The 41960-nt window shown below is 61.2% G+C and carries 43 protein-coding genes and 1 other RNA gene (1 of these 44 cut by a window edge); 27 read left to right on the top strand and 17 right to left on the bottom strand.

Annotation, left to right across the window (positions count from 1 at the left end; genetic code table 11):
• Positions 1 to 242: 242 nt before the first annotated feature.
• The gene (locus FP026_RS13120) at positions 243 to 449 is read left to right on the top strand and encodes a hypothetical protein (protein ID WP_112340115.1); all 207 of its coding nucleotides are present in this window, start codon (positions 243 to 245) and stop codon (positions 447 to 449) included.
• 64 nt (positions 450 to 513) lie between these two features.
• On the opposite strand, the gene FP026_RS13115 is transcribed toward FP026_RS13120, so the two are convergent.
• Positions 514 to 1866, bottom strand: coding sequence for an ATP-binding protein (locus FP026_RS13115; protein ID WP_149635069.1), 1353 nt, complete (start codon positions 1864 to 1866; stop codon positions 514 to 516).
• Between the two features lie 3 nt (positions 1867 to 1869).
• The gene (locus tag FP026_RS13110; RefSeq protein WP_149635068.1) at positions 1870 to 2589 is read right to left on the bottom strand and encodes a response regulator; all 720 of its coding nucleotides are present in this window, start codon (positions 2587 to 2589) and stop codon (positions 1870 to 1872) included.
• Between the two features lie 351 nt (positions 2590 to 2940).
• Here FP026_RS13110 and FP026_RS13105 point away from each other — a divergent pair, with 351 nt between their 5' ends.
• From FP026_RS13105 to FP026_RS13085, 5 genes are all read left to right on the top strand, one after another.
• A complete protein-coding gene (locus FP026_RS13105; RefSeq protein ID WP_149635074.1) occupies positions 2941 to 3741 on the top strand; it encodes a pseudouridine synthase in 801 nt (266 codons plus the stop codon).
• A gap of 13 nt (positions 3742 to 3754) precedes the next feature.
• Positions 3755 to 4438 (top strand): phosphoribosyltransferase, encoded by a 684-nt coding sequence (locus FP026_RS13100; RefSeq protein WP_149635067.1) that lies wholly within the window; start codon positions 3755 to 3757, stop codon positions 4436 to 4438.
• Between the two features lie 144 nt (positions 4439 to 4582).
• Positions 4583 to 5527, top strand: a complete 945-nt coding sequence (locus FP026_RS13095) for a phosphoribosylaminoimidazolesuccinocarboxamide synthase (protein ID WP_149635073.1) — start codon at positions 4583 to 4585, stop codon at positions 5525 to 5527.
• Between the two features lie 352 nt (positions 5528 to 5879).
• The gene (locus FP026_RS13090) at positions 5880 to 7331 is read left to right on the top strand and encodes an efflux transporter outer membrane subunit (protein ID WP_149635066.1); all 1452 of its coding nucleotides are present in this window, start codon (positions 5880 to 5882) and stop codon (positions 7329 to 7331) included.
• A gap of 728 nt (positions 7332 to 8059) precedes the next feature.
• Entirely contained in the window at positions 8060 to 8923 is an 864-nt protein-coding gene (locus tag FP026_RS13085; protein WP_149635065.1) for an SH3 domain-containing protein, read from the top strand.
• 429 nt (positions 8924 to 9352) lie between these two features.
• On the opposite strand, the gene FP026_RS13075 is transcribed toward FP026_RS13085, so the two are convergent.
• From FP026_RS13075 to FP026_RS13070, 3 genes are all read right to left on the bottom strand, one after another.
• Positions 9353 to 9595, bottom strand: coding sequence for a DUF982 domain-containing protein (locus FP026_RS13075; RefSeq protein WP_149635063.1), 243 nt, complete (start codon positions 9593 to 9595; stop codon positions 9353 to 9355).
• Positions 9596 to 9830: 235 nt separating this feature from the next.
• Positions 9831 to 9953, bottom strand: coding sequence for a hypothetical protein (locus tag FP026_RS30745; protein WP_281408586.1), 123 nt, complete (start codon positions 9951 to 9953; stop codon positions 9831 to 9833).
• 106 nt (positions 9954 to 10059) lie between these two features.
• Positions 10060 to 10248 carry a hypothetical protein gene (locus FP026_RS13070; RefSeq protein WP_149635062.1) on the bottom strand — a complete coding sequence of 63 codons (189 nt, stop codon included), beginning with the start codon at positions 10246 to 10248 and terminating at the stop codon, positions 10060 to 10062.
• Between the two features lie 347 nt (positions 10249 to 10595).
• Between FP026_RS13070 and FP026_RS13065 the strand changes: the two genes are divergently transcribed.
• The 3 genes from FP026_RS13065 to dnaJ all read left to right on the top strand — a co-directional run bounded on the left by FP026_RS13065 (position 10596) and on the right by dnaJ (position 16566).
• On the top strand, positions 10596 to 12968 hold the full coding sequence (locus FP026_RS13065) for a transglycosylase domain-containing protein (RefSeq protein WP_149635061.1): 2373 nt from the start codon (positions 10596 to 10598) through the stop codon (positions 12966 to 12968).
• 452 nt (positions 12969 to 13420) lie between these two features.
• Entirely contained in the window at positions 13421 to 15337 is a 1917-nt protein-coding gene (gene dnaK, locus FP026_RS13060; RefSeq protein WP_149635060.1) for a molecular chaperone DnaK, read from the top strand.
• Between the two features lie 86 nt (positions 15338 to 15423).
• Positions 15424 to 16566 (top strand): molecular chaperone DnaJ, encoded by a 1143-nt coding sequence (dnaJ, locus tag FP026_RS13055; RefSeq protein ID WP_149635059.1) that lies wholly within the window; start codon positions 15424 to 15426, stop codon positions 16564 to 16566.
• Positions 16567 to 16669: 103 nt separating this feature from the next.
• Here dnaJ and FP026_RS13050 read toward each other — a convergent pair whose 3' ends face one another.
• The gene (locus tag FP026_RS13050; protein ID WP_149635058.1) at positions 16670 to 17473 is read right to left on the bottom strand and encodes an APH(3'') family aminoglycoside O-phosphotransferase; all 804 of its coding nucleotides are present in this window, start codon (positions 17471 to 17473) and stop codon (positions 16670 to 16672) included.
• Between the two features lie 182 nt (positions 17474 to 17655).
• Between FP026_RS13050 and recF the strand changes: the two genes are divergently transcribed.
• Genes recF through FP026_RS13035 form a run of 3 tightly spaced genes read left to right on the top strand, consistent with a single transcriptional unit; the run spans position 17656 to position 20066 of the window.
• Positions 17656 to 18783, top strand: a complete 1128-nt coding sequence (gene recF, locus FP026_RS13045) for a DNA replication/repair protein RecF (protein WP_149635057.1) — start codon at positions 17656 to 17658, stop codon at positions 18781 to 18783.
• Positions 18784 to 18819: 36 nt separating this feature from the next.
• Positions 18820 to 19590 (top strand): molybdopterin-synthase adenylyltransferase MoeB, encoded by a 771-nt coding sequence (locus FP026_RS13040; protein ID WP_149635056.1) that lies wholly within the window; start codon positions 18820 to 18822, stop codon positions 19588 to 19590.
• A complete protein-coding gene (locus FP026_RS13035) occupies positions 19587 to 20066 on the top strand; it encodes a GNAT family N-acetyltransferase (protein ID WP_149635055.1) in 480 nt (159 codons plus the stop codon). The genes FP026_RS13040 and FP026_RS13035 overlap by 4 nt, the downstream gene beginning before the upstream one ends.
• Positions 20067 to 20195: 129 nt before the next feature.
• Here FP026_RS13035 and murA read toward each other — a convergent pair whose 3' ends face one another.
• Both murA and FP026_RS13025 read right to left on the bottom strand, forming a co-directional pair.
• A complete protein-coding gene (gene murA / locus FP026_RS13030; RefSeq protein WP_149635054.1) occupies positions 20196 to 21509 on the bottom strand; it encodes a UDP-N-acetylglucosamine 1-carboxyvinyltransferase in 1314 nt (437 codons plus the stop codon).
• A 142-nt stretch (positions 21510 to 21651) separates the two neighbouring features.
• Positions 21652 to 22653 carry a 2-hydroxyacid dehydrogenase gene (locus FP026_RS13025; protein ID WP_149635053.1) on the bottom strand — a complete coding sequence of 334 codons (1002 nt, stop codon included), beginning with the start codon at positions 22651 to 22653 and terminating at the stop codon, positions 21652 to 21654.
• 190 nt (positions 22654 to 22843) lie between these two features.
• On the opposite strand from FP026_RS13025, the gene FP026_RS13020 reads away from it, so the two are divergent.
• Entirely contained in the window at positions 22844 to 23383 is a 540-nt protein-coding gene (locus FP026_RS13020; protein ID WP_149635052.1) for an SH3 domain-containing protein, read from the top strand.
• Positions 23384 to 23481: 98 nt separating this feature from the next.
• On the top strand, positions 23482 to 24081 hold the full coding sequence (locus tag FP026_RS13015) for a cadmium resistance transporter (protein WP_246665329.1): 600 nt from the start codon (positions 23482 to 23484) through the stop codon (positions 24079 to 24081).
• A 96-nt stretch (positions 24082 to 24177) separates the two neighbouring features.
• Here FP026_RS13015 and FP026_RS13010 read toward each other — a convergent pair whose 3' ends face one another.
• Entirely contained in the window at positions 24178 to 25170 is a 993-nt protein-coding gene (locus FP026_RS13010) for an adenosine kinase (protein WP_149635050.1), read from the bottom strand.
• 501 nt (positions 25171 to 25671) lie between these two features.
• Between FP026_RS13010 and FP026_RS13005 the strand changes: the two genes are divergently transcribed.
• Both FP026_RS13005 and FP026_RS13000 read left to right on the top strand, forming a co-directional pair.
• On the top strand, positions 25672 to 26616 hold the full coding sequence (locus tag FP026_RS13005) for an AEC family transporter (protein WP_149635049.1): 945 nt from the start codon (positions 25672 to 25674) through the stop codon (positions 26614 to 26616).
• Positions 26617 to 26737: 121 nt separating this feature from the next.
• On the top strand, positions 26738 to 27895 hold the full coding sequence (locus FP026_RS13000) for a patatin-like phospholipase family protein (RefSeq protein ID WP_149635048.1): 1158 nt from the start codon (positions 26738 to 26740) through the stop codon (positions 27893 to 27895).
• A 59-nt stretch (positions 27896 to 27954) separates the two neighbouring features.
• Here the strand turns inward: FP026_RS13000 and FP026_RS12995 are convergent, their stop codons facing one another.
• Positions 27955 to 28533 carry a c-type cytochrome gene (locus tag FP026_RS12995; RefSeq protein WP_149635047.1) on the bottom strand — a complete coding sequence of 193 codons (579 nt, stop codon included), beginning with the start codon at positions 28531 to 28533 and terminating at the stop codon, positions 27955 to 27957.
• 151 nt (positions 28534 to 28684) lie between these two features.
• Between FP026_RS12995 and FP026_RS12990 the strand changes: the two genes are divergently transcribed.
• Positions 28685 to 29440: a 3-deoxy-manno-octulosonate cytidylyltransferase gene (locus tag FP026_RS12990; RefSeq protein ID WP_149635046.1), complete on the top strand. Its 756-nt coding sequence runs from the start codon at positions 28685 to 28687 to the stop codon at positions 29438 to 29440.
• 24 nt (positions 29441 to 29464) lie between these two features.
• A complete protein-coding gene (locus FP026_RS12985; RefSeq protein ID WP_149635045.1) occupies positions 29465 to 30319 on the top strand; it encodes a prephenate dehydratase in 855 nt (284 codons plus the stop codon).
• Between the two features lie 107 nt (positions 30320 to 30426).
• On the opposite strand, the gene FP026_RS12980 is transcribed toward FP026_RS12985, so the two are convergent.
• The 6 genes from FP026_RS12980 to FP026_RS12950 form a co-directional block, all read right to left on the bottom strand.
• On the bottom strand, positions 30427 to 30825 hold the full coding sequence (locus tag FP026_RS12980) for a VOC family protein (protein ID WP_149635044.1): 399 nt from the start codon (positions 30823 to 30825) through the stop codon (positions 30427 to 30429).
• Between the two features lie 290 nt (positions 30826 to 31115).
• Positions 31116 to 31484 carry a VOC family protein gene (locus FP026_RS12975; protein ID WP_149635043.1) on the bottom strand — a complete coding sequence of 123 codons (369 nt, stop codon included), beginning with the start codon at positions 31482 to 31484 and terminating at the stop codon, positions 31116 to 31118.
• 228 nt (positions 31485 to 31712) lie between these two features.
• A complete protein-coding gene (locus tag FP026_RS12965; protein WP_149635041.1) occupies positions 31713 to 31949 on the bottom strand; it encodes a hypothetical protein in 237 nt (78 codons plus the stop codon).
• 82 nt (positions 31950 to 32031) lie between these two features.
• Positions 32032 to 32718, bottom strand: coding sequence for a helix-turn-helix transcriptional regulator (locus FP026_RS12960; protein WP_149635040.1), 687 nt, complete (start codon positions 32716 to 32718; stop codon positions 32032 to 32034).
• A 12-nt stretch (positions 32719 to 32730) separates the two neighbouring features.
• Positions 32731 to 33690 (bottom strand): NAD(+) diphosphatase, encoded by a 960-nt coding sequence (nudC, locus tag FP026_RS12955; protein ID WP_149635039.1) that lies wholly within the window; start codon positions 33688 to 33690, stop codon positions 32731 to 32733.
• Positions 33687 to 34097, bottom strand: coding sequence for an HIT family protein (locus FP026_RS12950; protein WP_149635038.1), 411 nt, complete (start codon positions 34095 to 34097; stop codon positions 33687 to 33689). The genes nudC and FP026_RS12950 overlap by 4 nt, the downstream gene beginning before the upstream one ends.
• 91 nt (positions 34098 to 34188) lie before the next feature.
• Here FP026_RS12950 and ffs point away from each other — a divergent pair.
• From ffs to FP026_RS12935, 3 genes are all read left to right on the top strand, one after another.
• Positions 34189 to 34285, top strand: an RNA gene (gene ffs / locus FP026_RS12945) — signal recognition particle sRNA small type.
• Between the two features lie 66 nt (positions 34286 to 34351).
• Positions 34352 to 36241 (top strand): DNA polymerase III subunit gamma/tau, encoded by a 1890-nt coding sequence (locus FP026_RS12940; protein ID WP_149635037.1) that lies wholly within the window; start codon positions 34352 to 34354, stop codon positions 36239 to 36241.
• A gap of 106 nt (positions 36242 to 36347) precedes the next feature.
• On the top strand, positions 36348 to 36671 hold the full coding sequence (locus tag FP026_RS12935) for a YbaB/EbfC family nucleoid-associated protein (RefSeq protein ID WP_149635072.1): 324 nt from the start codon (positions 36348 to 36350) through the stop codon (positions 36669 to 36671).
• Positions 36672 to 36689: 18 nt separating this feature from the next.
• On the opposite strand, the gene FP026_RS12930 is transcribed toward FP026_RS12935, so the two are convergent.
• A complete protein-coding gene (locus FP026_RS12930; protein WP_149635036.1) occupies positions 36690 to 37166 on the bottom strand; it encodes an Lrp/AsnC family transcriptional regulator in 477 nt (158 codons plus the stop codon).
• A gap of 113 nt (positions 37167 to 37279) precedes the next feature.
• Between FP026_RS12930 and FP026_RS12925 the strand changes: the two genes are divergently transcribed.
• The 6 genes from FP026_RS12925 to nusA form a co-directional block, all read left to right on the top strand.
• Positions 37280 to 37816 (top strand): RBBP9/YdeN family alpha/beta hydrolase, encoded by a 537-nt coding sequence (locus tag FP026_RS12925; protein ID WP_149635035.1) that lies wholly within the window; start codon positions 37280 to 37282, stop codon positions 37814 to 37816.
• A 107-nt stretch (positions 37817 to 37923) separates the two neighbouring features.
• On the top strand, positions 37924 to 38523 hold the full coding sequence (locus FP026_RS12920; RefSeq protein ID WP_432444119.1) for a LysE family translocator: 600 nt from the start codon (positions 37924 to 37926) through the stop codon (positions 38521 to 38523).
• A gap of 136 nt (positions 38524 to 38659) precedes the next feature.
• Complete coding sequence (gene recR / locus FP026_RS12915) at positions 38660 to 39265, top strand: recombination mediator RecR (RefSeq protein ID WP_149635034.1); 606 nt, start codon at positions 38660 to 38662, stop codon at positions 39263 to 39265.
• Positions 39266 to 39459: 194 nt separating this feature from the next.
• Positions 39460 to 40740, top strand: a complete 1281-nt coding sequence (locus FP026_RS12910) for a lytic murein transglycosylase (RefSeq protein WP_149635070.1) — start codon at positions 39460 to 39462, stop codon at positions 40738 to 40740.
• A gap of 160 nt (positions 40741 to 40900) precedes the next feature.
• Entirely contained in the window at positions 40901 to 41506 is a 606-nt protein-coding gene (gene rimP, locus FP026_RS12905) for a ribosome maturation factor RimP (RefSeq protein WP_149635033.1), read from the top strand.
• A 62-nt stretch (positions 41507 to 41568) separates the two neighbouring features.
• Positions 41569 to 41960 carry the 5' end (the start) of a transcription termination factor NusA gene (nusA, locus tag FP026_RS12900; RefSeq protein WP_149635032.1) on the top strand. Its footprint extends 1213 nt past the window's final position, so the window shows 392 of its 1605 coding nt (coding positions 1-392); the start codon lies at positions 41569 to 41571; the stop codon falls past the right edge of the window.

Genomic DNA, 41960 nt, shown 5'->3' with positions numbered 1-41960 from the left:
GAGAAACAAAGGAAAGTTTTCCTCAGGGGCCTCGAAAAAGTTTGTCCAGACGGTCAAAATTTCCATGCCTGGCGCCTTATCGCCAGCTTCTGACGATTGAGCCCCTTTCAAACCCAACCATCATGCTCATTGGAACCTTCGGACAGCGATACGAACCGCCGATACGCAACTGGCGCGCAAGCCTTAGAAAAACCGAGATTTTACATGAGCTTTCTGCTATATATTAGAGAAGGGAGGAAACAATGCACACAACAAGACCGGAAAGCATTATCGAAGTCAGTTTCGACAGCGCCAATGGCCGACGCGCACTCGGCATCATGAGCATGCGCCAAGCGTTGGATCTGCCCGACCTGCCGAGCTTTACCTATACGCATCCAGATCCGCTGAAGGCAGCGGCCGGTATCGTGTTGAGCCAGGAAGAGCTCAGGAAATTCTTGACCTGCCACTGAGCAGGCACCGTTCGCACGGCACGTCGATCGTGCATCCGCACGATTGTCAAATAATCGCGCCTATTCAGGCCGCTTTCCTTTCCATCACCGCCACCGGCAATAGAACAACGGCATTCAGCCCGCCTCCTTCCCGATCCTCGAGACAGAGCGCACCGCCATGCGCATCGACAATCTGGCGAACGATCGCAAGGCCCAGACCGCTGCCACCGAGATCGCGGTTGCGCGATTCTTCCAGCCGCACAAAGGGTTCGAGCACTTCCTTGCGCCGGTCTGCCGGAATGCCCGGCCCACGATCCCCTACAATGATGGCGGTCTGCTCTCCGCGGCGTTCGACGGCGATATCGGCTCGGCAACCGTAGCGCAGCGCATTGTCCATGAGATTGTCCAGCACGCGCACCAGGGCGGTCTCGGTCATGGTCACCGCGATCGGCTGCCCGATCGGCGCGAAGACGACAAGGTCCTGCCCGTCCTGCCGCTCCGCCAGGTGGCCGCAAATGGCTGCATCGAGATCGACGATGGTCTTGCCGTCCGAAACGACGGTGCTGCGGGCAAAGCCCAGGGCATCCTCCACCAGCCGCTGCATGGCTTCGACATCGGCAATCGCCCGATCACGATGCGGCGTGTCGGGCATCATTTCCATGCGCAGGCGGAAGCGGGTGAGATAGGTCCTCAGATCATGCGAGATCGCTCCGAGGATGAGGGTACGATTATTGACCAGGGCGGCGATGCGCAGTTGCATGGCGTTGATCGCCTTGATCAGCATGCGCAGCTCGCAGGCTCCCCTTTCCGGAATATGAACCGGCTGCAATCCATTGCCGATCGAGTTGACGGTACGGGACAACCGCGTCAAGGGCCGGGTTTCGCGCGCCACCGCGACAATGGCGATGACCGCGACCAGCATGCCGAGGATGCCCGAGATAAGGCCGATGGGAATTCCGTGCAATCGCACGGTCGGCGTCTCGGGAAGATTGAAGACCGCAATCTTGCCGCTAGCAACGCCGATCGACACTTCTATGATCCGGTCCGGCGCACCGACCGAGAACCAGCCCTGCGGTCTTTCCGCCAGCGAGCGCATGTTGAAGTAACGGTTGCCGAAGGCGATATTGGCGAATTCGCGCGCCAACTTGCCGGTGAGCGTCAGATCCGAAGTCGCGTTCTTCTCACCGGCTGCCGGCGCATCGGCGAGCCGGATCGCCAGACCATTGGAATTCAGCGCCCGCACGGCGATCGGCTGCGCCTCGGGCGGAACGGCATCGAGAAGACGGACCGCTGTCTTGACCTGCATGGCAGGCGACAGCTCCGGATTGAGCGACGTATCCGGCTTCAGCTGGGCGGCGGCGAAAGCCGCGAGCTGTATGACGAACAATGCCACAGCGACGATCATGATGATGCGGGCGACGAGACCGAGTTTCAGCATGGCTCAGACATCCTTGACGTCCGTGGTGAGGAGATAGCCGGCATTGCGCACGGTGGTGATGATATGGGCGCCCTCGGGTAGGCAATGACCGAGCTTGGTGCGCAGGCGGGAGATCGTGACGTCGATGGTGCGATCGAAGGGATCGGCGCCGCGGCCGCGTGTCCAGTCGAGCAATTGCTCGCGCGACAGGACACGCCGTGGCCGTTCGAGAAAGCAGACGAGCAGATCGAACTCCGCTGTCGTCAGATGCACGACGCGTTCGCCTTGCATCTCGATGACACGGCCGTCGAGATCGACGGTCAAGCCGGCGAAACACTTACGGCGTGACGGGATGCTGGCATCTTCCGGACGTTCCGGCCCGGATCGCCGAAGGATGGCGCGGATGCGCGCCAGAAGCTCGCGCGGATTGAAGGGCTTGCCGAGATAATCATCGGCGCCCATTTCGAGGCCAAGGATGCGATCGATATCTTCCGTCTTCGCCGTCAATATGAGGATCGGCACCTTGCTGCGGGCACGAATGCGGCGGCATGCCGACAAACCGTCCTCTCCGGGCAGCATCAGGTCGAGGATGATCAGATCGGGAAAACCCTTGGACAGAATGCGGTCCATGGCGGCGGCGCTGTCGGCCGTCTGCACGGAAAAACCCTCACGGCTCAGGAACTCCTCCAGGAGCGCCCTAATCTCGCGGTCGTCCTCGACCAGAAGAAGCGATGCGGAAACCATGGCCCTTCCATGCGGGGCGAGAGGTCGTTTTGGCAACAGGGAAACGGCCGGCGTTACAAACTGTAACAAATTTCCCGCCTTTTGAAAAATCCCAGCAAAAGAAGCAGTGCAGGTTTCCGGGCAAGCGCGATCCCTCCGGAGCGAAAGGCGGCAGCCTTGCCGCCTACCCGACCCCATCGCCCGCTCCGGCCCGCGACAGGGCTCGCATCCACGAAGTGCGAGCCCTGTCTGCCTTTCAGCCTTACCTGCTCCCTGATAATGCGATTTGCGTCCCCGCCGCCGCCATGCGAAAGGATGTCCTTACCGGGCGCAACGCCCGGCCGCAGCAATGACGATCGCGAGGCAGAACGGGTGAGCCAGCGGCAATCACCGCAAAGATCCGGCAAGGCGGCGAAGCGCGCCCAGGAGCCCGAAGGCAAGCGCGTGACCTTGCCGCGGGCGCTTTCCAAGCTCGGTTATTGCTCCCGCACCCAGGCGGAGGCGCTGATTGCCGCCGGCCGCGTGAGCGTGGATGGCCGGAAGATCTCGGATCCCGCCACCTGGGTCGATCTGGAGCATTCGAAATTCGCGGTCGATGGTCGAGAGATATCAGCGGAAAAGAAGCTCTATTTCATGCTGAACAAGCCGCGCGGGCTGGTGACCACCCGCGATGACCCCGAAGGGCGGCCGACGGTCTATGATTGCCTCAAGGAGATCGATGCCCGGCACCTCGCACCGGTCGGACGGCTGGACAAGGCGAGCGAAGGGTTGCTGCTCTTTACCAATGATACGGTGCTCGCCCAGACACTTCTCGATCCGGTCAGCCATGTCGGCAAAACCTATCACGTGCAGGTCGACCGCATCATGGATCAGGAACAGCTTGCGCGCATGGAGCGCGGCATCGTCGACGACGGCGAGCTTTTGACCGCGATCTCCGCCCGCCTGCTGCGCGCAGGCGACCGCAACGGCTGGATCGAGGTGGAGCTCAAGGAGGGCCGCAACCGCCAGATCCGGCGCATGCTGGAGGCACTCGGCATCGAATGCCTGCGGCTGGTGCGTGTCGCCTTTGGCGATATCACGCTCGGCAATCTGCCGAAGGGCGGCGTGCGGGCCTTGACCGAGGCCGAAATCCTTGGACTGCACCGGCGCGCCGGAATGAAGGTCAACAGATAGAAGGCGGAGTGCAATGCAACCCCACGACTTCTGGCAGGAGCTGCATGCGCCAGGCAGCTTCGACCCAATGGAGAAGCGAGCGGATTTTCATGTGGCCGAACTGCCGGACGGACGTCAATTGCGCCTGCCGATCCGCGTACTCGCCGATGGCGAACACGCGCTGGCATCGCTCATTGTCAATCAGGCGAGCTTCACCGTGCTGGAGGCGCTGGGAGCAGCGCTGGCAGCGCGGATCGCGGCCCTTGATGTCGATGTGGTCGCCGGATTGCCGACGCTTGGCCTGACGCTGGCAGCAGCGGTGGCGCGCGCGCTCGGTCATGCGCGCTATGTGCCGCTCGGAACATCGCGCAAGTTCTGGTATCGCGAGGAGTTGTCGGTCCCGCTTTCCTCGATCACTACGCCAAACCAGGAAAAGCGTCTCTATATAGACCCGCGGATGCTGCCGCTGCTGGAAGGAAAGCGCGTGGGGCTTGTCGACGATGTCATTTCCAGCGGTGCCTCGATCGTTTCCGGGCTTTCTCTCCTGGCGTCCTGCGGCATCGAGCCTGTCGTGATCGGCGCGGCCATGCTGCAATCCGAACGCTGGCGCGATCGTGTCGATATGGGCGGCAAGCAATGGAGCGAGCGGATCGTCGGCGTCTTTTCGACGCCGATCCTCGAGCGAAGTGAGAACGGCTGCTGGCGCCGGCCGAACTGACCGCTTTTCGCCGCCGCAACCACGCGACTGGAGACGGATTGCGTATTATATATGGGAAGACCGTTCCGATTCCGGCCGCAATGCGCTAAGGGTCCGCTCAAGAAGCATCCGTCGGGCGGATGCACGAGCCTGTTGGTGGACACGTTGCGAATTCTCTCCGAAGCCCATTTTCCGGAATTGCCCAACTACTATCGCGGCAAGGTGCGCGAGAATTACGATCTGCCCGATGGCAGCCGCATCATCATCAGCACCGATCGGCTCAGCGCCTTCGACCGCATCCTCACCTGCATTCCCTATAAGGGCCAGGTCCTGACGCAAACCGCGCGCTACTGGTTCGAACAGACGCGCGATATCTGCCCAAACCACGTGATCGACTATCCGGACCCGAACGTCGTCGTCGGCAAGCGGCTGAACATTCTCCCCGTCGAAGTCGTCATCCGCGGCTATCTCGCCGGCACGACCGGTACCTCGATCCTAACGCTCTACAAGAAGGGCCAGCGGGAAATGTACGGGATTACGCTGCCCGACGGCATGCGCGACAACCAGATCCTGCCGGAGCCGATCATTACGCCGACGAGCAAGGAATTCGACGGCGGTCACGACGAGCCCCTGACGCCGACCGAGATCGTCGAGCACGGGCTTCTGACGCAGGAGCAATGGCGGACGCTATCGGACTATGCCCTTGCTCTGTTCGCACGCGGGCAGGAGATTGCCCGCAAGCGCGGACTGATCCTCGTCGATACCAAATATGAGTTCGGGACCGACGAAAACGGAACCATCATTCTCGCCGATGAAATCCATACGCCCGACAGCAGCCGCTATTGGCTGGCCGACAGCTATCAGGAGCACTTCGAAAAGGGCATGCGCCCGGAAAGTTTCGACAAGGACTTCGTGCGCGCCTGGGTGACCGAGCGCTGCGACCCCTACAAGGATGAGATTCCGGAGATTCCGAGCGAACTCGTCGAACAGACGTCCAAGGTCTACATCCGCGCCTTCGAAGCGATAACAGGCACGCCTTTCGTGCCTGACGATCGCGAAGCAACACCGCGTGACCGGGTTCGCGCAAGCCTCGGCCGTTATTTCCCGTAGGAGACCGTCTGAACGGTCGTTTCGCTGAATCGACACGCCGAAACTTCCCGGAAGTTGCGGCGGCGACGGAGTTTTGCGCCATTCACATCCCTTGATTGCGGATGCGAGGGTATGTTTTTTGCAACACTTCAGATTTTTTTTACCGATAAGCTGATATTTCGCCCGATCCTACATATGTTCGCTGCCGAGAATTCGTAAAAGCCACTGTGCTATTGCTAAACTCGTTGCTAGATTGACGCCGACCGCTTCGGGTCATTGTTTGTATTGAGTAAGACTGGAGCGCCGGAACATGGAGTCATGTCGACTCCGTCAAAAGACACTGAATCAGTAAATTGAATTGTGGGACAATGTGATGGTTTCCATTCGTACTGCCGCCCCCGCCCTGCTGCTTGTTTTGGCAGGCTGCGTCAGCGGCCCAGACCATAAGCCACCAGAAATGCCTCTCCCGGCCAAGTTCTCGGAGGGCGGTACGAAGGTCAACGGCGATATCGCCGGTTCGCAATGGTGGACTGCTTTCGGCGACTCCAAGCTGAATGCCTTCGCCGCACAGGGACTTGGCCAAAACCTCAACATCCAGCAGTCGCTGGAACGCATCAACCAGGCTGAAGCGGCGGTCGTGACCGCAGGCGCCGGCGGTCTGCCGAGCCTGACGGTTGCCGGCGACCATACGACCAGCGGCCAGAAGGGTTCGCTGCGCACGCAGACCGAAACGCGAAACAGCACCGGCGGCACCGCCTCGGTTTCATGGCTGCTCGATCTTTGGGGTCAGTATCGCCGCGCAACGGAAAGCGCCAACGCCTCGCTCGATGCCGCCTACTCCAACGTCGATACTGCACGCCTGACCTATCTGCAGGATCTGGCCAACAGCTATGTCAACGCTCGCTATTATCAGGCGCTCGTGGCGATCGCCCGGGAAAACCTGAAGTCACGGCGCGACACGCTTTCGCTGACCAAATTCCAGCTCGAAGCCGGTGCTGCCTCGCGCCTCGATGTCGTCCAGGCCGAAGGCCTCGTCAACTCGACACTTTCGACGATTCCTGGCTTCGAGATTAGCTATCGTCAGGCGGTGCACCACATCGCAACGCTGCTCAACGTGCCTTCGTCCACGATCATCGCACAGATGCAGGGCGGCGGCAGCCAGCCGGTATTCCGCGGCAGCGTCCGCACCGGCGTGCCGGCCGATCTCATCCGCAACCGTCCGGACATTCGCGCTGCAGAGCGTAATCTTGCCGCTGCGACCGCCCAGATCGGCGTTGCGGAAGCCAAGCTCTTCCCGTCGATCACGCTCAGCGGTGCGATCTCGCCGTCCTACATCCATAGCTCGTCCACGAGCGGCAGCCTCACCAGCTGGTCGTTTGGCCCGGCGCTGAACCTGCCGATCTTCGACGGCGGCACACTGCGCGCCGGCGTCAAAAGCGCGGAATCTTCCAGCCGCGAACAATACATCGTCTGGCAGCAGACGGTGAGGACCGCGATCCAGGACGTTGAAAACGCCCTGTCGGCTGTCACCCGCGATGCACAAACGGTTGCGGCTCTGCACGCTCAGGTCAAGTCCTACCAGGAAGCGCTGCAGCTCTCGACCGCCAGCTATAAGGATGGTGCGTCTTCGCTGCTCGACGTTCTGGACGCGCAGCGCAACGTGACCAGCGCTCAGCAGAGCCTTGCCCAGGCTGTGCAGCAGAGCGCCGTCGACTATATCTCTCTGAATGTCGCCATCGGCGCCGGCTATGTGCCTGCAGGCAAGGCAACCTTGGCCGCAGCTCCGGCCAAGGTCGTCAAGGTCGCTGCCAAGAAGGCGAACTGACAAGGTCGCCCGGTCCGCCGGGCACTTTGCTTGAACCGGAAAAGCTTAAACCGAAAAACCGCCGCATTCCCTGCGGCGGTTTTTCTTTTGATACCGCACAGATGATAAAGTTTCAGTGCTGAAACTGAAAATGGCGCGCCCCGCTTCCGCAAGAGCACGCCATCGCTAAAACAAAAAGGCCGGAATAACCCGGCCTTTCGCCATCCGCTATCACATCAGTGCCAGTACATCCGTGGTCAAAGGCAATGCGGAACTGCAGCCAGATTGATCATGAAAGGTTAACCAAAGGTCAACTTCACTTTCGAGACCACGATGAACGGAAACGGCTCGCTTTGAAGCGCGCCAGCCGCCATCGGCTGCATGACTGAACCGTATATCGTCAGGCAAGGCGGCAATTTCAAGGCCACCTTTCAATTTCTCCGATCGATCTCTCCAATGACTGCAGCCAGTGACCCGCGATCCTGAGCCGCAACCAGGCCATGTCAACGAATCCGGCAGATTTTCAAGCAGCCGTAAACCATCGTTCAAGCTGCATTCATACGAATACTTCTAGAATACATGCAAAGATTGAAGGCTGGCCACGAAATCCTATCAGATTCCGTGCATGCGATGGCCTTCATCTTGCCGGAATTGGAAAGTCTTACCGAATGGCGCTGGGGTAGGCGCATGAGATGCGGAAGACATTCGTTGGCGGTTCCGCGACAACGGTGCGCAAAGGGAGAGTATTCATGAGGTTCAAGGTTCTTGCCGCAAGCTTGCTGGCCGCATTCGTTGCGCTGCCGGCCATTGCGGAAGCTGCGGAGGGCTTTGCCACCGCAAACGTCAACATGCGATCAGGTCCGAGCACTGCCTATCCGGCGGTGACGATGATCCCGGTCGGAGCGCCGCTGCAGATCAACGGCTGCCTCAACGAGACGCCCTGGTGCGATGTCTCGTTCTATGGCGGTCGCGGATGGGTCGCCGGCCGCTACATCCAGGCCACCTATCAATCACGCCGCATCTATGTCGGCCCGCAATATTATCGGCCGCTCGGCATTCCGACGGTGGTTTTCAATTTCGATGATTACTGGGGTCGCTATTATCGCGGCCGCGACTTCTATCGTGACCGTGACCGCTGGCGGCGTGGCCCCGGCTGGGTCGATCGTCGGCCCGACCGCGGCTGGGATCGCGGATCGGACTGGGATAACGGGCCGGACCGCAATTGGGACCGCCGTCCCGACCGCAATCGCGACTGGAATGATGACTCGGACGGCAACTGGGACCGTCGCCCCGATCGCGACTGGGATCGGCAGCGCGACGACAATCGGAACGGGGGCCGCAACTGGAGCCGGCAGCGGCCGGACAACAACCAGGACTGGGATAACCAGCCCGATCGCCGGCGCGACGACAACCGTCCCCGCCCGGAACCCCAACGGCAGCCGCCGCAAGCTCAGCCACAACCTCAGGCTCAGCCGCAGCCGCAGCCGCAGCCGCAGCCGCAGAACAATCCACGACAGGATACGCGTGCGCCAGGTCCCTATAGCCCGGATCATAAGGACTGCCCGGCTTCGGAACCGAATTGCCGGATGTCCGTAAGGGGTTCAAACCGCTAGGCAGTTCCAAGAAAGGTGCGGAGCGGTTTCCGGCCGGAATTGCGAGAAAACAAAGAGATGGAGCGGTTCGGAGATTCCCTGAAAAGCTGAACCGCTCTAACGGCGCCTTGAGGATTCCGCAAAATCAAAGCCAGCGATCTTGGAGATCGCTGGCTTTTTTGATGCGCTATCCATCGAGGGCGGCACTTGCCGACGCACCGCCCGCATCCGAATAGATGCTCGAGCAAGCGGCATTCAAACGGAAACATCCTGAACGGAATCTTTTGGCGCGCCACTAGAGCAATTCCAGGAAAAGTGCGTAGCGGTTTTCCATCCGGAATTGCGTAACAACAAAAGGATAGAGCGTTTTCGCGATTCGGAGAAAAGCGGAAAGGCCCTAGCGGCTCGCAAGGCTCGAACGAGCAAACGGCTTGAAAATGCCGACCGGTTTCAGTGCATCTTGAGGTGCGCTTCACGCGTCGCCGAGATGAACATTTCCCGCGCCTCTTCGGCAGACTTGCGACCGTCGATGGCTGCCCGGCAAATGCTTCTTGCTGCAACATACAAAGGACCGCGCCGATCGGGCCACAGGTTGGCCATGCAATTCAATGCATCGGAAGGACCGGTCACTACCTGAAAACTGCCATGAGCAAAACCGACTTCAATGGGATCGCTCCATTTGACGTGCCGCATGAATACTCCTCCTCACGCGCTACCGATTGCTTGGAACCGTCTTCCACGACGGCCACATGACAACACTATAACCCCGATCAGAATTTTCGAAAATATGAAAGATTTCGAGCTTTCCGCGACATATCGGGCTTATCTGATTGGACAAATACGGCTCGGATGACATGCCCGGACGGCCCGAATGCGATGAATTTCTCACAAGCCTTTTTTGGGAAAGGTGGGATGCATCGCATACGATTTATTTCTCACGGGCGATGCGTCTTGCCTCGTCCGGGGAAAACCCCGCCCGGCGGGCGAGCCGTTCCATGCCGAATATCCGGTCGATCTGATCGACCAACCATAGTTCGAAACGTTTCCACATTGACACAGCCTCCTCCACTGCCAACCCTGCGGTCGTAGCGGCCCACGATGTCTATCGCGCCATTTCTATCGCGCCATTTTATCGCGCTGGGCCTGCCAATTTCCTTTCAGCGAAATTGCGGCGGCCTCTGCGCATTGGAGAGCAGCTCCTGCTTCGTAGCAAAGTCGCCAAACAGCTTCTTCAGCCGGGCTTCCTCCTCCTTGCAAAGCCGGTGGCGGCGGGCGAAATCCTGGACACTCCAGACCTCCCGCAACCTGCTCCTGTCGACTTCCTCCATCTTGATCAATGAACTCATGTGCTCGCCCTCTTTGTTCTTGTCATTTGTTAATGTCCGAAGGGGCGAAAAGTTCCCTCTGCGGCCCGCCGGCAGGGGGCCGGAGCGATGCGGCGGCCCGAGCCGGAATTGTTCTTAATCCCTCCTTAAATCGCCGCATTTACAGTTCAGGCGGACTTGATGTCTTCACGAGGGTTCGTGAACAAACAGCGGGCAGCAGCCTCGACAGCCGATATCGGCTCTCTGGCGATGCGGCCTGCCCAAGGCGGCCGAACGAGCACAAGAATTTCTACCGCCGCTGCGACCAGCCTGATGGAAGACATAGGAACACTGAGGAATACTGGGCACCGAGGTACAACCGGCCGGCAATGGCAGATAAGAAGAAATCACGCCAGAGGATAGAACCATCCTTTTCCAGCGGCCGGGAACGCATCGATGACGGATTCAATGCCGGCGAGCGCGTCGTCGGCAGCAGGCGCTCGGCCAAGACATATTACCAGGAGCCGGAACCCGACGAGGATGAAGACGAGGACGAACCTGTGGTCCAAAGACCTCGCCGCGCCCGCAGCCGGCGCAAACCGGCGCGGCGCGCGCGTCCGCGACGCGGCTTTTTCGGCTTCATCCGGTCCACAATCTATTGGGGTCTGGTACTTTGCCTGTGGGCCGGCATCGGCCTTGCAGGCCTTGTCGCCTATTACGGCTCGCGCATGCCAAGCGCCAGCACCTGGTCGATCCCCGAGCGGCCGCCAAACGTAAAGATCAACGATCTCGACGGCACCCTGCTCGCCAATCGCGGTACGACGGGCGGCGAAGCCGTGGCGCTCGGCGACATGTCGCCCTACATACCGGAGGCGATCGTCGCCATCGAGGACCGCCGCTTCTATTCCCACTTCGGCTTCGACCCGATCGGCCTTGGCCGTGCGGTCGTGACGAACGTGCTCACCGGGCACGCCGTCCAGGGCGGCTCGACGCTGACGCAGCAGCTCGCCAAGAACCTGTTCCTGTCGCCGGACCGCACGCTGGAGCGCAAGGTGCAGGAAGTGTTGCTGGCGCTGTGGCTGGAACACAAGTACACCAAGGACCAGATCCTGACGATGTACCTGAACCGCGTCTATTTCGGCTCCAACGCCTATGGAGTCGAGGCGGCCTCGCGACGCTACTTCAACAAGTCGGCAAAGGACGTGAACCTCGGCGAAGCGGCGATGCTCGCCGGCCTGGTCAAGGCACCCTCGCGGCTGTCGCCCGCCCGCGATCCCGCCGCCGCCGAGGCCCGCGCGCAGCTGGTGCTGCAGGCGATGCATGATCAGGGCTTCATTTCCGAGGCCGACATCAAGACCGCCATGTCGCAGCCGCCGACCCGTTCGAAAAGCTATTGGACGGGTGCCGAGAACTATGTCGCCGATATGGTCATGGATCAGCTTCCGAAGCTGATCGGCAGCGACATCAAGGAAGACCTGATCGTCGACACCACTCTTGACATGTCGCTGGAGGAGAAGGCCGAGAAGGCGCTGGAAGATGTGCTTGCCAAGGACGGCAAGAAGCTGAGCGCCTCGCAGGCCTCGCTCGTCTCCGTCGACGCGACGGGCGCCATCCGCGCGCTCGTCGGCGGCCGCGACTATGCGCAGAGCCAATTCAACCGCGCCGTCACCGCCAAGCGCCAGCCGGGTTCGGCCTTCAAGCCGTTCGTCTATACCGCCGCACTGGAAGCAGGGCTGACGCCCAATTCGATCCGCAACGACATGCCGGTGAAAATCGGCAACTGGGCGCCCGAGAACTACGAACAGCGCTATAGTGGTCCCGTGACGCTTGCCACCGCAGTGGCCCAATCGCTGAACACGGTAGCGGCCCAGCTCGTCGCCGAGGTCGGGCCGGATCAGGTCATCAAGGTCGCCCGCAGGCTCGGCATCGAATCAGACTTGCAGGCCAATGCCTCGATTGCGCTTGGCACGTCCGAAGTGTCGCTGCTGGAACTGACTTCCGCCTATGCCACCTTCATGAATGGCGGCTTCAAGGCAGCGCCGCATGTCATCACCAAGGTGACGACCGCTTCCGGCAAGGTGCTCTACCAGGCCAATACCGACAATCCGCAGCGGGTGCTGAACCCGGATATCGTTGCCAACATGAACGCCATGATGGCCGGCGTCATCGCCTACGGCACCGGCAAGGCGGCCCGCATTCCCGGCTGGCAGGCGGCCGGCAAGTCGGGAACGACGCAATCATTCCGCGACGCGCTGTTCGTCGGCTTCACCAGCCATCTGACGACAGGCGTCTGGTTCGGCAATGACGACGGCAAGTCGATGCGCAAGGTCACCGGTGGCGGGCTGCCGGCCAAGGCATGGAAAGAGTTCATGGTCGCCGCGCATAAGGGCATCACGCCGACGCCGATCTTCGGTGGCGGCCAGATCATAGACAACGGCCTGCCGATGGCGCAGGCACCGAATGGCGACCAGCCGACGACGATCGGCAATATCATATCGGGCATCGCCGACGGCGGACAGGTCGTGCAGCAACCAACACTGCAGCAGAGGCCGATCCAGCCGCAGACCGTCAACCAGACCGCGATCAATGAAGACCCGCAGGATCTGCCGCCGGCGAACCTCGCCGACGACACCAATCCCTACAGTTCCTACCCTTATGACAGCGGCGATATCCCGCCGGCGGATATCGGCGACAACGGCGTTCCGGTCGCAACGGCGCGGCCGCATCGCTCCTCGCTGCTCGACGTCATCCTGGGCCGATAAAATCGCAATTTTGCGCCCGCAGCGCGGCGTGTCATATATGGCGCACCAGAGAGGGATGCCGGACGCAGATCCGGTCGATTCGACCTGAAATCGTCCGGCTCTGAAGTCGCTGTAGCACTTTAGATCTGCTGCATAATTTTATCCCTAAATCGATCCCGATTTCAGGAATTATGCAGTAGACGCTTGCATGGCCGCGGCAAGGCTGCTCTGATACGCGGTCGCGTCAAATCCACGTGTCCTCGGCGCACATGGGGCTGGGTGGAATTTGCGCGACAAACCATTTGTTTTGCTGGATTTCAGGCAATTTCCTGCCTTGCAGTCAGTAAAACCGCTACTTATATACGCGGCATCACCGCAGTCATGGCTGCGCAATCCTCAAGACCATCCCGTAAGGGGCTGTCAATGGAATGCCTGACAGGGGTTCCGACAGCTTGCTTCAAGGAGAGAATGACATGGCAAAAGTAATTGGTATCGACCTTGGAACGACAAATTCCTGCGTCGCCGTCATGGACGGCAAGGACGCGAAAGTGATCGAAAATGCCGAAGGCGCCCGGACCACCCCCTCCATGGTTGCCTTCACCGACGATGGCGAACGTCTCGTCGGCCAGCCGGCCAAGCGCCAGGCTGTCACCAACCCCACAAATACCCTCTTCGCTGTCAAGCGCCTGATCGGCCGCCGCTACGAAGATCCGACCGTCGAGAAGGACAAGCACCTTGTTCCCTTCAACATCGTCCGGGGCGACAATGGCGACGCCTGGGTAGAAGCCAACGGCAAGGGCTATTCGCCCGCACAGATTTCCGCAATGATCCTTCAGAAGATGAAGGAAACCGCCGAATCCTATCTCGGCGAAAAGGTCGACAAGGCCGTTATTACCGTTCCCGCATACTTCAACGACGCGCAGCGCCAGGCAACCAAGGATGCCGGCAAGATCGCCGGTCTTGAAGTCCTGCGTATCATCAACGAGCCGACGGCCGCAGCGCTCGCCTATGGCCTCGACAAGAAGGACGGCAAGACCATCGCCGTTTACGACCTTGGCGGCGGCACCTTCGATATCTCTATCCTGGAAATCGGCGACGGCGTCTTCGAAGTGAAGTCGACCAACGGCGATACCTTCCTCGGTGGTGAAGACTTCGACATGCGTCTCGTCGAATACCTCGTTGCCGAGTTCAAGAAGGACAACGGCATCGACCTCAAGGGCGACAAGCTGGCGCTGCAGCGCCTGAAGGAAGCCGCTGAAAAGGCCAAGATCGAACTTTCGTCCGCTCAGCAGACCGAAATCAACCTGCCCTTCATCACGGCAGACGCCACCGGCCCGAAGCACCTGACGCTGAAGCTGACCCGCGCCAAGCTGGAAAGCCTGGTCGACGATCTCGTTCAGCGTACCATCGCGCCTTGCAAGGCAGCGCTCAAGGATGCCGGCGTCACCGCCGCTGAAATCGATGAAGTCGTTCTCGTCGGCGGCATGAGCCGCATGCCGAAGGTACAGGAAGTCGTCAAGCAGCTGTTCGGCAAGGAGCCGCACAAGGGCGTCAACCCAGATGAAGTCGTCGCTCTCGGCGCGGCCATCCAGGCCGGCGTTCTGCAGGGCGATGTCAAGGACGTTCTGCTCCTCGACGTGACCCCGCTGTCTCTCGGCATCGAAACGCTGGGCGGCGTCTTTACCCGTCTGATCGAACGCAACACGACGATCCCGACGAAGAAGTCGCAGACCTTCTCGACCGCCGATGACAACCAGTCGGCCGTGACCATCCGCGTCTCGCAGGGCGAGCGCGAAATGGCTGCCGACAACAAGCTGCTCGGCCAGTTCGACCTCGTCGGCCTGCCGCCGGCACCGCGCGGCGTGCCGCAGATCGAAGTCACCTTCGATATCGACGCCAACGGCATCGTTCAGGTTTCGGCCAAGGACAAGGGCACCGGCAAGGAACAGCAGATCCGCATCCAGGCGTCCGGTGGTCTCTCCGACGCCGACATCGAAAAGATGGTCAAGGATGCCGAGGCCCACGCTGCCGAAGACAAGAAGCGCCGCGAGGGCGTCGAAGCCAAGAACCAGGCTGAGAGCCTGATCCACTCCAGCGAGAAGTCGCTGAAGGATTACGGCGACAAGGTCACGGAAGCCGATCGCACCGCGATCTCCGACGCGATCGCAGCGCTCAAGACGGCAACCGAAGCTTCCGAGCCGGACGCCGAAGACATCAAGGCCAAGACCCAGACGCTCATGGAAGTTTCCATGAAGCTCGGCCAGGCAATCTATGAGGCCCAGCAGGCGGAAGCTCCTTCGGCCGATGCCTCCGCAGCCGGCAAGGACGATGTCGTCGATGCCGACTACGAGGAAATCAAGGACGAAGACGACCGCAAGCGGTCTGCATAAGCGCGAACCGAAAGGTTCTCGATGAAACTTAGCTCCGGCTGCCTTCGGGCAGCCGGAAATCCATTTCCGGGGTTCTAATCCTTAATATGGCAAAAGCGGATTTTTACGAGACATTGGGCGTCTCAAAAACGGCGGACGAGAAAGAGCTGAAGAGCGCCTTTCGCAAGCTGGCGATGCAATTTCATCCGGACAAGAACCCGGACGACAGCAATGCCGAGCGGAAGTTCAAGGAAATCAACGAAGCCTACGAAACGCTCAAGGATCCGCAGAAGCGCGCAGCCTATGACCGCTATGGCCACGCCGCCTTCGAACATGGCGGCATGGGCGGCGGTGGCTTCGGGGCCGGCTTCGGCGGCGGTGGCTTCTCCGATATTTTCGAGGATATTTTCGGCGAGATGATGGGCGGCGGCCGCTCGCGCGGACGCTCCTCAGGCGGCCGCGAACGTGGCGCCGATCTTCGCTACAATATGGAAATCTCCCTTGAGGAGGCCTTTATCGGCAAAACGGCGCAGATCCGGGTTCCGACCTCGATCACCTGCGATGTCTGTTCCGGCTCGGGCGCCAAACCCGGCACGCAGCCGAAGACCTGCGGCACCTGTCAAGGTTCCGGGCGTGTCCGCGCGGCCCAGGGCTTCTTCTCGGTCGAGCGCACCTGCCCGACCTGCCATGGCCGCGGCCAGATCATTCCCGATCCCTGCACCAAATGTCATGGGCAAGGCCGCGTAACGGAGGAGCGTTCGCTCTCCGTCAATATTCCCTCCGGCATCGAAGACGGTACGCGCATTCGCCTGCAGGGCGAGGGCGAAGCGGGCCTGCGCGGCGGACCGGCGGGCGATCTCTACATCTTCCTCTCCGTCAAGCCGCATGAATTCTTCCAGCGGGATGGTGCCGATCTCTATTGCGCCGTACCGATCTCGATGACGACGGCGGCACTCGGTGGCACCTTCGATGTCGCGACGCTCGACGGCACCAAGTCGCGCGTCACCGTTCCCGAAGGGACGCAGGTCGGCAAGCAGTTCCGCCTGAAGGGCAAAGGCATGCCGGTGCTGCGCTCCAGCCAGGTCGGCGATCTCTATATCCAGATCCAGATCGAGACGCCGCAGAAGCTGACCAAGCGCCAGCGCGAGCTGCTGCAGGAATTCGAGCAGATCTCTTCGAAGGACAACAATCCCGAATCGACGGGCTTCTTCGCCCGCATGAAGGATTTCTTCGATACGTTCAGCGACTGACCTACTGGACTAGGTGGCGAATCAAAAGTGTTTCACATGAATCCGGCCGATCATTCGGCCGGATTTTTTATTTTTAGGGACGAATCACCCGCAATCCAGCGAATCAGCCCCAAGTCAGCGGATCGAGCCGAAGATAGAAGGCGAGCCGCTCGCGATCGGGCTTCGAAATGTCCAGGGTCTCGAAAAGAATGGAGAAGGCCTGTTCGCCCTGAGCTGATGTCGCCCAGATCTCCTCGGCATTGGCAATCATCAGCGCAAGATCGACATAGCGATCCGCCTTCCCGGCCCGGCCGAGATCGATCAAGCCGGTGCATTGCAGGCTATGTGGGTCGACCATGAAATTCGGCATGCAGGCATCGCCATGGCAGAGAACCCCGTCGATGGCCTCCTGAGCGAGCCGCATGGGCAGATCGCGCTCGACGCGATCAAGCAGTTCGCGGGCTGATCTATCCCAATCCTCGGGCGGCAGAAAATCCTGATTCACCGCATCGCGTGTGACCACATCCGCCGCCTTTGCGAACATCAGAGATAGGCTGCGATCAAAGGTACATTGATCCGCGGGCAGCTCGTGAAGAGAGTTCAGTTGCCGCACCATCGACGGCCAGGCTTTCAGCAGCGCATCTCCATCCAACTCAACTGCTGGCACGCCAGGAATGGTGGTCATGACCAAGCACGCGCCTTCCTCCGCCTCGCGCCAGTCGATGACTTCAGGCACGGCAATGCCCTTGCCCTCTAGCCAAAGCAGCCGGTCGCGCTCGCCGGCAAGATCCGCCGACCGGGCTGACGGTGCGATTTTCGCGTAGGCGAGACCATCCTCGCGTCGAAAGACGAGATCCCCCGATTCGCCCGCTTTTACGCGTGTCCAACCGATATGCGTGTGCGCGAGCAATGACTTTGCAAATTCCAATTGATGCGCCCTTCACTCAAAACTTCTCCGAGCATGGCGATATAGGTAGCGCGGTCTGTGAGTGCCAGAGCCCGATTGCAGCCATTACGCCTTCGTCGAGAACGGAGAAAAGCGGCAAAAACCTTGCACTCGCGCGGGGTTCGGCATACCCCTCGCCCATTGATTACGAATCCCAAGGACCGATGCCGAACAAGGTTTCCATCTCGCGCCTGAAGCTTACCGACTTCCGCAACTATGCGGCGGCGGCGCTGACGCTTGACGAGCGGCATGTGGTGCTGACCGGCGACAATGGCGCCGGCAAGACCAATCTCATGGAAGCAGTCTCGCTGCTGTCGCCCGGGCGCGGCCTGCGCCGCGCCGCCTATGCCGATGTCACCCGGGTCAATGCGCCAGGCGGATTTTCGATCTTCGCCGAGCTTGAGGGCATGGAAGGCACTGTCGAGATCGGCACCGGCATCGATACGACCGACGAATCAGCCGCGCGCAGACTTCGAATCAACGGCACGCCGGCCAAGACAGTCGACGAGCTGACCGATCATCTGCGTGTTCTCTGGCTGACGCCGGCCATGGACGGCCTGTTCACCGGCGGCTCCTCAGAGCGCCGCCGCTTCCTCGACCGACTTGTGCTGTCGCTCGATCCTGCCCATGGCCGCCGGGCTAGCGATTTCGAGCGTGCCATGCGCAGCCGCAACAAGCTTTTGTCCGAAAGCCGGTTCGATCCCTCCTGGCTTGCCGGCATCGAGGAACAGATGGCGAGCCTCGGGATCGCCATGGCGATCGCGCGGCAGGAAATGCTCGGCCTTCTCTCGCGGCTGATCGCCGAAACGCGCGAGACCACGCCTTTCCCCTCGGCAGCGCTCGAGCTCTCCGGCTTCCTCGACGGACAGTTTGACCGGCCGGCCGTCGATCTGGAAGACGCCTATGCCGATATGCTGCGCGAAGGGCGTTATCGCGATGCAGCCGCCGGCCGCACGCTGGATGGGCCGCATCGGGCCGATCTTCTGGTTCGGCATCGCGAAAAGGACATGGAGGCGGAGCGCTGCTCGACGGGCGAGCAGAAAGCCCTGCTCGTCGGCCTTATCCTTGCCCATGCGCGTCTGGTCGGCAACCTAACGGGCTATGCGCCGATCCTGCTGCTCGACGAGATCGCCGCCCATCTTGACGAGGGCCGGCGTGGGGCGCTCTTCGATCTCATCGACGGGCTCGGCGGCCAGGCCTTCATGACTGGCACGGACAAGTCCATGTTCTCGGCCCTTGGTGAGCGCGCGCAATTCTTTACCGTGGCGCATGGCGGCATTACGAAATCCTAGCGCCTCCTCCTCCCCGATTGTGGTAGACTCGCGTCCATGGATCTTTTGACCTCAGACGAAATCGCCCGCTATCACCGCCATATCCTTCTGCCGGAGGTCGGCGGCGCCGGCCAGCAGCGATTGAAGGCAGCGCGCGTGCTTGTCATCGGCGCCGGCGGTCTTGGCGCGCCGGTACTGCAATATCTCGCTGCCGCCGGTGTCGGCACGCTTGGCATTGCCGATGACGACCGGGTTTCGCTGTCCAACCTGCAACGGCAGGTCATTCACGATACCGGCACGATCGGTGAGATGAAGACGCAGAGTGCGGCAGACGCCATCGCGCGGCTGAACCCGCATGTGCGTGTCATCCGCTTCGAGGAGCGGTTCAGCGCCGATACCGCCACGCGACACCTTGCCGGCTTCGATCTCGTCATCGATGGCTCGGACAATTTCGACACGCGCTATGCGGCTGCCGATGCGACCGAAGCAGCGCGTTTGCCGCTGGTGACCGGCGCTGTCGGCCGATTCGATGGGTCCGTGACGACGCTGAAGCCTTACGAAAGCGACGCGGACAGCAACCTCAATCCGCGTTATCGGGATCTCTTCCCGGCACCGCCGCCGGAGGGCCTGATTCCGAGCTGCGCGGAAGCGGGCATCATCGGCGCCCTGACCGGCGTCATCGGCACGCTGATGACGATGGAGGCGATCAAGCTCATCACAGGCATCGGCGAACCGCTGATCGGCCGCCTGCTGCTCTATGACGGGCTTTCCTCGCGCTTCGAAACCGTACGCTATCGCCGCAAACGCGCTCGGGTCGCGGCGGAATGAGCGAAATCACGTTTCGTCGCCTTGATGAGGGCTTCGACCGCTGGGATGCGTTGCTGGATCTCATCCTGGCATCCTTCGCCTATATGAACGGACAGATCGATCCTCCCTCCTCCGCGCTTGGCCTGACGCCCGAAACGTTGAAGCTAAAGGCAAGCAGCGAGATCGCTTACGTCGCATTCGAAGGCAAACAGTTAGCCGGTTGCATTTTCTGCCGACCGGAGACGGAAAGTCTTTATGTCGGTAAGCTCGCCGTGCTGCCGACTGCGCAGGGCAAGGGCATCGGCAAACGCCTGCTTGACCTGGCCGAGACAACGGCTCGGGAGCTTGGCCTTAAGACCCTGAGGCTGGAAACGCGGATCGAGCTGATCGGCAACCATGCCACCTTCGCCGCCTGGGGCTTCCGGAAGACTGCCGAAAACCGTCACGCAGGCTTTGATCGGACGACATCGATCGAGATGCGCAAGGCGATAGCCTAGAACATTTCCGCTTTTCTTCGAATCGCGAAAACGCTCTATCCTCTTGTTTTTACGCAGTTCCGGACGCAAAACCGCTTCGCACTTTTGCTGGAATTGCTCTAGCGCATCTTCCGCCGACGTTTGGAGCCTTCACGCCTCGCGGGGCGGGATGCGGGTAATGCGGGCACCCATGGCGTTCAGCCGCTCCTCGATGCGCTCATAGCCACGCTCGATCTGTTGGGCATTGTTGATGACGCTCGTGCCCTCGGCGCACATCGCCGCGATCAGCATCGCCATGCCGGCGCGAATATCCGGGCTTTCGAGCTGGGCGGCTCGCAGCTTGGAGGGGCCGGCGACGATGGCGCGATGCGGATCGCACAATACGATGCGGGCACCCATGGCGATCAGCTTGTCGACGAAGAACATGCGGCTTTCGAACATTTTCTCGAACATCAGCACGACACCATCGCATTGCGAGGCGGTGACGATGGCGATCGACATGGTATCGGCCGGAAAGGCCGGCCAGGGCTGGTCTTCGATCTTCGGAATATGGCCGCCGAAATCAGGCTGGATCTTCATCTCCTGACCGGAGCGGATGATGAGATCGTCGCCATCGATCTGGCAGCGGATGCCGAGGCGCTCGAAGGTCATCAGGGTGGAACGCAGATGCTCGACGCCTGCACGGCGGATGGTGATTTCCGAGCCGGTGACGGCAGCAAGGCCGATCAGTGAGCCAACCTCATTGTGATCGGGGCCGATGCGATGCGATGCACCGCCGAGCCGCTGGCCTCCATGGATGGTCATCATATTGGTGCCGACGCCCTCGATCCGAGCGCCCATGGCAATCAAGAAACGAGCAAGATCCTGCACATGCGGCTCTGAGGCGCAATTGCGCAAGATCGTCGTCCCTTCAGCGAAAACCGCGGCGCAAAGCGCATTTTCCGTTGCCGTCACGGATGGCTCGTCAAGGAAGACATCGGCGCCACGCAGCCCTTCCGTGCGGAAGCTGTAGACGCTGTTGACCTCGATCTTGGTGCCGAGCTGCTCCAGCGCCAGGAAATGCGTATCGACGCGCCGGCGACCGATGATATCGCCGCCGGGCGGCGGCAGGGTGATCTCGCCGCAGCGCGCCAGCATCGGACCGGCAAGCAGGATGGAGGCGCGGATGCGGGCACAGAGATCGGGATCGAGATTGGCGGGCCGAAGCTCCCGCGCTTCAATTTCGAGCTCGTTGCGACCGAGCCAACGCACCTTGGCGCCGACGGATTGGATCAGCTCCACCAGCGCCTCGACATCGCGGATGCGTGGCACGTTGCTGAGCTCGACGCGTTGATCGGTCAGAAGCGATGCGGCGATGATCGGCAATGCGGCGTTCTTGTTGCCGCTCGGCTCGATCTCGCCCGACAGCTTGAAGCCGCCCTCGACCACATATTGAATCCGCTCATGCGGCAGCGCCCGCGCCATGATTTCCGCCCTTCCTGATTTGTGTTTGCGGTCACCTCTGGGCCGACTTTATGACATGCGCATGGCCGGCGAGAGGGAACTGAGATGAAATTTGCAGCCTGGTATTCAGCCCGGTTTCGACGGGCGAATCAGGACGCTTCGATCACCGAAACGGCAGCACGCGATTGGGCGGGCGATGACCGTCGATGAAGGTGCGGATGTTGATGATGACCTTGTCGCCCATGTCGATTCGGCCTTCGAGCGTGGCCGAACTCATATGCGGCAGGATCACCACCTTGCCCTCGTTGGCAAGCTTCACCAGCTTCGGATTGACGGCAGGCTCATTCTCGAACACGTCGAGGCCTGCGCCGGCGATCTTGCCCTCGCGCAGAATCTTGATCAGCGCCGTCTCGTCAATGACGTCGCCGCGCGCCGTATTGACGATGTAGCTCGTCGGCTGCAGCAGCGCCAGGCGGCGCGCCGAGATCAGATGGTAGGTGGCCGGGGTCGAGGGGCAATTGACCGAAACGATATCGACGCGGGCGAGCATCTGGTCGAGGCTGTCCCAATAGGTCGCCTCCAGCTCGTCCTCGGTCGCGGGATTGACGCGCTTGCGATTGTGATAATGGATCGACAGGCCGAAGGCCTTGGCACGGCGGGCGACGGCCGTGCCGATGCGCCCCATGCCGACGATGCCGATGCGCTTGCCGTGGATGCGGCGGCCGAGCATCCAGGTGGGCGACCATCCGGCCCACTCGCCGGGATTATCGGTCAGCACGCGCGCACCTTCCGCCAGACGCCGCGGCACGGCGAGGATGAGCGCCATGGTCATGTCTGCGGTATCTTCGGTCAGCACATTGGGCGTATTGGTGACGGTGATGCCGCGCCGGGCGGCAGCCTCGACATCGATATGATCCGTGCCGTTGGAGAAACTGGCAATGAGCTTCATCTGCGGGCCTGCTTCGTCGATCACCTCTGCGTCGATACGATCGGTGACCGTGGGCACCAGCACATCGACCGATCGGACGGCCTGGATCAGCTCGGCCTTGCTGCGCGGGCGATCGTCGATATTGAGCTCGGCATCGAAGAGTTCGCGCATTCGCGTCTCCACCGCATCCGGCAGTTTGCGCGTGACGTAGACCTTCGGTTTTTTCTTCGTCGTCATGGCGAGCGGCGATGCCTTGTTCAGATGTTCTTAACCAAGAAGCAGGATAATTTTCCCGTTCCGGGCATTTCTACCAGACCCGCAGGCGAAGACAAACAAAACTCGCTGACGCGATCCGGGGATTTGCCGCTCACCGGAGCGAAAGGTTGCCGGAACGGCGCCTTTGTCATGACGAACGAACGGAAATCCCATGCGTGGCAAAGTATTGAAGTCCTGCGCCATTTTCGCAATCGGCCTGATGATGGCCGCTGCGTCAGCGGATCTTGCCGCCGCCCAGGCGGCCAAGGGGCCGAGCGGCCTGCCGCTGCCGCGCTTCGTCACGCTGAAGTCGAAACGCGTCAATCTGCGCATCGGGCCAAGCGCGGATTATGCCGTGTCGTGGCTCTACCTCAAGCAGGGGCTGCCGGTCGAAATCATCCAGGAATATGATAATTGGCGGCGCGTGCGCGATGCCGACGGCACCGAGGGTTGGGTCAACCAGTCGCTGCTGTCGGGCCAGCGCTCGGCGATTGCCGCTCCCTGGATGAAGGGCAAGGGCAAGGCCGTCTTCGTCAACATGCGCCGTGAGTCCCAACCATCCGCCGCCGTCGTCGCCAAGCTTCAGCCCGGCGTGATGATGACCGTCAAGGAATGCACCGGCGACTGGTGCCTCGTCAGCGCCGACGGCACCGAGGGCTGGGTGGCGCAATCCGAGATCTGGGGCGCTTACCCCGGCGAAGCCTTCAAATAACCAAACCCGAATCGTTCCACGATGAATGCAGCCGCGCGATTTTTCCGGCGCAGTGATATATCCGGTATCGCAAAGGGAGAGCGGCGATCTTGGGTTATGTGCTTGGTGTTTTCGGCGTTGCCATCGCCACGTTCGTTTCGACGAACATAGATGACATCTTCGTTCTTCTCGGTTTCTTTGCCGATCCTAAATTCCGCTTGAACCAAATCGTCATCGGTCAATATCTCGGCATCGGCGCGCTCTATGGCTTCAGCGCCGTCGCCTCGCTGCTCGTCCTCGTCATTCCGGCCGCCTATGTCGGCCTGCTCGGCCTTGCTCCGATCTATTTCGGCCTGAGGCGATTGTGGGAGAACTGGAACGGCGTCGAGACGGGAGATGATGCGGAAGATCACCAGAAAGCCTCAGCCGGGCACGGCAATATCGTAGCCGTCGCGCTGGTGACGATTGCCAATGGCGGCGACAATATCAGCATCTACACACCGCTCTTCGCCACCCGCTCCGCTTACGAGATCCTGACCATCGGCTGCATTTTCGCAGCGCTGACGGCTATCTGGCTAGGCGCGGCCCACTCCCTCGTCAATCATCCGAAGCTCGGCGCACCGATCAGGCGATACGGACACAGGGTCGTGCCATTCGTCCTGATCGCGCTCGGCATCCTCATCCTCTATGAAGCGGGAACTGCCACACTCTTTCGGTGAGAGGCCCTTTGGCAGCTTCATTAGCAAAAGCCGCCCAGCGATTTGCTGAAGGCGGCTTCCATGATCTGCAGATTAGGAATCTGAAGACGACTTCGGTCAGAGCAGCCCGAATTCCCTGGCGGCTTCCGAGAGCGACCGCATCGGCCGCGGGCCGATCTGCTCGATGACGATAGCCGCGGCAAGGTTGCCGAGCTTGCCGCAATCTTCCAGGCTACGGCCCTGCGTATAGCCGAACAGGAAACCGGCGGCGAAAAGATCGCCCGCACCGGTCGTATCAACGCGCTCCTCGATCGGGTGGGCATCGACCACATAGCGTTCATTGCCGCGCACGATGACGGCGCCGTCCTTGCCTGTCGTCACGGCCGCAATCTTGCAATCGGCTGATATCAGCGTCAGTGCCTTCTCGAAATCATCGGTCTCGTACAACGACAAGGCCTCGTCGCGGTTGGCGAAGACGATATCGACGGTGCCGGAACGCATCAGGTCAAGGAATTCGTGCCGATAGCGGCCGACGCAGAAGCTGTCGGACAGTGTCATCGACATTTCCCGGCCATTGGCGTGGGCAATGCGGGCGCAGTCGCGGATAGCTTCCTTGGCGCGCGGTGGATCCCAAAGATAGCCTTCGAAATAGGTCACCTTGGCATCGGCGACGACCCCTTCCTCGACGTCTTCAGGCCCAAGTTCGACACAGGCGCCGAGATAGGTGTTCATCGAGCGTTCGCCATCCTCGGTGACGAAGATCATCGAACGGGCGGTCGGCGGGAAGGTCCCCTTCGCCTTGGTTTCGTAATGCACGCCCTGGGCGCGGATATCATGCGCGAAGATCTGGCCGAGCTGGTCTTCGGCGACCTTGCCGAAATAGGCTGCTTTACCGCCGAAATTCGCGACACCTGCCGCCGTGTTGCCGGCACTGCCGCCCGAGGCTTCCAGAGCCGGGCCCATGCGCGAATAAAGCAGCTCGGCGCGCTCGGCGTCTATGAGGTTCATAGCGGCTTTGGTGATCGTGTTGTCGATCAGGAACTGATCGTCGCAACGGGCGATAATGTCGACGATGGCGTTGCCGACGGTCAGTACATCGAAGCGAGTCATCTATTGGAGGATCCCGGTATTGGTGATAGCCGGTATCCGGTATTATCGGTTTTTCCGAAGTTTGGAAGAAAAATCAGCGCCGCCGCGGCCAACTAAATCCCGATCAGTCATTTGCCTGTCACTTTCTATCTCTAAATGCTTATCTAGCGGCTGGGATGGGAAGCTCACAAGGCTTCCGAGCCAGTCTGGGAAGGAATGATGCCTTCCGCCTCACCGGTACGCGGGCCGACCACGGATGAACTGGCGGCATGTGCACCGGGGGGATTTTCCGGCGGGGCCGGACACACAAGCGGGCATTGCCCGCTTTTTTGTTTTTACGGGTTCTCACGCGTCCAGCGCGTCGCGATCTTTCAGATTCGCTCCCTGCGCTTTAAGCTCTTGATTTTGCGCATGTCATCGTCGCAAAACCGCTGCACACTTTTGCGCGACATGCTTTGAGCAAGCTGCTACAACTCCCGGATCGCCCTTCCCGAGCCACGATTTTCACGGCCCTCGCCTGGCATGTCCGAAATCCTCACCGATGTCCTTCCGGTCTTCCTGCTCATTCTCGTCGGCTGGGTCATCGTACGCACCGGCCTGTTGAAAGCGGAGGTCGGCGAGGCGATGAGCGAGTTCGTCTTCAAGGTCGCCGTGCCGCTCTTGCTGTTCCAGACCATCGCCGAGGCGAATTTTCGCGGCGCTTCACCCTTTCGGCTATGGATCGCCTATTTCTCCGGTGTCGCCGTCACATGGACTGCCGGCCATATCGTTGCAACGCGGATGTTCGGGCGGGATGCACGCATCGGCGTGCTTGCCGGCGTCTCATCCGCCTTCGCCAATACGATTTTCATCGGCCTGCCGCTGGTGGGACGCACTGTCGGGCCGGACGGCGTCATGGCGATGTCGATCCTGATTGCCGTGCACCTGCCGACCATGATGATCGCCGGCACGCTGTTGATGGAACAGGCCGAGCGCAAGGAGAATGCCGGCGCCGGCCGCAGCGCCGGCGAATTGCTACGGCAGGTCGGCAGGAACCTGGTGCGCAATCCGCTTGTCATCGGGCTTTTCTGCGGCCTCGTCGTTCACCTCACAGGCATTCCCATCCCCGCGACGCTCGGCACCGTGGTCGACAGCATCGCCAACATCGCTGGCCCGGCGGCGCTGATCTCGCTCGGCATGGCGCTGCGCCAATACGGGCTGTCGGGCAATCTCGGCATCACCAGCGTGATTGCCAGCTTCAAGCTGCTTCTGCTGCCCGCCTGCGTGCTGGCGGCCGGTTTTCTGCTCGGGCTCAGCCCGGAATGGCGGGCAGCACTCGTGCTCACTGCCGCCGTTCCCACAGGTGTGAACGCATGGCTGATTGCCAATCGCTTCGGCGTCGGTCACAGTCTCGCCGCCTCGACGATTACCTTGACGACAGCGCTCGGGGCATTCTCGGTGTCGCTCTGGGCCTATCTGCTCGCCTAGCGCCGGTCCGGACGCGCCGATTCGCAATGGCATCTCTCCGCATTCGGGGAAGCAGGCAGGAAAATGGTCATAGTTTTGCGCATCCCGGCCTTCCCACCCGGAGCGCAGCAAAGGATGGCACATGAATATTGCAGCTCCGCTTACCAATCCAGCGTCCGCCTATTCGCAGAAAGTTTTCGTGCTGCAGGGCGGCGGCGCGCTCGGCTCTTATCAGGCCGGCGCCTTTCAGGCGCTCAGAGAACAGAATATCGAACCGGACTGGATCGCCGGCATCTCGATCGGCGCCATCAACGCCTCCATAATGGCCGGCAACGTGCCGGGCGAGCGGCTTGAGAAGCTGCGCTCCTTCTGGAACAAGGTCACCATCCAGCTTCCCGTGGACCTCCTGATGGAGCGACAGCGAGAGACGAACCCTTTCTATCGCACCGTCAGCAGCTGGTGGGTATCGACCTTCGGCGTGCCCGGTTTCTTCTCCCCCTGGCAACTCCCGGCATGGTTTCAAGCGCGCGGCTCGGCGGGTGCCACCAGCGTCTACGATACCGAACAGTTGCGCCAGACGCTGCTCGATCATGTCGATTTCGACCGGATCAACCATGGTCCGGTGCGCCTCAGCCTCGGCGCGGTCAACGTGCGCACCGGCAACTTCGCTTTCTTCGACAACCGGGATATCAGAATAGCGCCCGAGCACGTCATGGCGAGCGGCGCGCTGCCGCCCGGCTTTCCGGCGATCAAGATCGGCGGTGAGTATTATTGGGATGGCGGCCTCGTCTCGAATACGCCGCTCACCTACGTGCTGCGCAACGGCGCCGCGATCGACACGGTCGTCTTTCAGGTCGATCTCTTCAGCGCCGTCGGGCCGCTGCCTCAGGATCTGGAGGAGGTGGAGGAACGGCGCAAGGACATCACCTATTCGAGCCGCACCCGGCTCAATACCGATCTCTTTCTGGAGCGCCATCGCCTGCGTCGCGCGATATCGGAGCTTTATGCCCGACTTCCCGAAGAGGCCAAGGCCGATCCGGAAATCAGCAAGCTGGAGCAGCATTGCTCCGATTACGGCGTCACCATCATTCACCTGATCTATCGCAACAAGCAGTTTCGCTCGCATTCGAAGGACTACGAGTTTTCGGCGCTATCGATGCATGAGCATTGGGAGGCCGGCTTGCGCGATGCCCGCAAGGCGCTGGCCGCGGAAGACTGGCGCATTCCTCCGAGTGCCGTGGATGGTCTCAAAGTCTTCGACCTTGATCAGAGGACGAGATCACGCCGCCATTCGGTCTGAACAGCAACACGAAAACCCGGCTCTGACGGCCGGGTTTTCAATCCATCATTCAGATTATCTCAGTTCGTGGCGGCCGGTGCGTTCGGATCCGGCAACGGCACCTGCGTATCGGCGAGCGTGCGCAGATAGGCGATCACGTTGGCGCGGTCCTCTTCCTTCGGCAGGCCGGCAAAGCCCATAGCCGTGCCGGCGACGAACTTCTTCGGAGCCGCGAGGAAGTGGTAGAGATGATCGTAGGTCCACTTTTCCGAGCCGCCCTTGGAAAAATCCTTCATGCCGGCCGAATAGGCAAAGCCCTCATGCTCGGCGACAGGGCGGTCGACGATAGCCCAGAGATCAGGACCGACCTTGTTCGGTCCACCCTTTTCTCCCGAATGACAGGCCTGACACTTCTTGAAGATGGCTTCGCCGGCCTTGGCGTCAGCCTTCTGCAGCAGCTGGGCGATCGGCGTTTCCGCCTTGGCGGCCGCACCCTTGTCACCGCCCGCAGCCGGTTCTTCGGTCGCAACAATGGCGAAACCGGGCTTTTCCGGCGTCTCTGAATGGAAAATAAATCCTGACGCGAGCGACACGGACTTCAACACGAACAGCGTGGCCAAAAGCGCCCCGACACCCATGTTCACGTAGGATGAATTCATCTGCTATGCTCCCCTCGCCGCCAGCATCCTCCGCCGGCCCATCTTGAATTCGCGCGAAACCTATGTCTTTTGGCTGTTTCTTGCAACTCTGTAAACGGCCTCCACAGTGAGACGTTTTGACACTTTTCCCTCGGGAATAGAAGGCCCAACAATGACTGATTCAAATTTAGACAAGACGCTGGTCCTCATTCCCGCCCGCATGGCCTCCACGCGCCTGCCGGGCAAGCCGCTCGCCGATATTTGCGGCCTGCCCATGATCGTACAGGTTGCCAAGCGTGCGCGCGAGGCGGCGATCGGTCGCATCGTCGTCGCCGTCGACCATGCGGATACCTATGCCGCGGTCGTCAATGCCGGCTTCGACGTCGTCATGACGCGCACCGACCATCAATCCGGCTCGGACCGCATCTACGAGGCGCTTCAGGCCGTCGACCCCGAAGGCCGCGCCGAAATCGTCGTCAACGTGCAGGGCGACCTGCCAACGATCGATCCCGACACCATCCGCGCCTCGCTGCGCCCGCTCGAAAACCCGGCCGTCGACATCGCTACGCTGACCGTCGAGATCAAGGACGAGGAAGAAAAAACCGCACCGAGCGTCGTCAAGGTCATAGGCTCGCCGATCTCGGAGAGCCGCCTGCGCGCCCTCTACTTCACCCGCGCCACCGCGCCCTATGGCAAGGGGCCGCTCTATCATCACATCGGCCTGTACGCCTACCGCCGAGCCGCGCTGGAAAAATTCGTCAAGGCCGGCCCGTCGCCGCTGGAACTGCGCGAATCGCTGGAGCAGTTGCGGGCGCTCGAAGCCGGCATGCGCATCGATGTCGAGATCGTTGACACGGTTCCGCTCGGTGTCGATACTCCCGCCGACCTCGAAAAGGCCAGACGCATCCTCTCCGCCGCCTCTCTTTGACGGCAGTCCTCCAAAGGCAGTTCCATGATCAGCAAGACCAACAAGATCTCGTTCCAGGGCGACTACGGCGCCAATTCCGACATGGCCAGCCGCGACATGTTCCCGACCATGGAGCCCTTGCCCTGCCAGACCTTCGAGGATGCCTTTTCCGCCATCGACAACGGCGAGGCCGATCTCGGCATGATTCCGATCGAAAACACGATCGCCGGTCGTGTTGCCGACATTCATCATCTGCTGCCGGAATCGCGCCTGCATATCGTCGGCGAATATTTCATGCCGATCCGCTTCCAGCTGATGGTGCTGCCGGGGGTCAAGAAGGAAGAGATCCGCACCGTGCACAGCCACATCCACGCGCTCGGCCAATGCCGCAACATCGTGCGCGCCAATGGCTGGAAGCCGGTCATCGCCGGCGACACGGCAGGTGCGGCCAAGCTGGTGCAGGAAACCGGTGACCGCAGCATGGCGGCGCTGGCGCCGCGGCTTGCAGCCGATCTCTATGGCCTCGAGATCATCGCCGAGAATGTCGAGGACACCGAAGACAACATGACGCGCTTCGTCGTCCTGTCGCGCGACGAGAACTGGGCTGAGCGCAGCTCGCCGGACGAGAAGATCGTCACCACCTTCGTCTTCAACGTCCGCAACATTCCGGCCGCCCTCTACAAGGCGCTCGGCGGCTTCGCCACCAACGGCATCAACATGACAAAGCTGGAAAGCTACCAGCTCGGCGGCCGTTTTGTCGCAACGCAGTTCTATGCCGACATCGAGGGCCATCCCTCCGATGCGCATGTGCGCCGCGCGCTGGAAGAACTGCGCTTCTTCTCCGAAAAGGTCCGCATTCTCGGCGTCTACAAGGGCCATCCGACGCGGGGCGATCTTTAACATCCGGCGCGAACCCGGGCCACCTCCTGGTGAGGTGCGGAGCTCGAAGAGCGAAGCCTCGAACCACGAGGGCCGATAACAGTATCCTTGTGACTTCCAACCGCTAGCTATTCTGCGGCCTTGGTAACGACCTCGATGCGATGCCCGTCCGGATCGATGACGAAGGCGGCGAAATAATTCGGCCCGTAATGAGGTCGAAGACCTGGTGCGCCATTGTCCTTGCCACCATGAGCCAATGCGGCCTTATGAAAGAGGACGACGGCCTCGCGGCCCGGCGCGGCAAAGGCGAGATGGAAGCCTGGGCCTGGCGCATGAGCCTCCCTGCCCCTCAGTTTGATGGCGAACTTATCGCCTCCACCCAGAGGACCGTATCCGATCGCCTGGCCGGGATCGCCTGGGTTCAAGTCTTCCCAGACCCTGACATAGCCGAGCGGCGCGAAGGCGGCGTCGTAGAACGCGGCGGATTTTTCGATATTCGACACGCCAAATGAGATGTGATGTAGCAATTGGCCCTCCTTTGGCTCCAAGTGTATCGATCAGTTTCTTTTGCAAACGCTGGAAGTCAATGCGGACGATTGGCATGACTGCATGGCAAGCCACTTTGATGAAACGATCTCCGGCGTTCGCCGCTAGCCCCTCATCCGGCCTTTCGGCCACCTTCTCCCCGCCTGCGGGGAGAAGGAATAGACGCACCTACAGCCTGCCTTCCATCATCGAGCTTGGCGAGGACCTGAGGTCGTCCCTCTCCCCGCGAGCGGGGAGAGGGTTAGGGTGAGGGGCAAGCAGGGCGTGGAATTCACTTATCCGGCTCACAAACTCTCAGGCGATGGCCATCGGGATCGAGCACGACGAAGGTCGGGCCGAAATCCATCGTCGTCAGCTCCTGCGCGATCGGCAGGCCGCGCGCCTTCCAATCCTTGTAATGCTGTTCGACGGCACCGGTGCCTTCGACCATGAAGCCCAATTCGCCGCGGTTGCCGATGGCCGAGGGCTGCGGCTCGACGCTGCTGCGGCGCCACAGACCGAGGCTGAGGCCGTTGTCGAGCGCGAAGGCCACGAAATTCGGCGACGCGAAGGTCGGTTCGCGGCCGAACAGGTCGCGATAGAACGGCGTGCTTTCGCCGGGGTCCTTGACGTAGAAGATGATGAGATTCGGGCTGGTCATTTGGATATTCCTCTTGTTTGGATGGATATGAAGGCATGCGGATGCGATCCGGCGGGCGGTGCTGAGCCTGCCGGTAGAAGGGCAATGGGATCGTGTCAGTAAGTGAGCCTGGAGTTGAAGCGGATCAGCTTTTCACGGAATCTCTGAACCGCTCTAATTCTTTATTGTCTCGCTATTCCAGACGGAAAACCGCTCAGCACTTTTCCTGGAATTGCTCTAAGGATGCGCTCAGTGCATCCGGTCTTCCTCACGATAAGGGGCGCGGCCGTCTAGGAAGCCCAGGTCGCGCTTTACGGAATTCGGCGTTTCCTCGATATCGAGGCGATCCCAGCGGCGGGTAAAATAGCCAAGCGCAATCTGCGAGAGGCGAGCGGGCCATGCCGGCATCGAAAGATTTTTGTCTTTGCGCACCTCGACGCCGCCGTGATGCGGTTGCTTCGTGGTGATGACAACGTTGCTTGCCATGATCGGTCCTCCTTCCTGATTGGATGGTGCCCATAATAGTCGCGCCTACTGACAGTTTCTGGCAGTAGTGTGCGTTGGCGGATCAATCGTGGACCATGCCCTCACGAGCGTGCCATTCCCGTGCGAGCGCGATGCGGCGGCGAGGGTAGCGAGCCTCCAGCACCGCGAAATCGACAATGCGGTCGGCGCGGAAATGGCGAAAATCCTGGCGCAGCTCGCACCAGGCCATGATGATGCGCGCATTATCGAAATAGCCGAGCGCGAAGGGCCAAATGCGCCGGGTCGAGATGGCGCCGTTCACGTCGCCATAGGTCAATTGCACCATGCGCTCGGTGCGGATCGCTTTGCGCATGAGGGAAAGATCGGCCTTGTCCTCCGTTATCCGGCGCGTGGCGACGACCACCGCCGCCTGGTCGATCGCCTCGCGCATCTCGGCGGGCAGCACAGCGGCGATCTTGGCGAGGGCGTCGGTTCCGGCGGCCGCCAGGCGTGCATCGGTCGCGCGCGCCACCCATCTCGATCCCAGCACCAGCGCCTCGATCTCATCCTGAGAAAACATCATCGGCGGCAGGATGAAGCCCGGCTTCAAAACATAGCCGATGCCGGGTTCGCCCTCGATCATGGCGCCCTGCGATTGCAGACTGGCGATATCGCGATAGAGCGTACGCAGGCTAACGCCGGTCTCCTCCGCCAGAACGGCACCGCTGACCGGACGTCGGTAGCGCCGCAGCGTCTGCAGCAGCGTCAGCAAGCGTTCGGAGCGGGCCATGGCGGGATAGTCCTAGCGCTTCCATTCCACCCAGTCGCGCATCAGGCGATGGGCAATGGCGCCCTTGGGTGGAGAGGTGTTGCCGGAGGCCGAGACGCGGTCGAGCATGGCGAGCGTCTCTTCCGGGGTGAACCAGCGGCAATCCTCGAGCTCGGCCTCGTCCATATGGATTTCCGTCGACCTGGCTTCGGCATAACAGCCGATCATCAGGGAATGCGGCATGGGCCATGGCTGCGACGCATGATAGCGCACGCGGCCGATATGGATGCCGGATTCCTCATGCGTCTCGCGGCGGACCGCATTCTCGATGGTTTCGCCCGGCTCGACAAAACCGGCGAGACAGGAATACATGCCCGGCGCGAAATGATGGCTGCGGCCGAGCAGGCAGCGATTCCTTTCCTCGTCGATGCAAAGCATGATGACGACCGGATCGGTGCGCGGGAAGATCATATGTTCGCAGGCCGTACACACCCGCTTGTAGCCGCCGATGCGGCTTTCCATCGCTGAACCGCAGCGGCCGCAGAAGCGATTGTCACCATTCCAGCGGATGAGGCTCATGCCCTGAGCGGCCTCGCCCAGGATTTCACCTTCGAGCAGCAGATCGCGCCAGAGCGCGCGCATGTCGGCGGGCTTGTACTGGCTGGCAAGCTCGTCGGCATTGACCCGCACCGGCACGGCAAGCCTGGGCTCGCCGGTTTTGCGATAGCCGAGCAAGACGGCTTCCTCCCAATTCGGATCGAGCTCCTGCAGCTCATAGCGGGCAAACAGCGGGTCGAGCACCTGCCCGTCATGCTTCAGGACAAGCCGTTCCTGGGCGAAGGCCAGGATATGCGTGCCCTCCTTGGCAAGCGCATGCTTGATCGATTCCTCGTCGCGATGCTCGGCATCCCGGTTGAGCTGGTTTTCCGCAAAGGCGGTGAGACTGCTGGCTTCCGGATGCGGCGCATCCGAGGAAAAGATGGAATGGCTCATTGTGAAAGCGTTTCCCGCAACTTGGCTATGAGGCTGTTCATGTCTTCGTCGGAATAGGGTTCCGCCTTGCCGTAGCCCCAGACGGGACCTGGCCAGTTGGCATCACCTTCGAACCGCGCAATGACATGAACATGAAGCTGACGGACGATATTTCCAAGTGCCCCAACGTTGATTTTTGTCGCCCCTGTCACCGTCTTCAGTGCGCTTGCGACCTTGTCGGTTTCGAAGGTCAGCAGGATCCGGTCGAGCGGCGTCAGCTCGAAGACCTCCGATTTGCCGGGCCGGCGAGGGATCAGCACGAGCCATGGCCAGCGGCGATCCTTCATCAGTCGCACGTCGCAAAGGCCGGTGATCGCGACGGAAACGCTGTCATTCGCCAGACGGTCGTCGAGCGTAAACTCCTTCAAGGGGGCATCCTCCATTGTTTTATCAAATGTTTAGCAGTTTTTTTTGGCCTTGGCTTGCTTTTGATGGCGATATTGCCGATATGTGCATCCGGGAGGTTGGTGGTGGACGAGCCACTCGCCAACCGGGTCAGGTCCGGAAGGAAGCAGCCCTAACGAGCCCGGCACGGGTCATCGTGCCAGCCTCCCACCCTTTCCGAAAGCAAGACCCGGCTTTCGCCGGACAATAAGCTAGGCACCGGGCAAAAAGCAGGGCGATGAGCGACAGCGAGCGACAAGCAAAAGATGCCGCCTCGACCGGCACCGGTTACCGGGTGCTGGCCCGCAAATACAGACCCAAGGACTTCACGGATCTAATGGTCGGCCAAGAGCCGATGGTTCGCACGCTGACCAATGCGTTCGAGACCGGCCGCATCGCCCAGGCCTATATGCTGACCGGCGTGCGCGGTGTCGGCAAGACCACCACTGCCCGCATCCTGGCCCGCGCCCTCAACTACAAGACCGCTGCAGTCGATCGGCCCACCATCGACCTGCGCGAACCCGGCGAGCATTGCCAGGCGATCATGGAAGGCCGGCATGTCGACGTCATCGAGATGGACGCCGCCTCGCATACCGGTATCGACGATATCCGGGAAATCATCGAGCAGGTGCGCTACCGGCCGGTTTCGGCCCGCTACAAGGTCTACATCATCGACGAAGTGCACATGCTGTCGACGGCCGCCTTCAACGGGCTGCTGAAGACGCTGGAAGAACCGCCCGAGCATGTGAAGTTCATCTTCGCCACCACCGAAATCCGCAAGGTGCCGATCACGGTCCTCTCGCGCTGCCAGCGCTTCGACCTGCGCCGCATCAGTGCCTCCGATCTCGTCGGGCTGTTCACCACCATCGCCGGCAAGGAAGACATCGAGGCCGAGCCGGAAGCGCTCGCCATGATCGCGCGTGCCGCCGAAGGCTCGGCGCGCGACGGCCTGTCGCTGCTCGACCAGGCGATCGCCCATGGCAGCGGCTTCGTGGCTGCCGATGCGGTGCGGGCAATGCTCGGGCTTGCCGACCGCGCCCGCATCGTCGATCTCTTCGGCCATGTCGTCAAAGGCGACGTTTCGGCAGCCCTTGCCGAATTCAACAGCCAGTACGAGGCTGGCGCCAATCCTGTCGTCGTCCTGACCGATCTTGCCGATTTCACCCATCTCGTGACCCGCCTCAAATATGTGCCAGATGCCGCCGACGATCCGTCGCTCAGCGAAATCGAGCGCACGAAAGCAGCGGAATTCGCGCAAGGGGTCGCCGTAACCGCACTTTCCCGCATCTGGCAGATGCTTCTGAAAGGCATTACCGAGACGGAGAATGCCTCCCGCACCGCCGGCGCCGCCGAAATGGTGCTGATCCGGCTCGCGCATGCCGCCCACCTTCCCGCGCCCGAAGATGCGGCACGCAGGCTTGCCGAATTCGCCGACGGCAATGGCGGCTCCCGCCCATCGCCGTCGGCGCCGATCGGTAATGGTGGCGGCAATGGCGGTGGAGCAGCGGTTTCCTACCAAGGCAACGCCATGGCACGCGCCGTCGAAACGCCGGCGCCGCGCCCCATGCCTTCCGCCCCGGTCGCCATGTTGCGCGCCGTGCCGAATACCCAGCCGGATACGCAAGCCATCGGCCGCATCGAGCAGAAACCGGCCGAAGCGCCGAAACCGCTCGTGCCGGTCAATTCGATGGCCGATATCGCCGAACTTGCAAGCCAGAAGCGCGATCCGAAGATGAAGGCGCTGGTGCGCACCTTCGTGCGCCCGGTCAGGCTGGAGCCGGGCCGGCTCGATGTCAGCCTGGCGCAGGGCGCTCCCGGCACGCTGCTGAACGAGCTTGCCGTCAAGCTCAAGGAATGGACCGGGATCCACTGGATCGTCAGCCTCAGCCGCGAGGAAGGTCAGCCGACTCTAGTCGAAGCTGAGGCCAGTGCCCAGAAGCAGCGGGTCGCCGATGCGCGCCAAGACCCCGATGTCGCCGCGATCCTGGCGCAATTTCCGGGCGCAAAGATCATCGACGTGCGCGTGCGGGCACCCGAGACGGACGACGAAGAGGAAGCAGCTGCCCCGCCGGCAGTAGCCGAATCCGTCGATGGCGACATCCTGCCGGGCGACGATATAGAATTCTAAGGGTAAGATAGAAGGCAGCGGAACCGCTCGGCTCGACGACCGTTGCGGCCGACGGCACATCTGAGCCGATGGGAAATAGAAGCATAGAGCAGAAGGACCAATGACGATGCGCGACATCATGGGCATGATGGGCAAAGTGAAGGAAATGCAGGCCAAGATGGAGAAGATGCAGTCGGAGATCGCCGACATTCGCGTCGAAGGCAAGGCCGGCGGCGGCCTCGTCACAGTCACCGTCAACGGCAAGAGCCAGATGCTGGGCCTCAAGATCGATCCGTCGCTCTTCAAGGAAGACGATGTCGAAATCCTCGAGGACCTGATCGTCGCGGCTCACAAGGACGCCCAGGAGAAGGCCGAGGCACTGGCGGCCGAAAAGACCCGCGAACTGACCGCCGGCCTGCCGATCCCGCCCGGCTTCAAGCTGCCGTTCTGAGGCCGGCGTCCTATCCGATCACCGGGCGGCCGCCTTGCGGATGAGATCGCGGCCGATCGCCTTTGCAGGTTCGTTTCGCAGCACCAGCGACGTCGTTACCGCGCCATGACGGGCAATGGAATCGACGATGGTTTCAAGGTCCGATGGTGTCGGCACGAGAACCTTCAACAGAAAGCAATCCTCGCCTGTCAGCCTCAAGACCTCGATAATCTCGGGCATTTCCGAAAACTGCTTCAGATAGGGCCGGATATGTTCATGCGTCGTCCGCAGCCGGATGACAGCCATCATGCCGAGCCCGATGGCGGCGGGATCGACGACCGCTCGGTAGCCGGCAATGACGCCGCGCTCCTCCAGCCGCTTCAGCCGCTCCGAAGCTGCCGGCTGCGAAAGGCCGACGCGGCGGCCAAGCTCCGACACCGAGATCCGTCCGTCCTGCTGCAGGATCTCGATGATCGACAGATCCGTCGGATCCAGCCCTCTTTCGATACTATCCATCCCTCACCTTCAATTTATCGGCTGGCGAAAGCTTTATCCGATGGATTGCAATGTCAATCGATGAAACGACATGTCAGCTTTTCTCCATGAGGGATTATGGAGAAAGGACAGATATGAGCAACATCATCACGCTACCGGGGCTCGGCGGCTCGGGCGAAGGCCACTGGCAAACGCTTTGGGAACGGGATGATCCGACCATGCGCCGTTTCCAGCCGTCGAGTTGGGACAGACCGATCCTCTCGGATTGGATTGCCGCGATGGAGAGGGAGATCTCGCGCTCCAAAACGCCGCCGATCCTGATCGCGCATAGCCTTGCCTGCCAGCTGATCGCCCATTGGGCTCCGTCAACGACTAGCGCGATCCTTGGCGCATTTATGGTGGCCGCGCCCGACCCTACAGGAGAAATCTATCTTGCGGAGGCCGGCAGCTTTGCCAATCCGCCACTGCAGCGGTTGCCCTTTCCATCCCTGCTCGTCGCCAGCTCCGACGATCCGTTCGGGTCCTTCGATCATGCGCGTCGCAGCGCCGATACCTGGGGCAGCGCCTTCGTCGATATCGGGCCGCGCGGCCATATCAATGCGGCATCCGGGCTGGGCGATTGGCCCGAAGGCAAGGCAATCTTTGGGCGTTTTCGCACCGAGCTTGGCTGAGCGCAAATCTGGCGTTTGGAAAAGACGGGCCGGAGTGCTATCTCTGGCGCAAATCTTCCAGATATCTTCCAGTCTGCCTGATCGGAGGAAATGCGCTGAGCCTGTCGATGTTGCTTGTTTTTGCCGGTGCATTGTTCATTGCTGCGGGATCGCCGGGGCCAAGCATTGCCGCACTGGTGGCGCGCGTGCTGACGAAGGGTGCGCGCAACGTGCTGCCCTTCCTTTCCGGCATGTGGCTTGGCGAGGCGATCTGGCTGACCTTTGCGGTTGCCGGCCTTGCGACCATCGCCGAGACCTTCCATCTCGCCTTCGTGGCAATCAAATGGCTCGGCGTCGCCTATCTGCTCTATCTCGCCTGGAAGATGTGGTTCGCCGCCTCCGATGCGACCGAGGAACAGCTGCCGGATGCACAATCGCCCGCTAGGCTCTTCCTCGCCGGCTTCACGGTCACCATGGGCAATCCGAAGATCATGGTGTTCTATCTGGCGCTGCTGCCGTCGATCATCGATCTGCATGGCGTCACGATCTCCGGCTGGGCCGAGCTGGTGGCGACGATGTTTGCGGTGCTTGTCATCATCGATCTTTCCTGGGCGATGCTGGCGGCCAAGGCCAGAACCTTCCTCAAGAGCCGCCGTGCCGTGCGCATCGCCAATCGTGCCAGCGCCGGCACCATGGCGGGCGCGGCCGTGGCGATCGCCATGCGATGAGACTGGAGGCCGGCATCGCCTCCAGCACGACCCAGCTCGGCAATCATAGCTCGCTATGGGAAACGGCCGGAATTTTCATCCATCAACCGTCCCTTCCGTGATTCCGTTTCGTGAGCTTATGAGCTAAAAGCCTCCCATGGCAAAGCGAGTCACTGGCCCCGAAATCGAAAAACTCATCCAGCTTCTGGCAAAGGTGCCGGGCCTCGGGCCGCGCTCGGCGCGTCGTGCGGCGCTGCATCTGATCAAGAAGAAGGATCAGCTGCTCGGGCCGCTCTCCCATGCCATGGGCGATGCCTATGACAAGGTGAAGATCTGCTCGCGCTGCGGCAATGTCGATACCGTCGACCCCTGCACCGTCTGCACCGACGAGCGGCGCGACCAATCCGTCATCATCGTCGTCGAGGATGTGTCCGACCTATGGGCCCTGGAACGATCAGGCGCGATGAACGCCACCTATCATGTTCTCGGCGGCGTCCTGTCGCCGCTCGACGGCGTCGGACCCGACGATCTCAACATCCGCGGATTGATAGCCCGTGTCAGCGAAGGCGGTGTCCGCGAAGTCATCATCGCCGTCAATGCGACGGTCGAGGGGCAAACCACAGCACACTATATCACCGACCAGCTCGATGGCCTCGAGGTCAAGATCACCCGCCTTGCCCATGGCGTGCCTGTTGGCGGTGAACTCGATTATCTCGACGAAGGCACGCTGGCGGCAGCGCTCCGGGCGCGGACGACGATTTGAGACGGAGAGGACTGAGTATGAGGAGAGTGCGCACCCCCCTCTGTCACTTCGTGACATCTCCCCCACAAGGGGGGAGATTGGTGGCCCGTGGCACCGGCCTGCCTCAAACGAACATTCTATCCGCAGAGACCGAAGAACGCTTCACCGATAATAGCGGCAGCGAACTCCCAACGATCTCCCCCCTTGTGGGGGAGATGTCGCGACAGCGACAGAGGGGGGTATCGGCGGCTCCGCACGCGCGAAAGCTGCTTTCCCTTCTCTGCATCCTCCTCACCCTCCTCCCCCTGCCCGTGCTCGCCGCTTCCAAAGCCGATGTCGAAGCGCAGTTCCAGGCCTGGATTCAGAAGGACCTCTGGCAGGAAGCGCGAAAGGCCAGCATTTCCGAAAAAACCTTCCAGGCCGCCTTCGCCGGCGTGACGCTGAACTGGGATCTGCCCGATCTTGAGCCGCCGGGCTTCCCCAAGCCTAAGGAACAGGCGCAGAGCCAGGCCGAATTCTCTTCCCCCGCCCCCTATTTCAACGAGGGGCGGCTGCAGAAGCTGGCCACGACCGGGCGGAGCCTTGCCTCGCAATATGGGCCGGTGCTGGGGCGGATCGAGAAGACCTACGGCGTGCCGGGACCCATCCTGCTCGCCATCTGGGGCCGCGAGACCGGCTTCGGTATCGCCAAGCTGCCGAACTCGGCGGTCCAGGTGCTGGCGACCAAGGCCTTCATGTCCACCCGCAAGGACATGTTCCGCACCGAAATCATCGCAGCATTGCGCATCCTCGACCATGGCGACGTCACGCCGGATCAGTTCAAGGGTTCCTGGGCGGGCGCCCTTGGCCAGCCGCAGTTCATGCCGACCAACTATCTGAAATATGCCGTCGATTTCGATGGCGACGGCCATCGCAACATCTGGACCTCCGTGCCTGATACGCTGGCATCCATAGCCAACTATCTGATCCAGAAGGGCTGGCAGCGCGGCCGCGGCTGGGGCTACGAAGCCACGATCCCGCCGGCTGTCTCCTGTGCCCAGGAGGGGCCGGATCTCGCCAAGCCGATCTCGCAATGGGCTTCGCTTGGGATCAAGCCGGTTTCCGGCAAGGCCCTCCCGGCGGACGAAATGCGCGCCAGCGGCATGATGCTGGTGCCGGCCGGCCGCGACGGGCCGGAATTCATCGTCACGCCGAACTTCTACGTCATCAAGGAATACAACAACTCCGACCTCTACGGCCTCTATATCGGCAATCTCGCCGACCGCATCGCCTATGGCAGCGGCGCCTTTCAGGAAAAATGGGGCGATGTCGGCAAGATGCTGCGCTCTGACGTCGCCAATATGCAAAAGGCTTTGGAGCGCAAGGGATACGACGTTGGCGGCACCGACGGCCTGCCGGGCTACAAGACGCGGCGGTCGATCGGCCAATGGCAGGAAAAGAGCGGCATGAAGCCCACCTGCTATCCCGATAGTTCGATGCTCGGGACGCTGAAATAGGCAGCGGAGCAGGTTTCAGTGCGAATGCCTTGCAATTTGCCGGAAACGGGCTTATATCCGCATTCAAATTCTTGATCGTGTGATGAAGAGTGGGCCGCAAGGACCCGCTCTTTTTTATTAGCACGATCTTCCAATGCATGAACAATGCAGGAGTGAATGCTTGTCGGACGTGACAAACGCAGACAATACCAATGAACCCAGGCTGATCGTCGAAACCGGCCTTGATCAGCGCGTTGCCGCCATCATCGAGCCCGTCCTTGTGGGCATGGGCTTTCGCCTGGTGCGCGTGCGTCTCCTGAACCAGAACGGCCTGACGCTGCAGGTCATGACCGAGCGCAACGACGGCACCATGACCGTCGAGGACTGCGAAGAGGTCTCCACGGCCATTTCGCCGGTTCTTGATGTGGAAGATCCGATCGATAAGGCGTATCATCTCGAAGTGTCTTCGCCGGGTATCGACCGCCCGATGGTGCGGAAATCGGATTTCGAGCGCTGGATCGGCCACATCATCAAGTGCGAAACGTCGATCCTCGTCGATAACCGCAAGCGTTTCCGCGGCAAGATCGCCGCCGTCGACGCCGACGGCTTCACGATCGAACGCGACCAGGTTGCCTATGGCGAGGAGCCCAGGGTGACCATTCCGTTCAGCACGCTGGCCGAAGCCAAGCTGATCCTGACGGATGATCTCATCCGCGACGCGCTGCGCGCCGACAAGCTGGCGAAAGCCGAGGCTGCGAACCAGAACGAAGCGGACGAAGAAGAATAACCGATCAACGAACCGCCTGACGGAACGGGAACCCAAGGGCAGGAAGACGGAGACTAAAGACAATGGCAGTCAGTGCGAACCGGCTAGAACTTCTGCAGATCGCAGATGCAGTGGCGCGCGAAAAGGTCATCGACCGCGAGATCGTGCTTGCCGCAATGGCGGACGCGATCCAGAAGGCCGCGCGTTCGCGTTACGGCACGGAATCGAACATCCGCGCCGACATCAACCCGAAGACGGGTGAGATTCGCCTTCAGCGCCTGCTCGAAGTGGTCGAAAAGGCCGAAGATTATTCCACGCAGATCCCGCTGGAGCTGGCCCGCGACCGCAACCCGGACGCAGCCCTCGGCGATTTCATCGCCGATCCGCTGCCGCCGATGGATTTCGGCCGTATCGCCGCCCAGTCGGCCAAGCAGGTCATCGTGCAGAAGGTGCGCGAAGCCGAGCGTGACCGCCA

This window comes from Martinezella tropici (assembly GCF_008370325.1).
GTDB classification, from domain to species: Bacteria; Pseudomonadota; Alphaproteobacteria; order Rhizobiales; family Rhizobiaceae; genus Rhizobium; species Rhizobium tropici_B.
This window is presented reverse-complemented; position numbering and strand designations above follow the sequence as displayed.

Coding starts and splice junctions, on each gene's coding strand:
- FP026_RS13040 (WP_149635056.1), top strand. CDS start 18,820: ATGGATCTTTTGACCTCAGACGAAATCGCCCGCTATCACCGCCATATC.
- FP026_RS13010 (WP_149635050.1), bottom strand. CDS start 25,170: ATGACTCGCTTCGATGTACTGACCGTCGGCAACGCCATCGTCGACATT.
- dnaK (WP_149635060.1), top strand. CDS start 13,421: ATGGCAAAAGTAATTGGTATCGACCTTGGAACGACAAATTCCTGCGTC.
- FP026_RS13020 (WP_149635052.1), top strand. CDS start 22,844: ATGCGTGGCAAAGTATTGAAGTCCTGCGCCATTTTCGCAATCGGCCTG.
- FP026_RS12990 (WP_149635046.1), top strand. CDS start 28,685: ATGACTGATTCAAATTTAGACAAGACGCTGGTCCTCATTCCCGCCCGC.
- FP026_RS13100 (WP_149635067.1), top strand. CDS start 3,755: ATGCAACCCCACGACTTCTGGCAGGAGCTGCATGCGCCAGGCAGCTTC.
- nudC (WP_149635039.1), bottom strand. CDS start 33,690: ATGAGCCATTCCATCTTTTCCTCGGATGCGCCGCATCCGGAAGCCAGC.
- FP026_RS13025 (WP_149635053.1), bottom strand. CDS start 22,653: ATGACGACGAAGAAAAAACCGAAGGTCTACGTCACGCGCAAACTGCCG.
- FP026_RS13090 (WP_149635066.1), top strand. CDS start 5,880: ATGGTTTCCATTCGTACTGCCGCCCCCGCCCTGCTGCTTGTTTTGGCA.
- FP026_RS13085 (WP_149635065.1), top strand. CDS start 8,060: ATGAGGTTCAAGGTTCTTGCCGCAAGCTTGCTGGCCGCATTCGTTGCG.
- FP026_RS12910 (WP_149635070.1), top strand. CDS start 39,460: ATGTCGCGACAGCGACAGAGGGGGGTATCGGCGGCTCCGCACGCGCGA.
- FP026_RS13120 (WP_112340115.1), top strand. CDS start 243: ATGCACACAACAAGACCGGAAAGCATTATCGAAGTCAGTTTCGACAGC.
- FP026_RS12965 (WP_149635041.1), bottom strand. CDS start 31,949: ATGGCAAGCAACGTTGTCATCACCACGAAGCAACCGCATCACGGCGGC.
- FP026_RS13075 (WP_149635063.1), bottom strand. CDS start 9,595: ATGCGGCACGTCAAATGGAGCGATCCCATTGAAGTCGGTTTTGCTCAT.
- FP026_RS12960 (WP_149635040.1), bottom strand. CDS start 32,718: ATGGCCCGCTCCGAACGCTTGCTGACGCTGCTGCAGACGCTGCGGCGC.
- FP026_RS30745 (WP_281408586.1), bottom strand. CDS start 9,953: ATGTGGAAACGTTTCGAACTATGGTTGGTCGATCAGATCGACCGGATA.
- murA (WP_149635054.1), bottom strand. CDS start 21,509: ATGGCGCGGGCGCTGCCGCATGAGCGGATTCAATATGTGGTCGAGGGC.
- FP026_RS12940 (WP_149635037.1), top strand. CDS start 34,352: ATGAGCGACAGCGAGCGACAAGCAAAAGATGCCGCCTCGACCGGCACC.
- recR (WP_149635034.1), top strand. CDS start 38,660: ATGGCAAAGCGAGTCACTGGCCCCGAAATCGAAAAACTCATCCAGCTT.
- FP026_RS12935 (WP_149635072.1), top strand. CDS start 36,348: ATGCGCGACATCATGGGCATGATGGGCAAAGTGAAGGAAATGCAGGCC.
- FP026_RS12930 (WP_149635036.1), bottom strand. CDS start 37,166: ATGGATAGTATCGAAAGAGGGCTGGATCCGACGGATCTGTCGATCATC.
- FP026_RS12985 (WP_149635045.1), top strand. CDS start 29,465: ATGATCAGCAAGACCAACAAGATCTCGTTCCAGGGCGACTACGGCGCC.
- FP026_RS12925 (WP_149635035.1), top strand. CDS start 37,280: ATGAGCAACATCATCACGCTACCGGGGCTCGGCGGCTCGGGCGAAGGC.
- FP026_RS13110 (WP_149635068.1), bottom strand. CDS start 2,589: ATGGTTTCCGCATCGCTTCTTCTGGTCGAGGACGACCGCGAGATTAGG.
- FP026_RS12975 (WP_149635043.1), bottom strand. CDS start 31,484: ATGACCAGCCCGAATCTCATCATCTTCTACGTCAAGGACCCCGGCGAA.
- FP026_RS13065 (WP_149635061.1), top strand. CDS start 10,596: ATGGCAGATAAGAAGAAATCACGCCAGAGGATAGAACCATCCTTTTCC.
- FP026_RS12920 (WP_432444119.1), top strand. CDS start 37,924: ATGTTGCTTGTTTTTGCCGGTGCATTGTTCATTGCTGCGGGATCGCCG.
- FP026_RS13035 (WP_149635055.1), top strand. CDS start 19,587: ATGAGCGAAATCACGTTTCGTCGCCTTGATGAGGGCTTCGACCGCTGG.
- recF (WP_149635057.1), top strand. CDS start 17,656: ATGCCGAACAAGGTTTCCATCTCGCGCCTGAAGCTTACCGACTTCCGC.
- FP026_RS13000 (WP_149635048.1), top strand. CDS start 26,738: ATGAATATTGCAGCTCCGCTTACCAATCCAGCGTCCGCCTATTCGCAG.
- FP026_RS13115 (WP_149635069.1), bottom strand. CDS start 1,866: ATGCTGAAACTCGGTCTCGTCGCCCGCATCATCATGATCGTCGCTGTG.
- FP026_RS12995 (WP_149635047.1), bottom strand. CDS start 28,533: ATGAATTCATCCTACGTGAACATGGGTGTCGGGGCGCTTTTGGCCACG.
- dnaJ (WP_149635059.1), top strand. CDS start 15,424: ATGGCAAAAGCGGATTTTTACGAGACATTGGGCGTCTCAAAAACGGCG.
- FP026_RS13070 (WP_149635062.1), bottom strand. CDS start 10,248: ATGAGTTCATTGATCAAGATGGAGGAAGTCGACAGGAGCAGGTTGCGG.
- FP026_RS13005 (WP_149635049.1), top strand. CDS start 25,672: ATGTCCGAAATCCTCACCGATGTCCTTCCGGTCTTCCTGCTCATTCTC.